Source organism: Curtobacterium sp. NPDC098951 (genome assembly GCF_044759965.1).
Classification (GTDB): Bacteria; Actinomycetota; Actinomycetes; order Actinomycetales; family Microbacteriaceae; genus Curtobacterium.
The window spans coordinates 681,266-738,766 of record NZ_JBIWAG010000002.1 but is presented as its reverse complement, the minus strand read 5'-3'; the positions used below and the strand labels follow the sequence as shown (position 1 = coordinate 738,766).

At 71.7% G+C, this 57,501-nt stretch carries 49 protein-coding genes (2 of these 49 only partly in view); 29 read left to right on the top strand and 20 right to left on the bottom strand.

The window, feature by feature from the left end; all coding sequences use genetic code 11:
- Positions 1-188 carry the end of a lipopolysaccharide biosynthesis protein gene (locus ACIQUC_RS08110; RefSeq protein WP_402265323.1) on the top strand. Its footprint begins 1,204 nt before the window's first position, so only the last 188 of its 1,392 coding nucleotides appear in the window; its start codon lies beyond the left edge, outside the window; it ends in the stop codon at positions 186-188.
- Between the two features lie 37 nt (positions 189-225).
- A complete protein-coding gene (locus tag ACIQUC_RS08105) occupies positions 226-1,587 on the top strand; it encodes a right-handed parallel beta-helix repeat-containing protein (RefSeq protein ID WP_402265321.1) in 1,362 nt (453 codons plus the stop codon).
- Between the two features lie 354 nt (positions 1,588-1,941).
- Here ACIQUC_RS08105 and ACIQUC_RS08100 read toward each other — a convergent pair whose 3' ends face one another.
- The 7 genes from ACIQUC_RS08100 to ACIQUC_RS08070 form a co-directional block, all read right to left on the bottom strand.
- The gene (locus tag ACIQUC_RS08100; protein WP_402265318.1) at positions 1,942-3,561 is read right to left on the bottom strand and encodes an O-antigen polymerase; all 1,620 of its coding nucleotides are present in this window, start codon (positions 3,559-3,561) and stop codon (positions 1,942-1,944) included.
- 3 nt (positions 3,562-3,564) lie between these two features.
- Entirely contained in the window at positions 3,565-4,683 is a 1,119-nt protein-coding gene (locus tag ACIQUC_RS08095) for a glycosyltransferase (protein WP_402265316.1), read from the bottom strand.
- Between the two features lie 39 nt (positions 4,684-4,722).
- Positions 4,723-5,985 (bottom strand): glycosyltransferase family 4 protein, encoded by a 1,263-nt coding sequence (locus tag ACIQUC_RS08090; RefSeq protein WP_402265313.1) that lies wholly within the window; start codon positions 5,983-5,985, stop codon positions 4,723-4,725.
- Positions 5,982-6,623, bottom strand: coding sequence for a sugar transferase (locus ACIQUC_RS08085; RefSeq protein ID WP_402265310.1), 642 nt, complete (start codon positions 6,621-6,623; stop codon positions 5,982-5,984). The genes ACIQUC_RS08090 and ACIQUC_RS08085 overlap by 4 nt, the downstream gene beginning before the upstream one ends.
- A gap of 42 nt (positions 6,624-6,665) precedes the next feature.
- Positions 6,666-8,033, bottom strand: coding sequence for a polysaccharide biosynthesis tyrosine autokinase (locus ACIQUC_RS08080; RefSeq protein ID WP_402265308.1), 1,368 nt, complete (start codon positions 8,031-8,033; stop codon positions 6,666-6,668).
- Between the two features lie 109 nt (positions 8,034-8,142).
- On the bottom strand, positions 8,143-8,577 hold the full coding sequence (locus tag ACIQUC_RS08075; RefSeq protein WP_402265306.1) for a DUF3060 domain-containing protein: 435 nt from the start codon (positions 8,575-8,577) through the stop codon (positions 8,143-8,145).
- 88 nt (positions 8,578-8,665) lie between these two features.
- On the bottom strand, positions 8,666-11,398 hold the full coding sequence (locus ACIQUC_RS08070; RefSeq protein ID WP_402265303.1) for an Ig-like domain-containing protein: 2,733 nt from the start codon (positions 11,396-11,398) through the stop codon (positions 8,666-8,668).
- Positions 11,399-11,682: 284 nt separating this feature from the next.
- On the opposite strand from ACIQUC_RS08070, the gene dnaK reads away from it, so the two are divergent.
- From dnaK to ACIQUC_RS08050, 4 genes are all read left to right on the top strand, one after another.
- Entirely contained in the window at positions 11,683-13,548 is a 1,866-nt protein-coding gene (gene dnaK / locus ACIQUC_RS08065; protein ID WP_022906161.1) for a molecular chaperone DnaK, read from the top strand.
- The gene (locus tag ACIQUC_RS08060; RefSeq protein WP_022906160.1) at positions 13,549-14,208 is read left to right on the top strand and encodes a nucleotide exchange factor GrpE; all 660 of its coding nucleotides are present in this window, start codon (positions 13,549-13,551) and stop codon (positions 14,206-14,208) included. It begins immediately after the preceding gene.
- 23 nt (positions 14,209-14,231) lie between these two features.
- Positions 14,232-15,242 carry a DnaJ C-terminal domain-containing protein gene (locus ACIQUC_RS08055; RefSeq protein ID WP_402265298.1) on the top strand — a complete coding sequence of 337 codons (1,011 nt, stop codon included), beginning with the start codon at positions 14,232-14,234 and terminating at the stop codon, positions 15,240-15,242.
- A 126-nt stretch (positions 15,243-15,368) separates the two neighbouring features.
- A complete protein-coding gene (locus ACIQUC_RS08050) occupies positions 15,369-15,779 on the top strand; it encodes a heat shock protein transcriptional repressor HspR (RefSeq protein ID WP_031261684.1) in 411 nt (136 codons plus the stop codon).
- Positions 15,780-15,848: 69 nt separating this feature from the next.
- Here the strand turns inward: ACIQUC_RS08050 and ACIQUC_RS08045 are convergent, their stop codons facing one another.
- Complete coding sequence (locus ACIQUC_RS08045) at positions 15,849-17,765, bottom strand: hypothetical protein (protein WP_402265294.1); 1,917 nt, start codon at positions 17,763-17,765, stop codon at positions 15,849-15,851.
- Positions 17,766-17,872: 107 nt separating this feature from the next.
- Between ACIQUC_RS08045 and ACIQUC_RS08040 the strand changes: the two genes are divergently transcribed.
- Complete coding sequence (locus ACIQUC_RS08040) at positions 17,873-19,015, top strand: class I SAM-dependent methyltransferase (RefSeq protein WP_402265291.1); 1,143 nt, start codon at positions 17,873-17,875, stop codon at positions 19,013-19,015.
- Between the two features lie 144 nt (positions 19,016-19,159).
- On the opposite strand, the gene ACIQUC_RS08035 is transcribed toward ACIQUC_RS08040, so the two are convergent.
- Both ACIQUC_RS08035 and ACIQUC_RS08030 read right to left on the bottom strand, forming a co-directional pair.
- Positions 19,160-19,990, bottom strand: coding sequence for an aldo/keto reductase (locus ACIQUC_RS08035; protein WP_402265288.1), 831 nt, complete (start codon positions 19,988-19,990; stop codon positions 19,160-19,162).
- Between the two features lie 83 nt (positions 19,991-20,073).
- Positions 20,074-20,472, bottom strand: a complete 399-nt coding sequence (locus tag ACIQUC_RS08030) for a hypothetical protein (RefSeq protein ID WP_022906154.1) — start codon at positions 20,470-20,472, stop codon at positions 20,074-20,076.
- Between the two features lie 217 nt (positions 20,473-20,689).
- Here ACIQUC_RS08030 and ACIQUC_RS08025 point away from each other — a divergent pair, with 217 nt between their 5' ends.
- The 11 genes from ACIQUC_RS08025 (at position 20,690) to ACIQUC_RS07975 (ending at position 36,512) form a co-directional block, all read left to right on the top strand.
- Positions 20,690-23,437, top strand: a complete 2,748-nt coding sequence (locus tag ACIQUC_RS08025) for a glycoside hydrolase family 2 protein (protein ID WP_402265285.1) — start codon at positions 20,690-20,692, stop codon at positions 23,435-23,437.
- A gap of 204 nt (positions 23,438-23,641) precedes the next feature.
- The gene (tatA, locus tag ACIQUC_RS08020) at positions 23,642-23,917 is read left to right on the top strand and encodes a twin-arginine translocase TatA/TatE family subunit (protein WP_022906152.1); all 276 of its coding nucleotides are present in this window, start codon (positions 23,642-23,644) and stop codon (positions 23,915-23,917) included.
- A 134-nt stretch (positions 23,918-24,051) separates the two neighbouring features.
- Positions 24,052-25,470 (top strand): MFS transporter, encoded by a 1,419-nt coding sequence (locus ACIQUC_RS08015; protein WP_402265281.1) that lies wholly within the window; start codon positions 24,052-24,054, stop codon positions 25,468-25,470.
- Positions 25,471-25,518: 48 nt separating this feature from the next.
- The gene (locus ACIQUC_RS08010) at positions 25,519-27,687 is read left to right on the top strand and encodes an ATP-dependent Clp protease ATP-binding subunit (protein WP_402265278.1); all 2,169 of its coding nucleotides are present in this window, start codon (positions 25,519-25,521) and stop codon (positions 27,685-27,687) included.
- 180 nt (positions 27,688-27,867) lie between these two features.
- Complete coding sequence (locus ACIQUC_RS08005; RefSeq protein ID WP_402265276.1) at positions 27,868-28,422, top strand: DUF2231 domain-containing protein; 555 nt, start codon at positions 27,868-27,870, stop codon at positions 28,420-28,422.
- 199 nt (positions 28,423-28,621) lie between these two features.
- Positions 28,622-29,947, top strand: coding sequence for a sugar ABC transporter substrate-binding protein (locus tag ACIQUC_RS08000; protein ID WP_402265274.1), 1,326 nt, complete (start codon positions 28,622-28,624; stop codon positions 29,945-29,947).
- Positions 29,948-29,950: 3 nt separating this feature from the next.
- The gene (locus ACIQUC_RS07995) at positions 29,951-30,997 is read left to right on the top strand and encodes a carbohydrate ABC transporter permease (protein ID WP_402265271.1); all 1,047 of its coding nucleotides are present in this window, start codon (positions 29,951-29,953) and stop codon (positions 30,995-30,997) included.
- Complete coding sequence (locus tag ACIQUC_RS07990; protein ID WP_402265268.1) at positions 30,994-31,935, top strand: carbohydrate ABC transporter permease; 942 nt, start codon at positions 30,994-30,996, stop codon at positions 31,933-31,935. The genes ACIQUC_RS07995 and ACIQUC_RS07990 overlap by 4 nt, the downstream gene beginning before the upstream one ends.
- Positions 31,936-32,446: 511 nt before the next feature.
- Complete coding sequence (locus tag ACIQUC_RS07985; protein WP_022906144.1) at positions 32,447-33,235, top strand: DeoR/GlpR family DNA-binding transcription regulator; 789 nt, start codon at positions 32,447-32,449, stop codon at positions 33,233-33,235.
- 68 nt (positions 33,236-33,303) lie between these two features.
- On the top strand, positions 33,304-34,293 hold the full coding sequence (locus ACIQUC_RS07980) for a 1-phosphofructokinase family hexose kinase (RefSeq protein WP_402265711.1): 990 nt from the start codon (positions 33,304-33,306) through the stop codon (positions 34,291-34,293).
- Positions 34,294-34,385: 92 nt separating this feature from the next.
- The gene (locus ACIQUC_RS07975) at positions 34,386-36,512 is read left to right on the top strand and encodes a fructose-specific PTS transporter subunit EIIC (protein ID WP_402265265.1); all 2,127 of its coding nucleotides are present in this window, start codon (positions 34,386-34,388) and stop codon (positions 36,510-36,512) included.
- Positions 36,513-36,577: 65 nt separating this feature from the next.
- On the opposite strand, the gene ACIQUC_RS07970 is transcribed toward ACIQUC_RS07975, so the two are convergent.
- On the bottom strand, positions 36,578-37,615 hold the full coding sequence (locus ACIQUC_RS07970) for a UDP-N-acetylglucosamine 4,6-dehydratase family protein (protein ID WP_402265262.1): 1,038 nt from the start codon (positions 37,613-37,615) through the stop codon (positions 36,578-36,580).
- Positions 37,616-37,788: 173 nt separating this feature from the next.
- Between ACIQUC_RS07970 and ACIQUC_RS07965 the strand changes: the two genes are divergently transcribed.
- Positions 37,789-39,342, top strand: a complete 1,554-nt coding sequence (locus ACIQUC_RS07965) for a hypothetical protein (RefSeq protein ID WP_402265259.1) — start codon at positions 37,789-37,791, stop codon at positions 39,340-39,342.
- A gap of 59 nt (positions 39,343-39,401) precedes the next feature.
- On the opposite strand, the gene ACIQUC_RS07960 is transcribed toward ACIQUC_RS07965, so the two are convergent.
- Positions 39,402-41,105: a beta-N-acetylhexosaminidase gene (locus tag ACIQUC_RS07960; protein WP_402265256.1), complete on the bottom strand. Its 1,704-nt coding sequence runs from the start codon at positions 41,103-41,105 to the stop codon at positions 39,402-39,404.
- A 36-nt stretch (positions 41,106-41,141) separates the two neighbouring features.
- Here ACIQUC_RS07960 and ACIQUC_RS07955 point away from each other — a divergent pair, with 36 nt between their 5' ends.
- Positions 41,142-42,284: an ROK family protein gene (locus tag ACIQUC_RS07955; protein ID WP_402265253.1), complete on the top strand. Its 1,143-nt coding sequence runs from the start codon at positions 41,142-41,144 to the stop codon at positions 42,282-42,284.
- A 51-nt stretch (positions 42,285-42,335) separates the two neighbouring features.
- On the top strand, positions 42,336-43,091 hold the full coding sequence (locus ACIQUC_RS07950) for a DedA family protein (RefSeq protein ID WP_402265251.1): 756 nt from the start codon (positions 42,336-42,338) through the stop codon (positions 43,089-43,091).
- A gap of 4 nt (positions 43,092-43,095) precedes the next feature.
- Here the strand turns inward: ACIQUC_RS07950 and ACIQUC_RS07945 are convergent, their stop codons facing one another.
- The gene (locus ACIQUC_RS07945; RefSeq protein ID WP_022906330.1) at positions 43,096-43,299 is read right to left on the bottom strand and encodes a DUF2945 domain-containing protein; all 204 of its coding nucleotides are present in this window, start codon (positions 43,297-43,299) and stop codon (positions 43,096-43,098) included.
- A 223-nt stretch (positions 43,300-43,522) separates the two neighbouring features.
- Here ACIQUC_RS07945 and ACIQUC_RS07940 point away from each other — a divergent pair, with 223 nt between their 5' ends.
- Together ACIQUC_RS07940 and ACIQUC_RS07935 are read left to right on the top strand one after the other, a co-directional pair.
- Positions 43,523-44,575, top strand: coding sequence for a serine/threonine-protein kinase (locus ACIQUC_RS07940; RefSeq protein WP_402265248.1), 1,053 nt, complete (start codon positions 43,523-43,525; stop codon positions 44,573-44,575).
- Positions 44,576-44,650: 75 nt separating this feature from the next.
- Positions 44,651-45,274, top strand: a complete 624-nt coding sequence (locus tag ACIQUC_RS07935; RefSeq protein ID WP_402265245.1) for a phosphoribosylanthranilate isomerase — start codon at positions 44,651-44,653, stop codon at positions 45,272-45,274.
- A gap of 39 nt (positions 45,275-45,313) precedes the next feature.
- Here the strand turns inward: ACIQUC_RS07935 and ACIQUC_RS07930 are convergent, their stop codons facing one another.
- Together ACIQUC_RS07930 and ACIQUC_RS07925 are read right to left on the bottom strand one after the other, a co-directional pair.
- On the bottom strand, positions 45,314-46,072 hold the full coding sequence (locus ACIQUC_RS07930) for an HAD-IIB family hydrolase (RefSeq protein WP_402265243.1): 759 nt from the start codon (positions 46,070-46,072) through the stop codon (positions 45,314-45,316).
- Between the two features lie 160 nt (positions 46,073-46,232).
- Positions 46,233-46,829, bottom strand: a complete 597-nt coding sequence (locus ACIQUC_RS07925; protein ID WP_022906327.1) for a nitroreductase family protein — start codon at positions 46,827-46,829, stop codon at positions 46,233-46,235.
- A 73-nt stretch (positions 46,830-46,902) separates the two neighbouring features.
- Here ACIQUC_RS07925 and ACIQUC_RS07920 point away from each other — a divergent pair, with 73 nt between their 5' ends.
- Positions 46,903-47,826: an AEC family transporter gene (locus ACIQUC_RS07920; RefSeq protein ID WP_402265240.1), complete on the top strand. Its 924-nt coding sequence runs from the start codon at positions 46,903-46,905 to the stop codon at positions 47,824-47,826.
- Between the two features lie 337 nt (positions 47,827-48,163).
- Positions 48,164-48,571: a hypothetical protein gene (locus tag ACIQUC_RS07915; protein WP_022905660.1), complete on the top strand. Its 408-nt coding sequence runs from the start codon at positions 48,164-48,166 to the stop codon at positions 48,569-48,571.
- Between the two features lie 4 nt (positions 48,572-48,575).
- On the opposite strand, the gene ACIQUC_RS07910 is transcribed toward ACIQUC_RS07915, so the two are convergent.
- Complete coding sequence (locus ACIQUC_RS07910; protein WP_402265237.1) at positions 48,576-48,833, bottom strand: nuclease; 258 nt, start codon at positions 48,831-48,833, stop codon at positions 48,576-48,578.
- Between the two features lie 96 nt (positions 48,834-48,929).
- Positions 48,930-49,766 carry an exodeoxyribonuclease III gene (locus tag ACIQUC_RS07905; protein ID WP_402265234.1) on the bottom strand — a complete coding sequence of 279 codons (837 nt, stop codon included), beginning with the start codon at positions 49,764-49,766 and terminating at the stop codon, positions 48,930-48,932.
- A gap of 129 nt (positions 49,767-49,895) precedes the next feature.
- Between ACIQUC_RS07905 and ACIQUC_RS07900 the strand changes: the two genes are divergently transcribed.
- Positions 49,896-50,516 carry an Asp23/Gls24 family envelope stress response protein gene (locus ACIQUC_RS07900; RefSeq protein ID WP_402265232.1) on the top strand — a complete coding sequence of 207 codons (621 nt, stop codon included), beginning with the start codon at positions 49,896-49,898 and terminating at the stop codon, positions 50,514-50,516.
- Positions 50,513-51,394 (top strand): phosphotransferase, encoded by an 882-nt coding sequence (locus tag ACIQUC_RS07895; RefSeq protein ID WP_402265229.1) that lies wholly within the window; start codon positions 50,513-50,515, stop codon positions 51,392-51,394. The genes ACIQUC_RS07900 and ACIQUC_RS07895 overlap by 4 nt, the downstream gene beginning before the upstream one ends.
- Here ACIQUC_RS07895 and ACIQUC_RS07890 read toward each other — a convergent pair.
- Both ACIQUC_RS07890 and ACIQUC_RS07885 read right to left on the bottom strand, forming a co-directional pair.
- Entirely contained in the window at positions 51,391-52,725 is a 1,335-nt protein-coding gene (locus ACIQUC_RS07890) for a peptidoglycan DD-metalloendopeptidase family protein (RefSeq protein ID WP_402265227.1), read from the bottom strand. The two genes, ACIQUC_RS07895 and ACIQUC_RS07890, sit on opposite strands and share 4 nt — an antisense overlap.
- Before the next feature lie 77 nt (positions 52,726-52,802).
- A complete protein-coding gene (locus tag ACIQUC_RS07885) occupies positions 52,803-54,470 on the bottom strand; it encodes a hypothetical protein (protein WP_402265224.1) in 1,668 nt (555 codons plus the stop codon).
- Between the two features lie 85 nt (positions 54,471-54,555).
- Between ACIQUC_RS07885 and pyrE the strand changes: the two genes are divergently transcribed.
- Together pyrE and ACIQUC_RS07875 are read left to right on the top strand one after the other, a co-directional pair.
- Positions 54,556-55,107: an orotate phosphoribosyltransferase gene (gene pyrE, locus ACIQUC_RS07880; protein ID WP_402265221.1), complete on the top strand. Its 552-nt coding sequence runs from the start codon at positions 54,556-54,558 to the stop codon at positions 55,105-55,107.
- Positions 55,104-57,338, top strand: coding sequence for a septum formation family protein (locus tag ACIQUC_RS07875; protein ID WP_402265218.1), 2,235 nt, complete (start codon positions 55,104-55,106; stop codon positions 57,336-57,338). The genes pyrE and ACIQUC_RS07875 overlap by 4 nt, the downstream gene beginning before the upstream one ends.
- Positions 57,339-57,435: 97 nt before the next feature.
- Here ACIQUC_RS07875 and ACIQUC_RS07870 read toward each other — a convergent pair whose 3' ends face one another.
- Positions 57,436-57,501: the 3' portion of an aldo/keto reductase gene (locus tag ACIQUC_RS07870; RefSeq protein ID WP_402265215.1), read on the bottom strand. The gene runs 888 nt beyond the window's last position; the window shows 66 of its 954 coding nt (coding positions 889-954); the start codon falls outside the window, past its right edge — the gene reads right to left on this strand; its stop codon occupies positions 57,436-57,438.

Here is a 57,501-nt window from a genome sequence, read left to right as displayed (position 1 = left end):
CCGGCTCGGTCCTCGTGACGACCGCCGCAGGCGCGAGCCCCGGGGTGACGGTCGCCGCGCTGTCGGCTTCGATGGTCGTCGCCTACGTCCTCGTCCTCGTCCTGGTGCGGCGCGCCGTCCGGGCGCATCGGATCGTCGCGACTTCGACCGTCCTGACTCCTCCGGAGCCCGCACTCCCCGTTCACTGACCCGGGTCGGCCGGACGCACCACGGGAGCCTCCCGTGGTGACGCGGCGGCAGACCCTGCGAGCGATCGCGGTCAGCGCGACGGCGTCGGCGCTCGGCGCGGCTCCGACGCTCGCGCGGGTGGCGACGACTCCTGCGCCCGCTCCGGCGGCAGCGGTCCCCGTGGACGACGTCGACGCGGCGTCGCTGCACGAACTCGTCGAAGCGGCGGCCCCGTGGTCCACGGTCACCATCACCCGGGACTGGGTCGTCACCGAGTCGCTGGTCCTCACGTCGCCGATCACCCTGCGGTTCGCGGGCGGGTCGATCTCGACCGACGCGCACATCGCGGTCATCACGGTGCGCTCCTCCGACGTGCGTATCGACGAGCCCGTCCTCCGCGGTCGCGACGGGACGGTCTCCGGGCTCGGTCGCGGTGTGCACGCAGCCGGCACACCGGACGCTCCGCTGCGGAACATCGAGATCCGCGGCGGCTCGATCAGCGGCCAGTCGCACGACGGCGTGCTGCTCGAGCACGTCGGATGGTTCGCCGTGAGCGGCGTCACGATCAGCGGCGTCGGATACGCGGGGATCCTCATGTTCTCGTGCACGGACGGCGCCGTCAGCGGCAACCGGATCGACGAGGTGCACCAGCCGAGCCCGTACGTGAACTCGTACGGCATCGAGGCGGTCCGCGCGACGACCGCGGGGACCGATCGGTTTCCCCGCAGCGCGCGCATCACCATCAGCGACAACCTGGTGCGGGGCGTGCGGTCCTGGGAAGGGATCGACACGCACGGCGGTGAGGAGATCGTCATCCTCCGCAACCGGGTCGAGGACTGCCGTGTCGGCATCGCCCTCGTCCCGTCGAAGGACGAAGCGGATGCGTCGAAGACCAAGTACGCGCCGCTCGCGTGCGCGGTCATCGGCAACAGCGTCACCCGGTCCACGCGGGGAGCGGGGTCCGGGATCGTGGTGCGTGGAGCGGGGGAGACCGTCGACTCGCCGGCCGAGCGTGCCACCGGCGTCCTGCTGCGGAACGCGGTGTCCGGGTACGGCGACGCCGATCGGGACGCGCCGATCCTCGTGTACCTGACGAGGGACCTCATCGTGGCCGACAACGAGCTGCAGGGGTTCGGTCGGGCCATCTCGCTCTACCACTCCAACGCGGACGTGGCGATCCAACGCAACTCCGTGCTCGGGCTGGAACGGCTCGGGGCGGCGCGGAGCGTCGGGATCGCGGTCGTCGCCACCGCCAACTCCGGGATCGTGGCGGCCAACCAGGTGTCGGTGGGTGACGTGGGGCTGCAGTGCCGACTGGCGCCGAACGCGCTCCTCAGCGTCGCCAACACCTGGGGCGGAGCGGGCATGGATCCCGTGGTGGCCGCCGGCGACTCGGTGTTGCGGTTCCTCGACGGGTGATGCGGTGTTCTGCCGACGGAGCTGACGGGCCGACGGGCCGAGCCCCAACCAGGCCCAGCCCGGTTCATCGGGCCGAACCGCGACCAGGCCCGACCCGGCCGACCGGGCCGAACCCGACCAGCCCCGACCAGCCCCGACCACGCCGACCGGGCCGACCGGGCCGACCGGGCCGACCAGGCCGACCAGGCCGACCCGGCCTGGTCGGCTGGGTCCGGGCTCGGCCGGTTCGCGTCCATCGTTCTCTCGGCCCTCTGGCCGACCAGGGATGCGACACCCGACGGAAGGCCCGGAGCGCGCGACGGGTGGCCGGGCAGAGCGCGCGGCGAGTTCGTGATCGACCCTGACCCGGCCGACCTACCTGGCGACGCGGAGGCCGCTGCCGACCGGATGCGCACTGTGGCGACCAGTGGACCGTGCGCGGGAGTGTCGCGCGGTCCGCCCCGCGAGACGGTACGCCGCTCCAACCGAGCCGGCACCAGCCCGGGCGGCGTCGAACCGGTGGGCGGCGCGCAGGACCCGGTCCGCCCCGACGGCGACACGTCGCGCCCGCGAGGCCGCGGAGACCGGCGCTCCGGACCGCTCCGTTCGCGTCGTGCTCCCCGGGGCTTCGGGCTCCCATCCCGTCCGCGGGCAGATCGCGAGGATGATCGTGCCGAACAGCAACCCGTGCGACAACATCGCGGTGAAGACGGACGTGTTGGAGAGCATGATGCTCGGCATCACGAGCGCCATGGCAGCCACGCGCATCGGAAGTCCGTGAGCTGCCCGGTCGACGACGCGCAGCCACACCCAGAGGGCGAACGCCGCGATCCCGATGCCGAGCCAGCCGAAGTTCGCGAAGCCGTCGGCGAAGAGGTTCGCGTTCGCGTACCCGGTCGATCCGGGGACGAGGTAGTCGGCGATGCGCTTCGGCGGCGCGAGGTCGTACGGGTAGTCGAACCAGGTGTCGAGGAACGAGTAGGCGTACATCGCCACCGGGTTCTGACTGAAGTAGTCGACGTACACCGACGAGAGCAGTCCCGGGGCGAGCATGAACCGCCGGGTGAAAACCGACGTCCAGGTGATGCCACCCTGTGCCTCGTCGGCCAGGGCCGAGACGACCATGATCGCGAGCGGGGCGACGAGGAACGGTGCGGACCCCTTGGTCGACCGTCCGCGGAACAGCAGGGCCATGCCGAGCACCGCGACGAAGGAGAACAGCACGGCCTTGAAGCCCGTGCTCGAGTACAGCAGGAACTGTCCGACCAGCGCCAGGACGATCAGGGACGGACGTCGACGGAAGATGCCACGGGCGAGCAGCAGCGGGTTCACCACGTAGGCCTGACCGGTCAGCAGGTACCCGAGCGTGCCGCCGGAGCCGACGTCGGCCGTGTAGTCGGCGCGGACGTCGTAGATGTCGTCGAGGGCGAGGAACCGGACGTGGATCCCGACGGTCGCCGCCATGATCCCGTAGGTCAACAGCGAGTAGACGGCGCACACCGTCCACGTCAGCGTGCTGCGCCGGATCGAGAGCGAACCGAGCCGGAGGACGTCCGACGGTGTCGACTGCCCGACGGTGGCGGAGCGCGGGATGCCCGCCGCGACGAGGATGAACGCGGTGCCCACGGCGGCTGAGAGCAGCAGTGCCGTCCCTGCGGAGAGGTAGCCGGCGGAGACGCCCATGAGCATCGTCGGGGCGACGCACACGACGAAGAGGGCCCACAGCACGACGTGCGAGGGACGGGTGATCCGCACCGGCAGCGCCAGCGCGACCGCGCTCGTCAGCAGGACCGCCGCCAGCATGACCATCGGCGACGCCCCGACGTAGGTGTAGCCGAGGTAGCTGAACAACGGCGCCACCAGGACCGCGGAGATCCAGTTCATGGTCGCTGCGAGCGCGGCGACCGCACCCACGACGAAGACCACGCGTCGGAGCACCACGATCGTCCCGGGGGCGGTGCGACGGGACCGCTTCGATGCCTGCACGGGGTCCACGGGTCAGGCCTTGCCGGTCGTCGCGAGCAGCTCGTCGTACACCGCGGTCAGCCGGTCGGCCTCCCGTGCCCACGAGAACCGCGCCGCCGCGGCCTTGGCCTCGGCGCCGTGCGCGGCGAGGAGCTCCGGGTCCTCGGCGTACCGACGGACGGCGGCGGCGATCGCGCCGGGGTCGTCGGCCGGCACGAACGTCACGCACCCGACGCCGTCGAGCAGCCGGCGCCAGAGCGGCACGTCGGTGGCGATCACGGCGAGGCCGGCGGCGAGGTACTCGAAGAGCTTGGTGGGGAAGATCTGGTCGGTCACGGGGGTCCGTCGGAACGGCACGACCCCGATCCGCGCGTCGAGGAGCAGGTCCCGCGCCTCCATCGGTCCGACCACGCCGCGGTGTCGCACGCGCCCGGTCGCCTCGGCGCCGCGGAGCACGGAGGTGTCGGTCGCGGCGTCGATCGAACCGACCATCTCGACGCGCCAGTCCGCGGGGAACGCATCGAGCACCGCAGCCGCGCTGATCACGTCGATGCCCCGGTCACGGCTCAGCACGCCGACGTGCGCCACGATCGGTGCGCGGTCGGCGAGGGGGCGCTGCGCCGAGTCCTCGGCGCGCTCGAGCGGGAAGTTGTGGATCGCGACGGTGCGGTCCGCCGGGAACCGACGTCCGGTCCACTCGGTCGCGGCGACGACGCGGTTCGCGGTCCCGGCGACCCGGAGGAGCACGTGTGAGAGCGCCGCGAACACGGCACGCTGTCGGTGCGACAGGTAGTCCTTGCCCCAGACCTGGTCGGGGAGGTCCTCGTGCGCGTCGTAGACGACGGTACGACCGGCGAGGCGGAGCACCGGGATCGTCCAGATGAGCTCGGGGTCGTGCAGGTGCACCACTCGCGCTCCGGAGCGCAGCGCGAGTCGCAGCGCCTGCACGGTCGACAGGACCATGCGTCGGACCCGACGTCGGCGGGGGATGCACACGACGTCGACCCCGGTCCGCGGCGCACGCAGGTCGCTCTCGACGGCGATCAGTTGCACGCGTCGTCCGGCGGCGACACCCGCAGCGGCCTCGCGCAGGTGGACGCGGTTGTCGACCCACGGGTGGGCGGAGGAGACGTGGACGATGTCGTAGCGCATGGGCGGATCCGTTCGGGTCTGCGGCGAGGAGCTGCTGGGTCAGGGGCGGTCGGTGACGGAGTCGAGTGCTCCGGCGTACGTGCGGGCGAGGCGTGCGTAGTCGTGCTCGCGGAGCACGTGGTCGCGGCCCCGAGCGCCCATCGCGTCACGTTCCGCGGCGGGCATGGCGGCGAGCGCGAGCATGCCGTCGGCCATCGCGTCGACGTCGTCGGCGGCGACGTGCACGCCGCACCCGGACGCCTCGACCGACTCGAGCGGGACCGGGGCACCGACCAGCAGCGGCCGGCCGAGCAGCATGTACTCGTACTGCTTGTTCATCGAGACGCCGTGGCGGTAGAGCGGCAGGTCGTGCATGTTGACGACGAGGCAGTCGGCCTGCCGGCCGATCCGGCGGGCGTCGCCCTGGGAGACGCGGCCGTCCCACGAGATCGAGGCGGCGGACGGGAGGCGCGACGCGCGTTCCCGGAGCGCCGTCACGTCGGCGCCGTCTCCGACCAGGCGGAGGGCGAGCGGCCCGGTCCCGCGTGCCGCGGCGGTCGTCGCGGCACGGTCGAACGCGTCGATGACGGTCTCGAGCGCGTTCGCCGGACCCATCGAGCCGATGTACGTGACCGTGAACGGGCCGTCGGTGCCGCGCGGTGCCACCGCATCGGACTGCTCGCCCGGGAGCTCCTCGACCGCGACGCCGTTCGGCACCCAGGTGAAGTCACCGGTGTACCCGCGGTCGGCGTAGTAGCGCCCGACCCCGCCGAGCGGCGAGACGATGTGGTCGCTCCGTCGGACGATGCTCCGCTCGAGCAGGCGGAGCGCACGGATCACCGGGTGCCGCTCGGTCATGCCGGCGAGGCCCAGCGCGGACTCGGGCCACAGGTCGCGGGGTTCGAAGACGAACGGCACCCCGTGCCGCTTCGCCAGGCGGGCGGCCGCCCAGGCGGCGAGCGGGTGGAACGACCCGCCGACGATCACGTCCGGCCGGGGGAGTCCGGCGAGCGTCCCGGGGGCGAGCAGCAGGAGCGTGAACAGGAGGATGTCCGCGGCGCGACGGATCGTCCGCCGGATGCCCGCGCCGCGGTAGTCGATGCCGCGGAGCCAGAGGAACTCGTGCCCGGCGCCGGACCAGCGCTGCCGGAGACGGGAGCCGCGGAGGTGCGAGCGGCCGGTGGGGTGGTCGGTCCCGGCGGCGATGACGACGCTGTGCCAGCCCAGCCCGGCGAGGTGCTCGGCGAGGGACTGGTGGCGGGTCGCACGGCCGTCCCGCAGGTGGTGGTGGGCGTAGTGGTTGACGATCCAGACCGTCCTCATGCCGTCGACCCCGTCATCCGGTCCGTGCCGGTGAAGACGTCGGAGCTGGCGTGGCCGGGGGCGGTGATGCCCTCGCGGCGCAGGACGACGACCACGGTGCGCAGGAGGATCCGGAGGTCCAGGCCGAGGCTGATCGAGTCGACGTACTCGACGTCCGACCGGAGCCGCTCGGGCCACGGCAGCTCGTTCCGTCCGCGGACCTGTGCCAGCCCGGTGAGGCCGGGGAGGACGTCGTGCCGACGCGCCTCCTCGTCGGTGTAGAGGTCGAGGTAGCGGCAGAGGCTCGGCCGGGGGCCGACGAACGACATGTCGCCGCGCAGGATGTTCCAGAGGCTCGGCAGCTCGTCGAGGCTCGTCGAACGGAGGAGCCGGCCGAACCGGGTGAGCCGCTGGTCGTCGGTCGTGATGCCCTTGGCCTCGTCGACCTCGAGCATGCTCCGGAACTTCAGGATCGTGAAGGTGTAGCCGTGCAGGCCCGGTCGCTCCTGCCGGAAGATCACGGGTCGGCCGAGCCGGATCGCGACGAGTGCCGCGACGACCAGCATGACCGGTCCGGCGATGACGAGTCCGAGGACGGCGCCGCAGACATCGAGGATCCGCTTCGTGCGCATCACGCGCGTACGACGGTCGTGGTTCATGGTCGTGGCTCCTGTCGGGTTGTCGGGTTGTCGGGTGGCGTGTCAGGCGGACGGGGTGGTGACGGTTGCGTACTCCGAGCGGTAGTAGCCGCCCTGACGTCGCGCGTGCTTGGTCTTGGTGAGGACGACGCCGCTGGCCTGTCGTCCGACTCGTTCGAGCGCCTCGGTCGCGAGTCGCACCTCGGTGCGCTTCGTCTGACCGGCTGCGCTGACGAGGAGGGTCGTCGACACGAGCGCGCTGAGGATCGAGGCGTCCGTGACGGCGAGGACCGGCGGGGTGTCCAGGAGAACCACGTCGAACCGGTCGGTGAGGACGTCGAGGACGCGTTCCATCGCCTCGGACCCGAGGAGCTCGCTGGGGTTCGGCGGGATGGTGCCGGCCGGCAGCACGTGCAGTCCGTCCTCGCCCCACTCCTGCAGGACGTCCTCGAGCTCGGCGCGACCGACGAGCAGGTCGGAGAGGCCGGCAGCACCCTCGACGCCCATGACGTTGGCGAGGTTCGGACGTCGCAGGTCCGCGTCGACGACGGCCACGCGGAGGCCGCCCTGGCTCATCGCGACCGCGAGGTTCGCCGTGGTCGTGGTCTTGCCCTCGGAGGGGCGGGCGCTCGTGACGACGAGCGTCCGAGGTCCGTCGGACCGCAGGAACTGGACGTTCGTGCGGAGTGCCCGGAAGGCCTCGCTGCGAGCGCTCCCGGCGTTGTCGCGGACGATGAGCGGATGCGCGGCGGCGTCGCTGTCGAAGGCGATGTCTCCGAGGAGCGGCAGGCCGACCTCCTCGAGGTCGTCGGCGGTCCGGACCCGGGTGTCGAGCCCGCTCCGCAGGAGGGCGAGCGCTGCACCGACGGCGAGACCGGCTGCGAAGCCGAGCACGATGTTCGCCGCGGTCTTCGGCCCCACCGGGGAGCTCGGCGTGGTCGCCGGGGTGATCTCCTCGAGTCGCACCGACGGGGTCTTCGCGGAGATCTCGGGTTCGATCTGGCTGACGACCGACGCAAGGGTCGAGCCGATCGCCTCGGTGGTGCGGGCGGCGTCTTCGGCGTCCGTGTCCGTGACGGCGATCGAGATGATCACCGTGCCGGTCCCGACGCTCGCCGTGACCCGCTGCCCGAGTTCGGCAGGGGTGGTCTTCAGGTGGAGCTCGTCGATGACCTGCGTGAGCACCCGAGGGGACGAGGCGAGCTGCACGTAGGACTTGATCTTCTGCTGGGCCGCCGTCGAACCCTGTGCGATCTCGCCGGCGGTCGACGCGTCCTGGCCGGCGACCGACACGTAGTACGAGGTCGACGCGCGGTAGGTCGGAGTCGTGGTGGCGCTGCTCAGGGCCGCGACTGCGACGCCGAGGACGGCGCACGTGGCGAGGATCCACCAGCTGCGGAGCAGGGCTCGGGCGATCATCAAGGCGTTCATGGCGGTCCTTCGTTCGGGCTGACGTACTCAGTGTAATACATCACATGAGCAATGACAATGACGAAGGGCCCCGCACGTGCGAGGCCCTTCGATGCCGGTGATCGGTGGATCAGCCGGCCGGCTTGATGGCGTTCCCCTTGCCCTGGTCGTCGACCTTCGGCGCGGTGCCGTGGTACGTGATGGTGTTCTCGTTGCCGAGGACGGTCAGGGACTTGACGCCGGTCACGTCGACCGTGTTCTTCTGCCCCTCGACGGTCAGGGTCGGCACCGTCCCGAGCGTGATGGTGCGCCCCGACGAGATGATGCTGGCGCCGGCGCAGTCGCCGAACGTGGCGGGCTTGGCGTCCTTGCTGTCGTCGAAGATCTGCAGGGATCCGTCGATGCAGTCGTTGTACTGCGTCTCGGCGACCTTCGTGGATGCCGAGGCGGTAGCGGTGGGCTTCTGGTCCCCGCCGGACGAGTTCGCGGTGCAGGCGCTGAGGCCGACGGCGGCGACGAGCGCGAGGGAGGTGGCGGCGAGCGTGCGGATTGCGGTCGAGTTCATGATCTGGTCCTTCGGGTGGTGCTGCGGGCGTGCGCGACGGCGCCGCGGGACGGGGGTCCCGCGGCGCCGTCGCCGTGGTGGGGTTCGGTCAGCGGGTGCTGGCCGTGATGGTGAACGGAGCCGAGACGCTCTGCTTGCCGTCCTTGGTGAGGACGATCTTGAAGGCGTACGAGGTGGCGCCGGCGCCGACCGTGCGGTCGAAGGCGAAGCGACCCTGCGCCGACACGGTGCCGCTCGCGAGCGGGGCGTCGCCGACGTTGCCCACGGTGAAGACCTGGAAGGTCGCGTCCGGGGTCGCAGTGCCGGTGAAGGTGTTCACGCGACCCGGGGTCACCGTCGTGTTGTCGATGGTGACGTCCGCGGTGCGGGCCTGCAGGGTCACGGTGTCGCCGATCATCGTCTTGCCCAGGTGCGTCTGCTCGATGCGGAAGTCGAGCTTGGTGCTCGTCGCACCGACGATCCGCTTGAACGAGTACTTGCCGTCCGCGCCGACCACGAGGTCGGTGACGCCCGAGAGCTCGTTGTTCGAGGTGTTCAGGACGCGGATCGTCGCGCCGGGGGTGACGGTTCCGGTGAACGTGTTCCAGATGCCGGCGTTCACGTACTCGTTGTCGACGGTCGGGGCCTGGAAGGTGGCGGCGTCGATCGTGAACAGGTCACTCGTCGTGGTCTGGCCGTTGAGGGTCTGACGGATCTTGAACTTGAAGTTCGCAGCCCCCATCGAGACGACGCGCTTGAACTCCCACTTGCCGTCCTGGCCGACGCGGAACGTGCTCTCGATGCTCGGGTCGAGCACCGTGTCGGACATGTTCAGCACCGTGTAGCTCGCGCCGGGCTCACCGGTGCCCTCGAAGGTGTTCTGGCGACCGGGGAAGACCTCGGTCGTGTCGACCGTCACCGGGGTGAGCGAGGCGGCGTTCACGGTGTAGAGCGGCGAGGTGAACGTCGCCCCGTCCGCCGTCGTGACCTCGAGCTTGAACTTGAAGTTCGGAGCGCCCAGCGACACCACTCGATCGAAGGTCCAGTTGCCCTGACCGTCGATGTCGAAGGTGCCCGGGACGATCTGGGTGCCCGACATGTTCAGGACGCGGTAGGACGCACCGGCGGGACCGGTACCGGTGAACGTGTTGTTCACGCCCGGACGCACCGAGCGGGTCGTGTTCGTGACCGTGTACCCGGCGTTCGCGCGGATGCTGAACAGCTGCGACGTACGGGTCTCACCGTTCAGCGTCTGCTCGAGCTTGAAGTCGAACTTGGACGCGCCGGTCGAGACCGCACGACGGAACGTCCAGTTGCCGTCCGCGTCGATGGTGAAGGTGCCCGGGACGATCTGGCTGCCCGAGGCGTTCAGCACCCGGTAGGTCGCGTTCGGCGTCGCGGTGCCGGAGAACACGTTCTCGACACCCGGGGTCACGGTCGCCGGACGGCTGACGGTGACGGGAGCGAACGCGTCGACCGTGGCGTCGATCGTGAACGGACCGTCGGTGCGCGTGGCGTCACCGAGCGTCTGGCGGACGCGGAAGGAGAACTCGGTGCTGTTCGCGGCCGGGGTGTGCTGGAACGAGAACGAGCCGTTCTCGGCCACGCGCACGCCGCCGACGATGACGGACCCGTTGCCGTCGAGGATGTCGACGGTCGCGCCGGCGGTCGCCGTACCGGCGAACGTGGTGCGCTGACCCGGCGTGTACTCGTCGGTGGTGATCTCCGCCGCGGTGAGCGCGGACTGACCCGGGTTCACGGTCACGGTCGCCGTCGTGGTGTTGGCGCCCTTCGACATCTGCTTCGCCTCGAGCGTGTGTTCACCGGCGGTCAGCGTCGCGGTACCCGACCACGTGCCGTTGCTGCGGACCTTGGCCGAGATGACCGGGTTGCGGCCGGAGTTGTCGAAGACCTGCACGTCGGAGCCGGCCTCACCGGAACCGGTGATCGCGGTGGACCCGGCGGCGACCTCCTCCTGGTCCTCGGGGCCGGTGATCGCCACAGCCTTGCCGTAGTCGAGCTCGACGTCCTTCGAGCCGCCGTCCTTGCCGTCGATCGTCTGCGTGACGGTGAGGGCGAGGGCGCCGCCCTTGTTCGGGGCATCCACGTCGAACGAGTAGGTGCCGTCCTCGGCCGCGGTCGTCGTGCCGAGCGTCGTCGCGCCCTTCTTCAGGGTGACCGTCGCTGCCGGCTCGGCGGTGCCCGACACGGTCGCCTTCTTCGCGATGTCCGCGTCGAACGACCCGTTCGCCGTGATGCCCGCGTAGTCGGAACCGAGGTTCGATGGAATACCGATCCAGCGGCTGTCAGGTTCACCCGTCGATGTCAAGGTGTAAACACCACCCCCACCCTCCCAAGGTGCCAGCTGGGTCGACGTATAGATCCTGTGCCCGGCGAGCGTGCGGTAGATCGCTCCAGTTGCGTCCTGCCGAAGGAACGTTTCGGGATCGTCGCAGTCCCACACGACATACTGTGCGCCCGGCGCATCGCGAAGACATTCGCCGTCGGACATCTTCAGCTGAAACGCGCCGTCGCCCAAAGGATGAACGGCGTAGCTCGGAGCCGCGGCCTTTGCCGCAGCGAGAGTCCGGAATTGTGCGGACTCGGTCATGTAGTTGACATTGCTGCCTGGGCTGTCCTGTACGTCCTGGACGACGTACTTGGCGAACCGGTAGTCGTTCGCCGCTTTCTGCCAGACGAACTGCACGGTCTTCGCGGCGTCGACGGACACCGGCGCGGCGGACGCGGAAGCCGCACCGAACGACAGACCGGAGACGATCGTCGCGACGGCGAGCGCACCGGCGCCCAGGCCCTTCGCGAGACGCTTCTTCTTGGATGACATGGTTGGTGATCCCTTTCGAGGGGGTCGGGCCGCGTGCTCTCGCTCGGACGATCGGGCCGTCGGCGGCTCGCGGTGGATGTTCGCGGGAGACCCCGCTGCCGTACCAGAATATCAAACCGAACGCTGAAATACAACATCCGCGATCGCCAGCGACTTGAGCCGACTCATGGCAAGTTCCGGGGCTGTCGTCTTGACGTCCAGGTGCACCGGAGTAAGGTTGAGTCCATCGGACGCAAGTCCAACGACTTCAGCATCACGAGTACCAACAGAAGGAGCACCCACACATGGGACGTGCAGTAGGCATCGACCTCGGAACCACCAACTCGGTCGTCAGCGTGCTCGAGGGCGGTGAGCCCACGGTCATCGCGAATGCCGAAGGCATGCGCACCACGCCGTCGATCGTCGCCTTCACCAAGGACGGCGAGGTGCTCGTCGGCGAGACCGCGAAGCGCCAGGCCGTCACGAACGTCGACCGCACCATCGCCAGCGTCAAGCGCCACATCGGCACCGACTGGACGACGGACATCGACGGCAAGAAGTACACGCCGCAGGAGATCTCGGCCCGCATCCTCGGCAAGCTCAAGCGCGACGCCGAGCAGTACCTCGGTGAGGACGTGACCGACGCGGTCATCACCGTGCCGGCGTACTTCAACGACGCCGAGCGCCAGGCCACCAAGGACGCCGGTGAGATCGCCGGCCTGAACGTCCTCCGCATCATCAACGAGCCGACCGCCGCCGCGCTGGCGTACGGCCTCGACAAGGGCAAGGAAGACGAGCTCATCCTGGTCTTCGACCTCGGTGGCGGCACGTTCGACGTCTCCCTGCTCGAGGTGGGCAAGGACGACGACTTCTCCACGATCCAGGTCCGCGCGACCTCGGGTGACAACCGCCTCGGTGGTGACGACTGGGACCAGCGCATCGTCGACTACCTCGTCAAGAAGTTCAAGGACGAGCACGGCGTCGACCTGTCGACCGACAAGATCGCCAAGCAGCGCCTCAAGGAAGCCGCCGAGCAGGCGAAGAAGGAGCTCTCGTCGCAGATGTCGGCGAGCATCCAGCTCCCGTACCTGACGCTGACGGCCGACGGTCCGCTCAACCTCGACGAGACCATCTCGCGCGCCCAGTTCGAGCAGATGACCTCCGACCTGCTCGACCGCACGAAGAAGCCGTTCAACGACGTCATCAAGGAAGCCGGTGTCTCGGTCAACGACATCGCGCACGTGGTGCTCGTTGGTGGCTCGACCCGCATGCCCGCCGTGGCCGAGGTCGTCAAGTCGCTGACCGGCGGCAAGTCCCCGAACCAGGGCGTCAACCCGGACGAGGTCGTGGCCGTCGGTGCCGCGCTGCAGGCCGGTGTCCTGAAGGGCGAGCGCAAGGACGTCCTCCTCATCGACGTCACGCCGCTGTCGCTCGGCATCGAGACCAAGGGCGGCCTGATGACGAAGCTCATCGACCGCAACACCGCGATCCCGACCAAGCGGAGCGAGACCTTCACGACCGCGGACGACAACCAGCCGTCCGTCGCGATCCAGGTCTTCCAGGGCGAGCGCGAGTTCACCCGTGACAACAAGCCGCTCGGCACCTTCGAGCTGACCGGCATCGCCCCGGCCCCCCGCGGCGTCCCGCAGGTCGAGGTCACCTTCGACATCGACGCCAACGGCATCGTGCACGTGTCCGCGAAGGACAAGGGCACCGGCAAGGAGCAGTCGATGGTCATCTCCGGCGGCTCGTCGCTGCCGAAGGAGGACATCGAGCGCATGGTCCGCGAAGCCGAGGAGCACGCGGCCGAGGACAAGGCCCGCCGCGAGGCCAACGAGCGTCGCAACCAGGCCGAGCAGCTCGTCTACTCGATCGAGAAGCTCATCAAGGAGAACGACGAGAAGCTCCCCGCGGACGTGAAGTCCGAGGTCCAGGCCGACGTCGACGCCCTGAAGTCGGCACTCGCCGGCGAGGACGACGAGGCCGTCAAGACCGCCTTCGACAAGCTCAACGAGTCGCAGGGCAAGCTCGGCCAGGCGATCTACTCCCAGCAGGACGCAGCAGCCGGTGCCGCCGGTGGCGAGCAGCCCGCTGGCGAGCAGCCGGCCGACGACGAGGACATCGTCGACGCCGAGGTCGTGGACGACGAGGACGACAAGGACAAGAAGTAGATGACGGACCCCAAGGACAACGTGCCGAACGAGGACGAACCCCAGGTCGAGGGCGACGCCACCAACGCGGCCGAGCCCGAGGACCTCATCGAGGCGGAGGGGCCCGACGTCGAACTCCCGACGGACGGCCCCGCCGCCGGCGGCCCGGCCGCCGACGCCGAGAACGACCTCTCGCCGGAGGACGAAGCGCTCCTCGCCGACGCCGCGCGCGGCATCGCCGAGGACAAGCTCAGCCCCGAGGACCGCGACCTGGTGGCCGAGATGCGTGCGGACATGCTCCGTGCGCAGGCCGAGCTGGTGAACTTCCGGAAGCGCGTCGAGCGCGACCGCGAGGCCAACCGCGAGGTCGCCATCGCCGAGGTCGTCCGGGCACTGCTGCCGGCGCTCGACGACCTCACCCGCGCCGAGGCGCACGGTGACCTCGCCGAGGGCCCCATGCAGGTCATCGGACAGAAGATCCGCGGCGGCTTCGAGAAGTTCAAGCTCGTGCAGATCGGCGAGAAGGGCGAGTCCTTCGACCCGAACATCCACGAGGCGATCGTGCAGCTCCCGACACCCGGTGCCACCGGCCAGACCGTGGCGGACGTCGTCGAGCCGGGCTACAAGCTCGGCGAGCGGGTCCTCCGTGCGGCCAAGGTCGCGGTGGCGGTCCCGGCCTGAGCGCGGGGAGGAGGTAGGGATTCATGGCCAGTCAGGACTGGTTCGACAAGGACTTCTACAAGGTCCTCGGCGTCGACAAGACGGCGAGCGACGCTGAGCTGAAGAAGACCTACCGGAAGCTCGCGCGGCAGTACCACCCGGACTCCAACCCGGGCGACGCCGCCGCCGAGAACCGCTTCAAGGAGATCAGCGAGGCCTACTCGGTCCTCTCCGACAAGGAGCAGCGCCAGGAGTACGACCAGGTCCGCGCCATGGGTTCGGGTGCCCGCTTCACGGCGGGTGGCCCGGGCCAGGGCGGGGGCTTCGAGGACGTCTTCGGCGGCATGTTCGGTCAGGGCGGCGGCGGGCAACGCGTCCGCTTCGGTCAGGGCGGAGCCGGCGGCTTCGAAGACATCCTCGGCGGCATGTTTGGAGCAGGCACAGCCGGCGGTGGCGGTGGCTTCGGCCAGTCCAGCGGCGGCTACCGGGGCTTCGGTGGGCCGACGAAGGGTCGCGACGTCACGGCGACGACGACCCTCGACTTCACCACCGCGATCGCGGGCGACACCGTCAAGCTCTCGCAGGGCAACGGCCGTCCGGTGAACGTCCGCATCCCGGCGGGCGTCGCGGACGGGCAGAAGATCCGACTGCGCGGGCGCGGGGAACCGTCGCCCGACGGCGGCGAGGCGGGCGACCTGGTGGTCACCGTCACGGTCCGCAAGCACCCGGTCTTCGAGCGTGACGGGCAGCACCTCCGGCTGGACGTCCCCGTGACGTTCGTCGAGGCGGCCCTCGGCGCGACGATCGAGGTCCCGACGCTCGGCGGTTCCACCGTCAAGCTCCGGGTCGCACCGGGCACCCCGTCTGGTCGCGTCCTGCGCGTCAAGGGTCGCGGCGTCACGACCAAGAACGGCACGGGCGACCTGCTCGCGACGGTCCAGGTCGCGGTGCCGTCCCACCTGTCGGACAAGCAGCGCGAGGCCGTCGAGGCCCTCGCCGACGTCTTGCCCGACGAGAACCCGCGCGAGGACCTCCTCGCCAAGGCGCGCGACTAGCGTCACGCAACAACAGCGATGAACCCAGCCTGGAGGCTCGGCGCGGCTTCCTGACGGACGCTCGCAGAGCCTCCAGGCTGGTTTCCACCACCACGCGGAAGACGGAAGGAACACGCCATGACCGACATGGACGAGAACTCGCCCGTCTTCGCGATCGCGATGGCCGCCGAGCTCGCCGAGATGCACCCGCAGACGCTGCGGCAGTACGACCGGCTCGGTCTGGTCGTCCCCGGGCGGACCCGGGGCGGGTCCCGCAGGTACTCGATGCGGGACATCGCCCAGCTCCGCGAGATCGCACAGCTCGGGTCCGAGGGCGTCTCGCTCGAGGGCATCCGTCGAGTGCTCGAGCTCGAGAACGAGAACCGGGCGTTGCGATCACGGATCTCCGAGCTCGAGACGGCGCTCGCCGACCAGCTCATCAACCGGCCGGGTGCTCGCGTGTTCGCGGCCTCGGCCACCGGCGGAGCCGTGCCGCTCCGCGCCGGGGTGCGGCCGCAGCGGAATACGCAGATCGTGCTGTGGCGGCCGCCGCGCTGACGACCGAACGACAGCGGGCTCCGGGACATGATGTCCCGGAGCCCGCTGTCGTGTCAGGCCGTCAGCGGGTCACCGCGTCGCGGCGGGCAGGTCGTAGAGCCGCGTCGTGTAGGTCGAGCCGTCGACGGTCACCCGCAGCTTGAAGCCGAAGCGGAGCGACCCGGCGGACACCGTCCGGTCGAACGACCACGAGCCGTCGTCACCGATGGTGTGGCGACCGGGGACGATGACCGTGCCGGAGGCGTTGAGCACCTCGTAGGTCGCGCCGGCGGGGCCGGTGCCCTCGAACGTGTTCACGAAGCCGGGGAGGACCGCGTCCGTCGTCACGACGACCGGGGCGACCCCCTGGTTCGCGTCGATCGAGAACAGCTCCGAGGTCTCGGTCTGCCCGTCCTTCGTCTGCTCGACCGCGAACTGGAACGACGTGGCGCCGGTCGACACGACGCGTTCGAACTCCCACGTGCCGTCGTCGGCGACGGTCAGCGTGCCCGGGACGATCTGGGTGCCGGAGACGTTGAGCACCCGGTAGGTCGCACCCGGCTCGGCGGTGCCGCGGAACGTGTTCGAGAGTCCGGGGGTCACCGTTCGGGGCGACGTGAGCACGACCGGCGCGAGGCTGCCGTTCGAGCCGGGGTTGATCGTCACCTGGGCGGTGGTCGTGTTCGCGCCGCGCGAGGACTGCACGACGCGGAGCACGTGCTCGGCCCGGTCGAGGTCGTCGGTCGTGAGCGTCCAGCGACCGTCCGGCGCGACGACGTCGGTGCTGCGACCCACGATGCGGTCGGCGCCGCCGGTGACGTCGTGCACCTCGATCGTCGACCCGGGCTCGCCCGTGCCGGACATGTCGACCGGACCGCCCGTGTGCGCGGCACCGTCGGCGGGGGTCTCCACGGCGACGCCCGCGCCGTAGTCGACGTCGCGCGTCACCGCGTGCTCCGAGTCGACCAGGCCGGCGAGCGACTGGGTCGCCGTGACGGCGTACGTGCCGGCCGCGTTCGGTGCCGGGATGGTCGTCGACCAGCGTCCGGTGGTGGCGTTCGCCGTGACCGGGGCGCCGAGCGCGGTGCCGGCGGCGTCCCGCAGCTGGACGGTCGCGCCCGGGTGGGCGGTACCGGCGGCCTGGACGGGGGTGTCGCGGATCGGGGAGAACGTCGTCGTGAAGGTCAGTTCGTCGGCGGCCAGCACGGCGGTGAGGGTGGTCGACCCGGTGCGGTCGGGCCCGACGTACTGCTCGAGGCGGATCGTGTTCGTGCCGAACGCCAGGCCGGTGACGACCGCGGTCCACCGTCCGTCGGTGCCGATGGACACCGCGTTCGCGCCGTCGACGAGGACCTGCGCGTTCGGGGTGCCGCGGCCGCTGAGGAACGCGGTGCGGGCCAGGGTGTCGATGCGGTCGATCCGGGCGTCGAAGGCCGGCAGGAAGTCCGCCACGTTCGGCAGCCGGTCGGCGATCTCCTTGACCTGGAGTCGCATCACGGGGTCGTTGTTGTAGAGCCCGAGGAAGCCGCCGTTGCGCTCCGAACGGAGACCGGTGCCGATCGGGTTGTTCGACCCCTGGTTGCTCGCGAGCGAGAACCGCTGCTCGACGGCGCCGTCCACGCAGGACTCGAGCGTGACGCGGGAGTTGATGCCGGCCGTCGCGGTCGCGGCGCTGAGGCACAGGTCGGGCGCGGACACCGGGCGGACCGGGCCGACGGTGCCGGGCGCCGGCAGGTACCAGTCGACGGCGCGGTCGAGGGCGCCGGCGAGCGTCGCCGCACGGTTCGCGGCGATCTCCTGACCGGCGGCGCCCGGCAGCGGTGCGGCGAACGCCGGTGCGCCCTGGAAGGACGACGTCTCGGTGACGAGGGGGCCGACGACCTGGTCGCCGTCGGCCTGGGTCGTCGCGGCGGACGCCGAGGTCGCGCCGCCGGCGGCGATGGCCGCGGTGACGCAGACGCCGACCGCGATCCAGCGCGCGCGGGCGGTGGGGACAGTGAGTTGCATGAGGCTCCTTCGGAGTCGAACAGGACCTCAGCAACATATCGATGTGGAACACCGTATGTGAAAGTCTTGGCAACGCTTGGCAACAGCCGGACCGGTACGCTGGCGCCGTGCCACCCGACTTCGCCGACCTCTTCCGCCGCCGTCACGACGACGCGCCGGACCTCATCGCGATCGACGGCACCGACCGGTTCATCCTCGACGAGGCGCCGCACGTGCACGGCGACGCGCTCCGGCAGCCGGGCGAGGTCGCGGTGGTCGACGACCGGTACGGCGTGCTGACGCTCGGTGCGATCACCCTGCACGGCGCCTCGGACGTCCGGGTCGTGCAGGACTCCCTGGTCGGCGTGCGCGCGCTCGAGGCCAACGCCGGGACCTTCGGTCGGCGGGGCTTCCACCACCCGGGCACGCTCGAGCAGGCGTTCCGGGACGTGCGACTCGTCCTGCTCCGGCTGTCGAAGTCGAACGACCGGCTCGACGAACTCGCCCGTGCCGTCGCCCGGTTCGCCGCGCCCGACGTCGTGCTGCTGTGCGGCGGGGTGTCGAAGCACATGAACCTCTCGCAGAACGACGTCCTGCGCCGGTACTTCGGCGAGGTCACGGCGTCCCGGGGCCGGGGCAAGTCGCGGCTGCTCATCGCGCAGGACCCGCTCCGCGCACAGGCGACACGGGCGGACGCGACGAACCCCTGGCCGCGGTCCGTGCACGTCGACGACCTCGGCATGACCCTCGTCGCACACGGTGGCGTGTTCGCCGGGACCTCGCTCGACCAGGGCACGCGGGTGCTGCTCGACGCGATGGACGGCGCCGTGCCCACCGCCCGCACGGCGGTCGACCTCGGGTGCGGCAACGGCGTGATCGCCACCGCGCTCGCCCGGCGTCGTCCGGGCATCCGGGTGGTCGCCACGGACGTCTCGAAGATCGCGGTGGCGTCGACGATCGCCACGGCCAGGGCCAACGGCGTGACGGACCGGGTCGAGGTGGTCCGGTCGGACGCCGGCGACGAACTCGCCGAGGGGTCCTCGCAGCTCGTCCTCTGCAACCCGCCCTTCCACGAGGACACCACCGTGTCCACCGACGCGGCCGAGGCGATGTTCCGGAACGCGGCCACGATCCTCCAGTCCGGCGGTGAACTGTGGTGCGTCTGGAACTCGCACCTGCGCTACCGGCCGGTCCTGGAGCGGCTCGTCGGGACGACCAGGCAGGTCGTCCGCACGCCGAAGTTCACGGTCACCGCGTCCCGTCGCGTCTGACGCGTCTGACGCGTCGCGCCTGACGCGTTACGCCTCGCGCCGGACGCATCGCGCGGGACGCGGACACCGGACGCGGACACCGGACACCGGACACGAGAGCGGGGACGGTCGCTCGCGCGACCGCCCCCGCTCTCGTTGCCCCGCCTACGCCGGGATGTAGTCGAACGTGTCCGGGTCCGGACCCGTGCGGTGGTCCTTGTCGAGCGACGAGATCGCGGTCATGTCGTCGTCCGAGAGCTCGAAGTCGAAGATCGCGAAGTTCTCCTCGACCCGGGCGCGCGTGACCGACTTCGGGAAGACGATGTCGCCGCGCTGGATGTGCCAGCGCAGGACGACCTGCGCCGGGGTCTTCTCGATGTTGCCCGCGATGCGCGTGATGGTCTCGTCGTCGAGGACGAGTCCCTGCGCGATCGGCGACCAGGCCTCGGTCGCGATGCCGTGCTCGCGGTCGTAGGCGCGGAGCTCGTCCTGCGTGAGGTACGGGTGCACCTCGATCTGGTTCACGGCCGGGGTGATCGTGGTCTCGGCCGCGAGGCGGTTGAGGTGGTGGGCCTGGAAGTTGCTCACGCCGATCGAGCGGGCGGTGCCGCCGCGGTAGAGCTCCTCCATCGCCTTCCACGTCGGCACGAAGTCCGACTTGGTGGGCAGCGGCCAGTGGATGAGGAAGAGGTCGGTGTAGCCGCCGAGCAGCTCGGCCGACTTCTTCCCGTTCTCCAGCGCCGCCTCGGGGTCGTGGAAGCCGTTGTTGAGCTTCGACGTGACGAAGATCTCCTCACGGGGGATGCCGGACGCCTCGATGGCCTCGCCGACCTCCTTCTCGTTGCCGTACATCTCGGCGGTGTCGATGTGGCGGTAGCCGACCTCGAGCGCTGCGAGCGTGGCGTCCTTCGTCTCCGACGGGTCGATCTGGAAGACCCCGAAGCCGAGCTGCGGGATGGTCTTGCCGTCGTTCAGGGTGATGTTCGGAACGGTCATGGTCCGAGTCAACCAAAGCGCGCCCAGCCCGCATTCCGGGAACGTTCAGGCCGGGCGGGCCGCCGCCCGTCCGACGTACCCCGCTAGGCCAGTGCGGCCGTGATGTACGCCTGCAGCGCGAGCCCGTAGGCCTCGGCGGCGTCGTCCGAGGTGAACGAACGATCAGCACCGTCGATCGTCGCGACCACCGTGAAGCCGGCCGACAGCGACACGAACGCCGGCCCGAGCAGCTCGCGCAGCTGGTCCTCGCGCGGGAGCCAGAGCGACTCGGCGGCGTCCACCGAGTCGAGTGCCCACTCGGTCGTGCCGTTGAACCCGAGCACCGTGCCGGACGGGTAGTCGTGCCGCTCCACGGTCATCTCGGACACCGTGTAGACGTCGTCGTCCACGCCCGGCTTGTCGATCACGAACCGGTCGCCCGTCGTCGGGTGCCACCGGAGTCCGGCGTCACGCAGGGCGGTGGCGAGTGCAACACTGATCACGCTCCCCAGCCTGCCACTCGCGGTCCTGCAAGGTCGCCGTACTAGCATCGCCGGGCACCCCCACGCGCGATCGCACCAGCGTCCGCGCGCGCGACGCGACGACGCCCGGCCGACCGGTGCAGCGCCTCCAGGCCGAGACCCCGGCCCCGGGGCGGGCCGCCGGCCGGCGCCCCGACCGTGGCGGACACCGACCCCTCCGCCGAAGAGAAGGACCCGCATGACCCTCGAACGCGAGGAACTCCGCGACGACTGGACCGTCACCCTGGCCGAGGGCCCCGGTGCGCCGGACGGCGTCGCGGGCCGCGTCATCCCGGCGACCGTGCCGGGGCAGGTCCACACCGACCTCGAGCGCGCGGGCCTGCTGGCGGACCCGACGTTCGACCGCGACGAGGACGCGGGGAAGTGGGTGGGACGGGCGGACTGGTCGTACCAGCGCACCGTCGACGTCGACCCGCGCGGCTTCGAACGCGTCGATCTCGTGTGCGACGGACTCGACACCGTGGCCGAGCTGAGCCTCGACGGCGTCGTGGTCGGGACCACCCGGAACATGCACCGGCGGTACCGCTTCGACGCGCGCGACGCCACCGGCGGTGTCGGCCGCGGCAGCAAGACGCTCGAGATCCTGTTCGAGTCGCCCTACCGCGAGGCCGGACGCGTCGCCGCGAAGGCCGGCAGCATGCCCGGTCCGTACGACGAGCCGTTCCCGTACATCCGCAAGATGGCGTCGAACTTCGGCTGGGACTGGGGGCTGACGGCGGTGACGAGCGGTCCGTGGCGACCGGTCGCGATCGAGCGGTGGTCCACGGCGAGGCTCCGGGACGTCCGGCCGCTCGTCGACGTCGAGGCGGGGGAGGGCGTGCTCGACGCGCACATCACCGTCGAGCGCTCGGGACTCAACGACCTCGACCAGGACGGCGAGGACGACGACCTCGTGCTCGTCGTCACCGTGAGCGGGGGGACGGCCGACGGCGGGACCACGCGGCAGCGCTCCCGCGCCCAGCTGACGCCGAAGGACGACGAGACGGTCGTCACCGTGCGCGTGCCCGAGGTCCAGCGGTGGTGGCCGCGCGGCTACGGCGCACAGGAGCTCTACGACGTCGTGGTCGAGCTGCAGACGGTCGACGGCGAGGTCCTCGACCGCTCGACCTTCCGCACCGGCTTCCGCTCGACGCGCATCGACACGACGTCGGACCGCGTCGGGAAGCCGTTCAACGTGCACGTCAACGGCACCCTCGTCGACGTCCGGGGCGTGAACTGGATCCCGGACGACGTGATCGTCTCGCGGGTCACCCGGGACCGCGTCGAGGGGCGGTTGCGCGCCGCCGCCGACCTCAACGTCAACCTCGTGCGCGTCTGGGGTGGCGGCGTCTACGAGTCGCGCGACTTCTACGAGGTCTGCGACGAGCTCGGACTGCTCGTCTGGCAGGACTTCCCGTTCGCGTGCTCGGCCTACCCCGAGGGCGAGCCGATCCGCAGCGAGGTCATCGCCGAGGCCCGGGACAACGTCGCCCGGCTCTCGCGGCACCCGTCCCTCGTGCTCTGGAACGGGAACAACGAGAACATCTGGCTGCACGAGGTCGACGGCTGGGCCGCCGAGCTCGGGGACCGCGGCTGGGGCCTGGACTACTACCTCGACCTGCTGCCGACCATCGTCGACGCGGTCGACCCGTCCCGCTTCTACACGGTCGCCTCGCCGTGGTCGGGCTCCGAGTCGCTCTTCGCGAACGACGTCGACCACGAGACGCACCACTCGTGGGAGGTCTGGAACCGCCTGCCGGACACCGCCTACCGCGAGTCGGTGCCGCGCTTCGTGTCCGAGTTCGGCTGGCAGGCACCGCCCGCCTGGCGGACGCTCCGCGACGCCGTTCGGGACGCGCCGCTCGCCGTCGACTCGCCCGGCGTCGTCCACCACCAGAAGGCGGCGGACGGCATGGGCAAGCTCGAGCGGGGACTCGCACCCCGGTTCGGTTCCGTCGCCCCGGCCGAGTTCGACCGGTGGCACTACCTGACGCAGCTCCAGCAGGCACGCGCGATCGCGACGGGCGTGGAGCACTGGCGGACGCACTGGCCCCGGAACACGGGTGTCGTCGTGTGGCAGCTGAACGACCTGTGGCCGGTCTCGTCGTGGTCGGCGATCGACTCGGCCGGGCGGCTGAAGCCGCTCGCGCACGAGCTACGGCGGCTCTACGACGACGTGCTGCTCACGATCCGTCCGGTCTCGTCGGTCGCGGCTGCGGTCGGTGACGGCGTCGGGTCCGGGGGCGGCTCCGGTGTCGGCTCCGGTGTCGGCTCCGGCCAGGCGGGTGGGTCCGGTCCGGTGGACGGGTCGGAGCAGCCGGGAGGCGCGGATCGCGGCGCCTCGTCGGCCGCCGTCGGGGAGACGGCTGATCTGGGCGACCTGGCGGACACGCTCTCCCTCGGGGTGTCGCCAGGGGCGTTCGGCAGTTCGCCGATCGAGATCGCGGTCCGTTCGACCCGGTCCGGTCACGACAGCGTCGTCCGGGTCCGGCGCGTCACCCTGGCGGGCACCGTCCTCGCCGAGGTCTCGCTGCCCGTCCACCTGTCCGCCGCCGGGGTCGCCGTCGTGGCGCTGCCGGAGTCGGTCGGAGTCGTGGACGACCCGACGAACGAACTCGTCGTCGCCGACATGGACTGGCGACGTGCGGTCTGGACGCCGGCACCCGACAAGGAGATGCGCTGGGAGCCCGCCCGCTACCGCACGGCGTTCACCCCCGCGGCGGACGGCGACGGGCTCGACCTCGTCGTCGAGGCGGAGGGGCTCGTCCGCGACCTGCTCTTCCAGCCGGACCGGGTCGCTGCCGGCGGCACCGTCGACCGTGGCTTCATGACGCTGTTGCCCGGGGAGTGCGTCGCGTACCGCCTGCGGGGCGTGACCGAGGCGGACGTCCCGGCGCTCTCGGCAGCGCCGGTGGCCTGGACCCTCGACGCGGTGCTCGCACGCTGACGGACTGACCGCGTCCCTGCCTGCCGTCTGTCTGTCCGCCGGTACGCCTGGCTTCCTTCCTGCCTGCCTGTGCGAACGGTGTTCGTTCCGGGGCCCGCCTGGGCTTCCTGACCGGTGCGAGTTACGATGGGTGCACGACGGACTTCCGCCGCACGCGTCGACGGTGACTCGGAGACGGCGACCAGATCCAGATACCAAGGAGTCATGATGCTCGGAAACCTCGGTGGCGTACACCTGCTGATCATCCTCGGGATCATCATCCTGCTGTTCGGCGCGACCAAGCTCCCGGCGCTCGCCAAGGGCCTCGGGCAGTCGATCAACATCTTCAAGAAGGAGATGGGTGACGACGACAAGAAGGCCAAGGGCACCGACGCCGGAGCGCAGAACACCACGGTGACGAACACCGCGGCCGAGCCCGCCCCGCAGCCGGTGGTCAACCCCGGCCCGTCGGTCCAGCCGAACTCGGACTCCAGGAACTAGGACCCCAGCCCCGTCCTGTCGGCAGCCCCCGCGACCCCGTCGGTCGCGGGGGCTTCGTCGTGCACGTCGGACGAGTCGTCCACAGGTCGTCCCCAGGGCAGGCGGGACCGCGCCGGGTGGCGGAGGATGAGCACATGACGACCCCTGCCCCTGCGGCCACCGCTCCGCTCCGCGACGACCGCCGTGTCGTGCTGGTCGTGGCAATCCTGTCGTCCTTCGTGGTCGGGCTCGACTCGAGCGTCGTGAACGTGGCGCTCCCGGCGATCCGCGACGAACTCGGCGGGGGACTCGTCGTCCAGCAGTGGACGGTGGACGCCTACCTCGTCACGCTCGGGTCGCTCATCCTCGTCGCCGGCAGCCTGTCCGACCTGTTCGGCCGTGTCCGGATCATCACGTGGGGGCTGGTGGTGTTCGGGATCGCCTCGGTCGTGTGTGCCGTCGCGCCCACGGGCGAGGTGCTCATCGTCGCCCGGGCGCTTCAGGGCGTCGGCGGGGCGCTCGTCACGCCGAGTGCGCTCGCGCTCATCGTTGCGGCGTTCCGTGGTGCGGCGCAGGCCAAGGCGATCGGGACGTGGACGGCGTGGTCGAGTGCGGCGACGATCCTCGGGCCGGTCGTTGGCGGGCTCGTCGTGGACGGCATCGGTTGGCGGTGGATCTTCGTGCTGACCGCCGTGCCCATCGCCGTGACCATCCCGCTCGTGTCGCGGATCTCGGCGGACGTCCGGGTCGGTCCGCGGGCCCACGTGGACGTGGTGGGCGCGGTGCTGGCCGTCGTGGGGGTCGGCGGTGTCGTGCTCGGGCTCATCGAGCAGGAGCGCCTCGGGTGGGGCGCGCCGGTCGTCCTCACGGCACTGGTGCTCGGCGGGGCGGCGCTCGTGGCCTTCGTGCCGTGGGAGCTCCGCGTCACCCGTCGGCACGGTGCGCCGCTCGTCCCGCTCGAGCTCTTCCGGGCGCGGAACTTCACGGTGGGCAACCTCGCGACGCTCTCCATCTACGGCGCCCTCGGGATGGTGTTCTTCGTGGTGACGCTCTTCCTGCAGGAGGTCTGGCGCTTCCCGGCCTGGCTCGCCGGTCTCGCGACGCTGCCCCCGACCGTGATGCTCCTCGTCCTCTCGACCACGGTCGGTGCGCTCGCCGGCCGCTGGGGGCCGCGGTGGTTCATGGCCGCGGGCCCCGCCATCGCCGCCTGCGGGGCGCTCCTGATGCTCGCCGCCGGTGACGATCCACGGGGCTACTGGTGGTCGGTCCTGCCCGGGCTGGTGCTGATCGGTGCTGGGATCGCCCTGATGGTCACCCCCTTGACGAGCGCGGTCCTCGGGTCCGTCCCGCAGTCCGAGGCCGGAGCGGGATCGGCCGTGAACAACGCCGTCGCGCGGATCGCCGGGCTCGTCATGGTCGCGCTCGCGGGGATCGTGCTCGGCGGTGCGGTGAGCGTCGGGGGACTGCACCGCGCGATGGTGGTGATGGCGTTCCTGCTCCTCGCCGGTGCCCTCGTGAGTGCCGTCGGTATCCGGAACCCGCGGCGGGAATCTGCCGCCGCGGACGCAAGTTGAGTGGAGTAGACTCAACCTCAGGACCACCGCAACGAAAGGACGGAACGCATGGCGAACCTCCAGGGCGCTCCTGACTCGCAAGAACGACAGAAGACCGCCCTCGAGCAGTACGGCGTCGACCTCACGGCGATCGCTCGCAACGGCAAGCTCGACCCCGTGATCGGCCGCGACGCCGAGATCCGGCGCGTCTCCCAGGTGCTGACGCGCCGCACCAAGAACAACCCCGTGCTCATCGGGGAACCCGGCGTCGGCAAGACCGCCGTCGTGGAAGGACTCGCCCAGCGCATCGTCGCGGGCGACGTCGCCGACTCGCTCAAGGACAAGCGCCTCGTCTCGCTCGACATGTCCGCCCTCATCGCCGGCGCCAAGTACCGCGGCGAATTCGAGGAGCGGCTGAAGGCCGTGCTCAAGGAGATCAACGACTCCGACGGGCAGGTCATCACCTTCATCGACGAGCTGCACACGCTGATGGGCGCCGGCGGGGGCGAGGGCTCCGTGGCCGCCTCGAACATGCTCAAGCCGATGCTCGCGCGCGGCGAACTCCGACTCATCGGGGCGACGACGCTCGACGAGTACCGCGAGTACATCGAGAAGGACGCCGCGCTCGAACGCCGCTTCCAGCAGGTCTTCGTGGGGGAGCCGAGCGTCGAGGACACCGTCGCGATCCTGCGCGGGCTCAAGGAGCGGTACGAGGCCCACCACAAGGTCACCATCAACGACTCCGCGCTCGTCGCCGCGTCGAGCCTGTCGAACCGGTACATCTCCGGGCGGCAGCTGCCGGACAAGGCGATCGACCTCATCGACGAGGCGGCCTCGCGGCTCCGGATGGAGATCGACTCCAGCCCCGTCGAGATCGACGAGCTCAAGCGCACCGTCGACCGGCTGCGCGTCGAGGAGTTCGCGCTGAAGCAGGAGAAGGACGACGCGTCGAAGGCGCGCCTCGAGACCCTGCGTGCCGAGTTGGCGAGCCGCGAGGGGCTGCTCGCCGAGCTCGAAGCGCGGTGGCAGGCCGAGCGGGCCTCGCTCAACCGGATCGGTGAGCTCAAGCAGCAGCTCGACGACCTCAACGTGCGGTCGCAGCGGGCGCAGCGCGAAGCCGACTACGAGACCGTGAGTCGGCTCGAGTACGGGGAGAAGCCGCGCATCGAAGCGGAACTCGCCGCGGCCGAGCAGGCCGAGTCCGCCGACCGCATGGTGAACGACAGCGTCACCGACGAGGACATCGCCGCCGTGATCGCCCAGTGGACCGGCATCCCCCTCGGGCGCCTGCTGCAGGGCGAGACCGAGAAGCTCCTGCACCTCGAGAACGAGCTCGGTCGGCGAATCATCGGGCAGCGCACCGCCGTCTCGACGGTGTCCGAAGCCGTCCGCCGCACCCGCGCCGGCATCTCTGACCCGGACCGACCGACGGGCTCGTTCCTGTTCCTCGGCCCCACCGGCGTCGGCAAGACCGAGCTGGCCAAGGCGCTCGCCGAGTTCCTCTTCGACGACGAGAAGGCCCTCGTCCGGATCGACATGAGCGAGTACGGCGAGAAGCACTCGGTGGCGCGGCTCATCGGCGCCCCGCCCGGGTACATCGGGTACGAGGCCGGCGGGCAGCTCACAGAGACCGTCCGGCGTCGCCCGTACTCCGTGGTGCTGCTCGACGAGATCGAGAAGGCCCACCCCGAGGTCTTCGACGTGCTCCTGCAGGTCCTCGACGACGGCCGGCTGACCGACGGGCAGGGCCGGACGGTCGACTTCCGGAACACCATCCTCATCCTGACGTCGAACCTCGGGTCGCAGTTCATGACCGACCAGTCGATCACCGATGTCCAGCGCGAGGAAGCCGTCCGTGAGCTCGTCCAGCAGGCCTTCCGGCCCGAGTTCATCAACCGGCTCGACGACATCGTCGTGTTCCAGGCGCTGACGGAGGAGGACCTCGGGCAGATCGTGTCGCTCTACGTGGACCGGCTCGCCCGCCGACTCACCGATCGTCGCCTCGAACTGGCCGTGACCCCGGACGCCCGCACCTGGCTCGCCGAGCGGGGCTACGACCCGGTGTACGGCGCGCGTCCGCTCCGTCGGCTCATGCAGCGCCAGATCGACGACCGGCTCGCGCGGGCGATCCTCGCCGGTGACGTGCGCGACGGGGACACGGTCCGCGTCGACGTCGCCCCGGGCGGCAACGAGCTGACGGTGGAGCCGTTCGAGCTCGCGGAGATCGTCGAGGAGTAGACGCGGACGGGCCGGACCCCTGGACAGGAGGCGCGGTGTCGGCTCCTGGGGCGGCGCCTCGTTCGCGGGTCCGCCGGTTCGCCGGTTCGTGGGTTCGCGGGTTCGCTCGGCGAGACCGGAGTGTTCAGAGCGTCGGCGCGCTGTGAACGCTCCGGCCTCGCCCGGCCTACGGTCCAGGGCATGCCTGAGATCCGAGCGTTCCGTCGCCTCACCGACGCCGTCGAGCACGCCAGCGTGCTCGACAAGGCGGTCGACATCGATCGTTCCGTGGTGAAGGCCTTCGCGAAGCCGAAGGCACTGCGCCAGCTGCTGCACGGCGTGCCGTTCGGGCACCCGCTGCACCCGCTCCTGGTGCAGGTGCCGCTGGGGGCGTGGACCTCGGCGGCGGTGCTGGACCTGATCGGCGGCAAGGGGAACGCGCGCGCGGCGAAGACCCTCGTCGGCGTGGGGCTCGTGTCGTCCGGCAGCGCATCGGTGGCCGGCTACGTCGACTGGTCCGAGCTCGACGGTGCGCAACTCCGGACGGGCTGGGTGCACCAGGCGGTCAACTGGGTGGGCATCTCGTTGTACGGGCTGTCGTGGATGCAGCGGAAGCGCGGGAACCACGGTGCGGGCAAGCTCCTCGGTTTCGCGGGTCTCGCGGTGGTCGGCGTCGGCGGGTACCTCGGCGGACACCTCGCGTACCGGCAGCGGGCCGGTGTGAGCCGGCACGGAGAGGTGCCCTTCGACGCCTGAGTGCGGGTGCTGATCATGCCTGGTCATGACCAGTTCGTCAAGCGTCGTCGATCATCCGTTCCACATCCGTGATCCCCCGGAAACATGCGGATCGCGATTGTCCACAGCCTTCGGTTCCGTGGTTGACATCCCTGCGTGATGGGTCTTTACTCACCATTACGCAACGTCCTTTCATAAAGGTCGGACCAAGGGAGTCAACGTGACACGCACGCGTTTCGCCGCACTCGGTGCGCTCGCCCTCGCAGGCGCGCTCGCCCTCACCGGGTGCTCCGCCGGAAGCAACGGAGCTTCCGACAGCGGCACGAAGTCCATCGGCACACCCGATGGCAAGGGCAAGACCATCACCGTCTGGATCATGAACGGCGACCTCAGCCCGAAGATCCTCGACGTCGCCGAGCAGCAGTTCACGAAGGCCACCGGCGCCAAGGTGAAGCTGCAGCTCCAGCAGTGGGACGGCATCACGACCAAGCTCACGACGGCGCTCGCCCAGAAGGACGCCCCGGACGTGGTGGACCTCGGCAACACGCAGGTGCCGGTGTACGCGGCGACCGGGGGCCTCATGGACCTCTCGCCCTACAAGTCGGAGCTGCAGGACGGGCAGACCTGGCTCTCCGGGCTCGAGGGCCCGGCGACGGTGGACGGCAAGCTGTACGGAGCCCCGCTCTTCGCCGGCAACCGCGCGGTGATCTACAACAAGAAGATGTGGGCCGACGCCGGGGTGACCGACGTCCCGAAGTCCTACGACGAGCTCACCGCCGACCTCGACAAGGTCAAGGCGAAGAACCCGCAGGCGGACTTCTCGGCGTTCTACATGCCGGGGCAGTACTGGTACGGCGGGCTGCAGTGGGTGTGGGACGCCGGTGGGCAGATCGCGACCGAGAAGAACGGCAAGTGGAAGGGCGCGATCGACTCGGACGATGCCGTCAAGGGCCTCACCGCGTGGAAGGACTTCCAGAACGCGTACTCGGCGAAGTCCACCCAGGACATCAACACCGACAAGCCGGCAGAGTCCGACGTCTTCGCGCAGGGGAACACGTCGGCGATCCTCGGCTCCGCGTGGGAGATCGGATCGATCACCACGGCGAAGCCCGAGCTCAAGGACCAGATCGGCACGTTCGCGATGCCGTCGAGCACCGCGGGCAAGACGCAGCCGGTGTTCCTGGGCGGTTCCGACCTCGGCATCCCGTCCAAGTCCGCCAACCAGGACCTCGCGCTGTACTACATGAAGATCCTCACCTCGAAGAAGTTCCAGCAGGACCAGGTCTTCGGGGTCGACGGATGGGAGCCGAACTCGACCGAGCTCCTCGACTCGGTCGCCGGTGACGTGGACGAGCTCCACAAGCCGTACTTCGAGGCTGCGTCGACCAGCCGTCCGACGCCCGCGACCCCGGGCTGGGCGACGATCGAGGGCGACTCGACCTTCCAGACGATGTTCGCCGACATCGCCACCGGTCGGAAGTCGCCGCAGCAGGCAGCCGAGGGCTTCTCGGAGCACCTCACGACCGCGCTCAACGCGCAGCAGTAGTCGATGACCTCCACGACGGAGCGGGTCCCCGGTTCGGCTCAGGCCGAGCCGGGGACCCGGCGTGGGGCCCTCGGACGGCGTCGGACCACCGGGTCGGGCACGGCATCGGGTCCCGGGGGCGGGAAGGGTCCCGGGCCGGCGGCGCGACGTCGGTCCGTCACGTCCTCGCGTGCGCCGCTGGTCCTGCTCGCCCCCGCCGCACTCTTGCTCCTGGCGCTGGTCGTCTACCCGCTCGTCCGCCTGGTGGTCATCTCCTTCCAGGACTACGGGCTGCGGGCGATCTTCACCGGACAGGCGGGGTTCGCCGGCCTCACGAACTACACGAACGTCCTCACCGACGCCAGCTTCTGGCCGGTCATCCTCCGCACGGTGCTCGTCACCGGTGCCATGGTGATCGGGACCATCGGCATCGGCATGGCGGTGTCCCAGCTCCTCACCCGGCTCGGCGTGGTCATGCGCACCGTCGTGAGCGTCGTGCTCGTGCTGGCGTGGGCGATGCCGAACGTCGCCTCGAGCCTGGTGTGGCAGTGGCTCTTCCAGCCCTTCTACGGCGTGCTGAACTGGCTCATCACCCAGCTCGGCGTGTTCGGTGACCACACGCAGGACAACTGGGCGTCGAGCCCCGGCCAGGCCCTGACCATCGTGCTCTCGCTCGTCATCTGGCAGGCCGTGCCGTTCGTCGCCCTGACGCTCTACGCCGCACAGTCCCAGATCGCGCCCGAGTACTACGAGGCCGGCGCGCTCGACGGGGCGTCCGCGTGGGCGATGTACCGCGCGATCACGCTGCCGGCGCTCGTGCCGACGCTGCTGCTCGTGACGATCCTCTCGGTGATCTGGGACTTCAACGTCTTCAACCAGATCTGGCTGCTCACCAAGGGCGGCCCCGAGGACACCACGCTCACGCTCGGCATCTGGACGTTCGTGAAGTCCTTCGTGTCGAACGCGTACGGGCAGGGAGCGGCGATCGCCGTCATCTCGACGCTGATCCTGGGGGCGCTCACCAGCTACTACATCCGCCGGCTCGTCCGGAGCGGGGAGGAAGACCTGTGACGACCACCACCACCCCCGGGGTGACCGGGGTGACCGCCTCCGAAGCGCAGCCCGACGTGACCGGAGCGGGGCGTGCCTCCGGGCCCACCGCGCCGGTCGCGCCGGTCCGTGCCCGGCGACGCAAGCCGCGCGTGGTGGCGAACACCATCGCGGTGGTGTTCTGCCTGGTCTGGGTGTTCCCGATCTACTGGATGGTGAACACCGCCTTCAAGCCCGCCGACGAGGTCACGACCCTCACGCCGATCTGGTTGCCGCTGCGACCGACGCTCGAGAACTTCACGCGGGCGCTGACGCAGGACGGCTTCCTCGTGTACCTGCGGAACTCCGCGATCGTCGTCGTGGCCGCCGTGCTGCTGTCGATCGTCGTCGGCTTCCTGGCGTCGGCGGCCCTGTCGCGCTTCCGGTTCCGCGGGCGGCGGGCGATCCTCGTGGCGATCCTGTTCGTGCAGATGATCCCGTCGGGTGCGCTGCTGATCCCGCTGTTCCTGTCGTTCCAGTCGCTCGGACTGCTGAACAGCTACATCGGGCTGATCCTGGCCTACGTCGCGAGCGTGCTGCCGTTCTCGATCTGGGTGATGCGCGGGTTCTTCGTCGCCGTCCCGGTCGAGATCGAGGAAGCCGCGAAGGTCGACGGCGCCGGGACCTTCCGGATCCTTTGGAGCGTGCTGTTCCCGTTGGTGATGCCGGGGGTGATCGCCACGAGCGTCTTCGCGTTCATCGCAGCGTGGAACGACTACCTGACCGCCTACGTCATGCTCAAGGACCAGGGGATGTACACGTTGCCGGTCTGGCTGGCGGGGTTCTCGACGGACAAGGGCACCGACTTCGGCGGGCTCATGGCGGCGAGCGTGTTGTTCTCCATCCCCGTCGTGGTGTTCTTCCTCATCGTGCAGCGGCGGCTCGTGAGCGGCATGACCGCGGGGGCCGTCAAGGGCTGACGCTCCCCGGCGCTCCGGACGACGACGCCCCGACCTGCTCCGGCGGTCGGGGCGTCGTCGTTCCCGGGCTCGGCGTCGCTTTCGTGCCGCCTGGTTGCACGACATACCGCGTGCGTGGCGGGCTGGTCGCGCAACATGCCGGCCGGGCTGGGGCGGCGACACTTCGTGCGACCAGCGTCCGGGCGGAGCGCCACGCGACAGTTCGTGCGACCACAGGCGGGGACGGGGCGATCACGGGCTGGTGCGGGGCGACCCCGGGCGGGCGCGGGGTGGGCGCCGAAGGGGGCCCGGCGCCGAGAGGGCGGAACACGCCGCTCGCGTTCGTCGAGCGGGCGGAAGGTGCTGCGTGGGGCGGGCGAACGGGACGGAAAAGGCCCGCTCGGCGAGCGCTCGGCGAGCCGCAGACGCGCCGCCGACCTGCGAACGTGTTGGTTCCGCGCTGAAACGGTTGCGTTTCTGTGGCATCCGGACGTACTCTTCTCGAAACCCACGGGAACGAAGGAGTTCGGGCATGTACGCAACCGAGCGGCACGACGCCATCGCCGCCGCGCTGCAGTCGGCAGGACGGGTCTCCGTCGCCGACCTCGCCGAGCACTTCGACGTCACGACCGAGACCGTCCGCCGTGACCTCGACGCCCTCGAGTCCGCCGGCCGACTGCGCCGCGTGCACGGGGGAGCGGTCCCCGTCGGCCGGTCGAGCGTCGTCGAGCTCACCGTCGCCGAGCGCGAGGTCCAGCACAACTCCGCGAAGTCCGCCATCGCCCGAGCAGCGATGCGCCTGGTCCCGCCGACCTTCACCGGCTCCATCGCCCTCGACGCCGGCACCACCTGCGCCGCCGTCGCCGCCGAGCTCGTCCGCTGGGAGCCCGCCACGGCCGGCGCGACCCTGACCGTCATCACGAACTCCGTCCCGATCGCCGCGACCCTGCAGCACAGCGAGCACGTCGAGCTCCACCTGCTCGGCGGACGCGTCCGCGGGATCACGAGCGCCGCGGTCGGCACCGCCACGGTCGAGCAGATCGGCGCGCTGCGTCCGGACATCGCCTTCGTCGGGACGAACGGGCTGTCGGCGGGCTTCGGCCTGAGCACGCCGGACGAGTACGAGGCTGGGGTGAAGGGCGCGTACGTCCTCGCGGCCCGTCGGAGCGTGGTGCTGGCCGACGCCGCCAAGCACGGTGTCGAAGCGCTCATGCGGTTCGCCCGGCTCGACGAGATCGACACCGTCGTCACCGACCAGACGCCGCCCGCCGACCTCGCGGGAGCCCTCGCCGAGGCCGACGTCGAGGTGGTCGTCGCATGACCCCGAACAGCAGCGTGACCTCGAACAGTCGTAGGGTCCCGAACACCAGCGCCGAGCCGGGCTCCATCGTGAGCACCCGCATCGTCACCGTCACCCCGAACCCGAGCCTCGACCGCACGATCGAGCTCGCCGGCGAGCTGCAGCGCGGCGCCGTCCAGCGCGCCACCCGTTCGACGGCGGAGCCCGGCGGCAAGGGCGTCAACGTCTCCCGGGTCGTCGTCGCGAGCGGGGGCGACACCATCGCCGTGCTCCCGGGCGACGAGCTCGACCCGGTGCTGCTCGGTCTCGCGACGCGGGGGATCCCGACCGCCGCCCTGCCGATCGGTGCCCCGCTGCGCTCGAACGTCACCGTGACCGAGCCGACCGGGACGACCACGAAGCTCAACGAGCCCGGGCCGTCGCTCGCCGGCCGCCTCGACGACCTCGCGGCCCTCGTCGCGGACGCCGCCGGCGCCACCGCGACCGGACCGGCTGCCCGCTGGGTCGTCCTCGCCGGCTCCCTGCCCCCGGGGCTGCCCGACGACGCCCTCGCGGTCCTCGTCCGCGCCGTCCGGCAGCGCCACGGCGACGACGTCCGGATCGCGGTCGACTCGTCGGGCGTGCCGTTCACCGCCCTGCTGCAGTCGGGCGAGCGGATCGACCTCGTGAAGCCGAACGCCGAGGAGCTCGCCGAGGTCGTCGGCGGCGACCCGGACGAGTTCGAGCGGGACGTGGACGCCGCGGCGCTCGCCGCGCAACGGCTCCGTGACAAGAACGTCGGCACCGTGCTCCTCACCCTCGGCAGCGCCGGGGCCGTCCTCGTCACCGAGGACGGGAGCTACGCCGCCGCCGCACCCAGGATCGTGGCGCGCTCGACCGTCGGCGCGGGGGACTCCTCCCTCGCCGGGTACCTGCTCGCCGAGGTCGCCGGGCACCCGCCCGAGCAGCGCCTCGCCCAGGCCGTCGCCACCGGAGCCGCAGCCGCTGCACTCCCCGGCAGCGACGTCCCCGCCCTCGACCACACCGACCCGTCGGGCATCGAGGTCCGAGCGCTCGAGCGAGCGCCCGAACCCGCCTGACTCCGAACGACGGCACACGCCGCCCGCCCCGCCCACCGAACCCGCACACACGCAGCACCCGCGCCCCCCGCGCCATTGCAAAGGAGCAACCCATGTCCGTCAACACGAGTCCACGCCTCATCAGCGTCCAGCTCGTCGGCCTCGACGAGGACCTCGGCGCCACGTCGAGCGACGTCATCCGCGTCCTCGCCGACCGCGTGGCCGCGACCGGCCGCGCGGCGGACGGGGCGTCCCTCGCCGCCGACGCGATCAAGCGCGAGGCGAGCGTCGGTACCGGCGTCCCCGGCGGCATCGCGATCCCGCACGCCCGGTCGGCATCGGTCTCCGAGCCGACCCTGGCGATGAGCCGCCTCGCACGGACGGTGTCGTTCGGCGCCCCGGACGGCGACGCCGACATCGTCTTCATGATCGCCGTGCCCGAGGGGGCCGACAAGGACCACCTCACGGTCCTCTCGACCCTCGCCCGTGCGCTCATCCGCGAGGACTTCACCGCCGCGCTCCGCGCCGCCACCACCCCGCAGGAGATCGTCGACCTCGTCGACCGCGAGGTGAGCGGCGAGGTCGCGCAGGCCGGCGTCGGCACCGCGAGCAGCGCCTCCAGTGCGACCGCGACCAGCCAGGAGGCGCGACTCGCCGCCGCCACGAACGCTGCGGACGGGGGCGCGGCCGGGTCCGCGACCGGCGCCCGCAAGGTGCTCGTCGGCGTGACGGCCTGCCCGACCGGCATCGCGCACACCTACATGGCCGCCGACGCCCTCGTCGCCGCCGCGCAGCGCGCGGGTGCCGAGATGCACATCGAGACGCAGGGGTCCTCGCAGGTCGAGCCCCTCGACCCGGCGCTCATCGCCCGCGCCGACGCCGTCGTCTTCGCCGTCGACGTGGACGTCCGCGACCGCGGTCGCTTCGCCGGCAAGCCGCTCGTGGCCGGACCGGTCAAGCGCGGTGTCGACGAACCGGACAAGATGATCGCCGAGGCGCTCCGCGCCGCCGACGACCCCAACGCCGCACGCGTGCACGGCTCCGCTGCCGAGGCCGGTTCCAGCACCGCGAAGGACGAGCACTTCGGGCAGGCGCTCAAGCGCTGGCTGCTCACCGGTGTCAGCTACATGATCCCGTTCGTCGCGGGCGGCGGGCTCCTCATCGCGCTCGGCTTCCTGCTCGCCGGGTACGGCATCGCGCTGACCCACGGTGACTCCGGGCAGAACAACGCGGTCTACACGCTCACGAACTACACGCTGCTGAACCTGCCGCCGGAGGGCCTGGCCTACTACCTCGGGGCCGCCGCGTTCCAGATCGGTGGCGTGTCCCTCGGGTTCCTCGTGGCAGCGCTCGCCGGGTACATCGCGTACGCCATCGCCGACCGTCCGGGCATCGCACCGGGCTTCGTCGCCGGGTCGATCGCCGTGTTCATGAACGCCGGCTTCCTCGGTGGTCTCGTCGGTGGTCTCATCGCCGGTGGTGCCGCCTACTGGATCGGCCGCATCCCGACCTGGCGTTGGCTGCGTGGCCTCATGCCGGTCGTGATCATCCCGCTGTTCGCGTCGATCATCGCCTCGGGCCTGATGCTCCTGGTGCTCGGCGGCCCGATCGCCTGGGTCATGACGCAGCTCACCGCGTGGCTCAACTCGCTGTCCGGTGCCTCGGCGATCCTGCTCGGCATCATCCTCGGCCTGATGATGGCGTTCGACCTCGGTGGCCCGGTGAACAAGGTGGCGTACGCGTTCGCGGTCGCCGGTCTCGGTGCCGGCTCCGCCACGAACGTCGTCCCGTTCGAGATCATGGCCGCTGTGATGGCCGCGGGCATGGTCCCGCCGCTGGCCCTGGCGCTCGCCTCGACCGTGCTCTACCGCAAGGGCTTCACGAAGCCGGAGCGCGAGAACGGCAAGGCCGCGTGGCTGCTCGGTGCGTCGTTCATCTCGGAGGGTGCGATCCCGTTCGCGGCCGCCGACCCGCTGCGGGTCATCCCGGCGTCGATGATCGGTGCCGCGGTCACGGGTGCGATCTCGATGGCCGCCGGTGTGACCTCCCGGGCGCCGCACGGTGGGATCTTCGTCTTCTTCGCGATCGGGGACGTGGCGATGTTCATCGTGGCGATCCTGGCGGGCACCGTGGTGTCGGCGCTGGTCCTCGTCGGGCTGAAGAAGTGGGTCCGACGGGCCCCGGCCGCGTCGGAGGACGCCGTGGTCACGGCCGACGAGCGGGTCGCGGTGGCGGTCTAGTCGCCACCTGCTGACGGGAGGCGCGGTGTCGGCTGGCACCGCGCCTCCTGTTCGTGTCCGGGGTGTCAGGCCGCCACGGCGAGCTCGATCGGCGCCGTCCGCGGATCGGTGGTGGCGTCGAGCTCGCTCGGCGCGAGGGGCGGCACCGACGCGTGCGAGATCTTCGGGTGCACGGGGCGGCGCTCGACCTCGCCGGCGCCGATGAGTTCCTCGTGCAGCTTCTCGCCGGCGCGGAGTCCGGTGAACACGATGTCGGACGTGCCACCGAGGACGTCGATCATCCGCGTCGCGACGTCGAGGATCCGGACGGGCTGGCCCATGTCGAGCACGAGGACCTCGCCCGGTTCGGCGATCGCCGCGGCCTGGATCACGAGGTGACAGGCCTCGGGGATGGTCATGAAGTACCGGGTGGCGTCGGGGTGGGTGACGGTCACGGGGCGTCCGGCGCGGATGAGGTCGGCGAAGAGCGGGATCATCGACCCACGGCTGCCGAGGACGTTGCCGAACCGGACCGACACGTAGCGTCGACCGGTCTCGGCTGCGGTCCACGCCGTCAGCCGCTCGGCGATCCGCTTCGTGTACCCGAGCACGCTCGTGGGGTTCGCGGCCTTGTCGGTGGAGATGTTGACGAGCGTCGGGACGTCGGCGGCGACCGCGGCCGCGAGGACGTTCCGGGTGCCGAGCACGTTCGACTTCCAGGCCTCGTCCGGGTACTGCTCGAGCATCGGGAGGTGCTTCAGGGCCGCGGCGTGGAACACGACGTCCGGGCGGCGGGTCCGCATGACCTGGTCGATCGCCTCGGCGTCGCGGATGTCGGCGAGCACGACGTCACGGGTGTCGAGCAGGCCGTGCCCGGCGACCGAGACCTGCACCTGCTGCAGGGCGGTCTCGTCGCGGTCGAGCATGATGACCTCGCGAGGGGCCAGCGCGACGAGCTGCCGGCACAGTTCGCTGCCGATCGACCCACCCGCGCCGGTCACGAGGACGCGGCGCCCGCGGACGAGGTCCGCCATGCCGTCGAGGTCGGTCGGGGTCGGAGTGGTGCCGACGAGGTCGTGCAGGTCCAGACCGTGGAGGTCGGGCTGGGACAGGGGATCGGACATGGCGCTCCTCGGGACGGTTTCGATCGACCATCCCACGGTAACACCTCGTATGTGAAATGACAACGTTCGTCGTGACGGCGTACTGCACTGCACGCCGCGCAGCCGCGGGCGCTCTGCCCGGCGTCCTCCACCGCCCAGTACGCTGGTCGCCGACCGAGAGACGAACGGATCCGATGCGACCAGCACCCGCCCCCGATGCGCCGATCCGCGACGACGGGTCCCGCGTCGGCCGCTGGGAGCGGGCCGGTGCCGCCGGGGTCTTCGTCCTCGCGGTCGTCCTCGCCTGGTCGCGCATGCCCGCGGCGGTGCGGGACGTGCTCTGGGCGGAGGACGGCCGGACGTTCCTCGGCGAAGGCGTGCAGTACGGCACGCTCGGGACGCTCACCCGCAGCTACGCGGGGTACCTGCACCAGTACCCGCGGCTCGTGGCGGGGGTCGTGCAGCACGTGCTGCCGGTCGAGGGGTGGGCGACCGGCACCGCGTTCGGAGCCGTCGTCGGGACCGGCCTCGTCGCGGCGGTGGTCTTCGTGTGCACGCGGGACGCCACCGCGCGACTGACGCCGAGCGCCGCGCTCGCCGCTCGGGCGGGGATCGCCCTCGCGGTGGTGCTCGTCCCGATCGCGACGAACGAGGTCCTCGGCAACCTCGCGAACGTGCACGCGTACTTCCTGTGGATGATGCCGTTCGTGCTCCTGCACCGGCCACGCAGCTGGGCGTCGAGCGTCGGGCTGGCCGTCGTGACCCTGCTCGGCACCCTGACCGAGACGCAGGCGATCGTGTTCGCGCCGCTGCTCGTCCTCGGGATCAGGGCTCGTCGGACCTGGCCCGTCAGGGCCGCCTTCCTCGCCGGTGCCGGTCTGCAGCTCGCCGTGTGGCTCGGTTCGGACCGGCATCGCGGACAGGTCGGGCGCGCGACCATCGACCTCGCGTCGCTCGCGGACGGGTTCGGACTGAACGCCGGGATGACGACCTTCCTCTCGCGGGCCGCGTCCGGCGATGTCCTCGCGGCCGTCGGCCCCTGGGCGGGGCTGCTCTTCCTGGTGCCCTTCGTCGTCGCCTTCGTCTGGGTGCTCGTCCGCGGCGACCGGACGCAACGGACCCTCGCGGTCGTCCTCGCGCTGTACGCCGTCGTGCTCTGGTGCGCGGCGGTGGTGCTCAACCCGAAGCCCGCCTACGCCTACGCCGGCATGTCGCCGGAGTTCCTCCGGTACGCGTGGGTGAGCCGGTACGGGGTGTTCCCCGCCACCGCCGGGCTCGTGCTCGTCCTGCTCGCGCTCGTGACGCCCCGACGCTGGAGTCGCACCCGGAGCGCCGTCGGGGTGGCGGCGCCCGCGTCCGCCGATCCGTCGCGACGATCGCTGCGGCCCCGGCGCGTTCCCCGCCGTCCCGCCCTCGGCACGGCGGTGCGGTCGACCGTCGCCGTGGTCCTGCTCGTCCTCGTGGTCGTGCAGTTCCGGCCGCTGGGGCCGGTCCTGCGCACGGACGGTCCGCGGTACACGGCTGCGGTGGCCGCCGCCCGCGAAGCCTGCCGCACGCTCCCGGCCGACCGGGCGATCCGGATCCGCAGTGCGCCGCAGACGCAGCAGGACACCCCGGGTCCGCCGACGCGGCAGGAGCCCACCTCGTTCTGGAGCCTGTCGATGAGCTGCGCGGTCGTCACCGGGGCGAGGACCTCGGACGTCGGGCACGAGGTCGAGCAGGTCCGGCCGGTGCCCACCTTCGGCTGAGCGACCATGCGCCGCCCGTTCTCGGTGCCGACGGTGGCCCCGGCGTCCCGCTCGGCTCGTCAGTCGGCGATGTTCGCCGTGACCGCGTCGATGTACGCGGCGCGTTCCTCGCGCGAGTGCGGACGGCCGGGCACGCCCGGACGCTGCTCCCACGGGAAGGGCCCGGCGTCGTGTCGGTACTCGATGCCCATCGCCTCGAGCCGGGCCGTGTGCTCGGCGAGGCGCCCCCGGAACTCTGCGACGTCCCGCGGTCCGGTGACGTCGGCCGACCAGAGGGCCTCGGCCAGTGCCGCGACGCGGGGGAACAGCTGGTAGTCGAGCTTGCGGGCGGTGTCCACGTGCTCGGTCCACATGTTGCCCTGGCCGCCGATGACGTGCGCGCGTTCGGCGTCCGTGAGGTCCGCCGGCACCGGGTCGAACGCGAACACGTCGTCGACGGTGAGGACGATCGACACCGGGATCGGCTCGGTCGCGAGGTCGCTCTGCCGGTAGTCGAGGTACACCTGGTCGTCCGGCGCGGAGATCACGTCGTGCCCCCGCTTCGCCGCGGTCCGGGCGCCGGTCAGGCCGCGCCAGGACAGCACGGTCGCCGACTTCGAGAGCGTGCCGCCCTCGAGGATCTCGTCCCAGCCGAAGGCCCGCCGCCCGTGCGACTCGACGTGCGCGGCGAGCCGGCCGATGATCCACGCCTGCAGCTGTTCCTCGTCGGCGAGGCCGAGCTCGCGGATGCGCTCCTGCGTGCGGGGGTCGTCCTGCCACTGCACCTTGGGGCACTCGTCCCCGCCGACGCCGATGTACTCGGACGGGAACAGGGCGACGACCTCGTCGAGGACGTCCTGGAAGAAGGCGATCGTGGACTCCTCGGCGTTGAGGACGTCCTCGGCGATGCCCCACTCGGTCCACACGTCGACGGGGTCGCCCGAGACGCCGAGCGACGGGTAGGCCGCGAGGGCGGCGCGGACGTGCCCGGGGGTCTCGATCTCCGGGACGACCGTGACGAACCGGTCGCTCGCGTAGGCGACGATCTCGCGGATGTCGTCCTGCGTGTAGTAGCCGCCGTGCGGGCGACCGTCGAACGACGCCGGGCGGAGGACGCCGTCGGCGTCGGCGACGTGCGCTCCGACCTGGGACTCCTTCCGCCACGAGCCGACCTCGGTCAGGCGCGGGTACTTCCGGATCTCGATGCGCCACCCCTGGTCCTCGGTGAGGTGGAAGTGCAGGCGGTTCAGGCGGTGGGCCGCGAGCTGGTCGACCACCCGCATGACCTCGTGCTTCGTCCGGAAGTGCCGCGCGACGTCGAGCATGACGCCACGCCAGGCGAAGGCCGGAGCGTCCTCGACCGTGACCGCCGGGACCGTCCACGGGCCGTCGCCGACCCGGCCCCTGCGGTACACGTCGGCCGGCAGGGACTGCAGGAGTGCCTGGACGCCGTAGAACACGCCGGCGGCGCCGCCGCCCGTGACCTCGACGCCGTCGGGGGCGACCACGAGTCGGAAGGACTCGGAGCGGTCACCGCCCGGGCCCGTGGGGAGCGAGTCGTCCTCGGCCACACGGAGCGCGATCACGTCCGCCGACGCCCCCGGGTCGTCCGCGGCGTCGCGCACCGGCAGTCCCGTCGAACCCCGCAGCGTCTGCTGCAGGTACAGTCGGACCGACTCGCTCGCGGCGTCTGCGGCGATGCGGGTCGACGAGGTGATCGCGAAGGCGCCGACACCCGGTTCGGTGCGGCGCGGCCGTGGGATGAGCATGTCGGAGTCCACCATTCCTCAATGATCTTTCGTAATATGGAGGCTATGGCCGTGGACGAGACCGTGTCAACGCTTCCGAACGGTGTCGTCGGCAGCGCCCCGGGGATGCTCCGACTCATCAACTCGCGCGCGATCCTCGCCGAGCTCTTCCGCGACGACGGCTCGCACACCGTGACCGAGCTCGGTCGGACCGTCGGACTGTCCCGCCCCACCGTCGAGGCCGCCCTGGCCGACCTGGTCGACGAGGGGTGGGTCACCGAAGCCGAGGCCATCGCGACGCCGAACAAGGCCGGGCGCCGGGCGAAGCGGTTCCGTGCGGACGCCGCGGCCGGGTCCGTGCTCGGCGTCGACCTCGGGCTGCACGGCATCGTGGGACTCCGCTCGGACCTGCGCGGCCGCCAGCTCGCCCGGGTGGAGGAGGTCTACACCGACCTCGCCTCCGCCGAGCAGGCGTGGGCGAGCGTGCAGGACGTCGTCCGGCGGCTCGTCGAGGGCACCGACCCGTCGCGGCTCCTCGCCGCGACCTTCGGCGTCCCCGCCGTCGTCGACCGCTCCGGCGAGATCGACTACACCGTCGCGGTCCCGCAGTGGGTGGAGCGACGCGTCCCCGGCCGGATCGGCGACCTCTTCCCCACGTCGACCACGTTCTTCGACAACGACGCGAAGCTCGCCGCCACGGCCGAGGCGATGTGGGGACGCTTCCGCGGGGTGCAGGACGGCCTCTACCTCGTGATGGGTCGCCAGATCGGTGCGGCCTACCTCGTCGACGGCTCGCTCGCACGCGGTGCGCGCGGAGCCGCCGGCGAGATGGGCGGCCTGGCATCGACGGGATGGCCCGACGCACCCGCCCGACTGGAGGCGCGGATCGCCCCCGGCACCGATGTCGAGTCCGTCATGGCGTCGGCCGGGCAGGGGGACCCGGCGGCGGCCGCGGCGGTCCGTGCGCTCGCCGAGGACGTCGCCCCCGGGGTCGTCCAGCTCATCGCGACCATCGACCCCGAGGTCGTGGTCGTCGGCGGCGAGGTCCTGCCGGCGGCCGAGGTGTTCTGCGAGGCGCTGACCGGTTTCGTCACGCCCGAGCTCCGGCACCCCGTCGAGATCGTCCCGTCGACGGTCGGCCGCGACGCCGTCGCCCGCGGTGCCCTGGCGCGTTCGCTCACCCACGTCCGGACGTCGCACATGGGACTCGGCTGACGTCCAGGTCGCGTGCCGGGTCCTGACAGGGCGTTCAGGCACGATCGGTGGATGACGACTGCCGTGGCTGCGCCTGCCCACACCATGACCGTCGCCGCCGGCGACTCCGCCAGCGACCAGGAGATGGGCGGACTGTCCGGCCTGGTGCTGCAGCTCATCGACGCCCTGGGCGAGTGGGGCGTCGCCCTGATGCTCTTCGTCGAGACGGTCTTCCCACCGATCCCGTCCGAGGTGATCCTGCCGCTCGCCGGGTTCCTGGCCGGAGCCGGTCGGATGAACCTCGTGCTCGTCCTGCTGCTCGCGACGTTCGGCTCCTACCTCGGCGCACTGGTGCTGTACTGGCTCGGCGCCGTCATCGGCTTCGAGCGGACGACGCGTTGGCTCGGCAAGCTGCCCCTCGTCGACGAGGACGACTTCCGCAAGGCGGCGGACTGGTTCCACCGGCACGGCCGGAGCGCGGTCTTCTTCGGCCGGTTCGTGCCGATCGTCCGCAGCCTCATCTCGCTGCCGGCCGGAGCGGACCGGATGCACCTCGGGACGTTCTCGGTGTTCACGATCATCGCGAGCGGGATCTGGAACAGCGCCCTGGTGCTCCTCGGCGCGGCGTTCGGGACCCAGTACGACAAGGTCGAGCAGTACACCGAGTGGATCGACCGCGTCCTCTACGTGGCGATCGCCGCGGTCGTGGTGACCTTCGTGGTCCGCCGGGTGCGCCGCATCCGTGCCGACCGCGCGGGACGCACCGGCACCGGACGGGCCGACGGCACCGCCCGCGGCCGACGTCGTGCCGAGGCCGCGGGCGACTGAGCCGTCAGGCCTTCGTCAGTGCGGACTCCTTGTGGGCGGCCTGCTTGCCCGTCTTCTCCGACTCGACGATCCAGTACGGGTCGTCGTCCGTCGGCTTGAAGGACTGCCCGTCGAACTGGAAGTCCTTCGTCTTCTTCTCGACCAGTTTCCCGGTCGTGGTGCCCTGCGAGGTCTTCCAGTGGACCTTCTCGCCCTTCGACAGTGCCATGGCGTCCTCCTGACGTCGACGTCGAGTGATCGCTCACCCGTGGAAGGGCCGAACGTACCCCGATGCATCCGCATGATCTCGGGGAAGTCACGGCAGAAATGTCCCCCATCACGATGTCATAACACGTACCCGAAAGGCCGGTGGGACGCGTACCGTACTGGATGAGCCACCGCGGAGGCAACTGCCCCGGATCACCCGGCTCTCGGACGGAACGACATCAACCATGACCCTGCTGAACGTCACTCGGGCGGAGACGGTCCTCGCGGGCCGCTACCGCCTCGTGAAGCTCATCGGCACGGGTGGCATGGGGTCGGTCTACGAAGCACGTGACGAGCACACCTACCGCGCCGTCGCGGTGAAGCTCTTCGCGACGCCCGAGTCGATGACCACGGCCGACCGGGTCCGCCAGGAACGCGAGATCCGGCTGCTGAGCATGTTGTCGCACCCGGGGCTCATCCCGCTGTACGACGCCGGCACCCACGACTTCGAGGACGGCCCGCACCGCTTCATCGTGATGGAGCTCATCGCCGACACGACGCTCCTGCGCCGACTCGCGGGCGGCGCCCTGCACAACTACGAGGTGGCCGACCTCGGCGCCCAGCTCGCCGACGCCCTGGCGTACGTGCACTCGCGCGGCATCGTCCACCGCGACGTCAAGCCGGCGAACATCCTGATCAGCGACGAGGGCTCGTCGGGGTTCGCCCGCACCGTGAAGCTGACGGACTTCGGCGTCGCGCACTTCGTCGACGGTTCCCGCCTGACCAACGACGGCACGATCATCGGGACGGCCGCCTACCTCAGCCCCGAGCAGGTCGCCGGCGAGCCGATCGGCTTCGCCACCGACGTCTACTCGCTCGGCCTCGTGCTGCTCGAGGCCCTGACCGGCAAGCAGGAGTACTCCGGCACCCTGATCGAGGCGGCTCTCGCACGCCTGCGGCACGACCCGGAGATCCCCGACGACATCGCGCCGGAGTGGCGGGACCTCCTCGCGAAGATGACCGCGCGGAACCCCGACCGACGCCCGACCGCGGTGGCGATCGCGAACGCCCTGCGCGGCGGCTCGACGCAGATCACCGGTCCGGTGCCGCTCGGACCGCAGCGCGTCAAGCACAAGCGCGACCACCGACTGCACCGCGCCGCACACCGGCACGCCAAGCGCGGCACGTTCGTGACCGTGCGTCGGTGGCGTCGCCGGAACGTCCTCGTCGGGTCGTTCGCGGCCTTCGGCGTCCTCGTCGCCTGCGCCGCGTCCTACGTCGCCGGCGCGCTGCACTAGCGTCCGGCGCGCGGCCCCGAGCCGTGCGCACCGCCGGCCGCCCGCGCGTCCGGGGTCCCTGGCAGGATGGACCGCATGACCGACCAGCGCTGGATCAAGATCTGCGGCCTGTCGACGCCCGACACCGTGGACGCCGCCATCGACGCGGGCGCCGACGCGGTCGGGTTCGTCTTCGCCGCCGGCAGCCCCCGGACCGTGACGGCGGACCTCGCGAAGGAGCTCGTCGAACGTGTGCCGGACGGCATCGACGCCGTCGGGGTCTTCCGCGACCAGGAGATCGACGAGGTGGTGGGCATCGCCTCCGCGGTGGGCCTCACGACCCTGCAGCTGCACGGCGGCGAATCGGCGACCGACTTCGCCCGGGCCCGCGACGCCGGCTTCTTCACGATCCGTGCGGTCGCGGCCGAGGACTACCTGCGCGAGACGCCCGAGCAGCGCGCGTCGTACGACCACGACCTGCTCCTGCTCGACGCGGCGGTCCCGGGCAGCGGTCGGCTCATCGACCCCGGTGCGGTGACCGGCAAGGTCGACGAGGCGTGGATCCTCGCCGGCGGACTGACCCCGGCCAACGTGGTGGCGGCGATCGAGTCGCTCGACCCGGACGGGGTGGACGTGTCGAGCGGGGTCGAGTCCGAGCGCGGCGTCAAGGACGCCGCGAAGATCCGGGCGTTCGTCGAGGCGGTCCGCAGCATCCCCTGACGGCGCACGCCGCGCCTCCTGGCCGACCGCGGTCGCGCGTCAGCGCAGGGTCGGGATCAGCTCCGTGAGGAACGCGTCGGTGTCCTCCCAGCCCTCGACCGCGTGGCACGGAACGCCCAGGGCCTTCACCGGGTAGTCGTTGCCCTCGGGGTCGAGCCGGTCGCCCACGAAGAGCATCGCGTCGAGCGGCACCCCCGTGATCTCGGCGAGCCGCTGCATGCCGTAGGCCTTGTCGATGCCCTTCCGGGTGATGTCGACGCTGGTCGAGCCACCGGAGCGCACCTCGAGGTCGGGGAGCTCGGCCTGCACCAGGCGGCGGAGCTCGTCCTTCTTGGCGCCCGTCGGGTCCCACTGCTTCTTGACGTCGACCGGAGCCGACTGGCCGAGCGCGGAGAACGTGATCTGGGACCCGCGGTCCTCGAGGATGGGCCCCCAGGTCTCGGACTCCCAGAACCCGGCGGCCTTCGCCACGGCCTCGACCGCAGCGAGGGCACGGGTCTTCTGGTCGTCGGTGAGGTCCTCGGCGTACTGCAGCGCCCAGTCGTCACCGGCCCACCGGTAGTAGGCGGTGCCGCAGGTCGGCAGCAGGTGCAGGTCGTCGAGCACGAGCCCGTCCCGGCGGCGCAGGGGTGCGACGAGCTGCTGCTCGAACTGCTGGAAGTTGCCCCCGGAGATCACCGCGACCGGCACGACCTCGAGCAGGGACGCGAAGGTCTCGAGCATCCGGGGGTCGAGCGCGGACTTCGAGGGGGCGAGGGTGTCGTCCAGGTCGAAGGCGACGAGGCGGGGCGTGGTCATGCCCCGATCCTGCCAGAGCCGACGGTCCGGACGCCGCACGACCGGGCTCGTCGTGCCGCGGTGCGCGATGTGTGCGGTGTCGCGCGCGGGGCACGACGGGGCCCGGAGACGACAGCGGCCGCACCCCGGCGGGGATGCGGCCGCGTGTGGTGGGGAAGGGCTACTCCTTGACGAGCACGACCTCGTCGAGCGGGAGGCGGGTGCGCGGGGCGACCTCGCGCTCGGCGGCCTTGTCGTCGAGCTGCGACGGGTCCGCCACGGTGCCGATCGCGGTGACCGTGTACGGCAGGAAACGCTCGGGCAGGTCGAACGCGGCGCGGAGGCCCTCGGCGTCGATACCGGCCATCTGGTGCACGTGCAGGCCCTCGGCGTGCGCCTGGACCGTCAGGGCGGCGAGGGACTGGCCGAGGTCGTACTGCGCGAACGGACGCTCGTCGCCGTCCTCGGTCACCGTCTCGAGCACGCCGACCACGAGCGCGCTGGCACGGAACGCCCACGCGGCGTTGAAGCCGAGCAGGTTCTCGTTGATCTTCCGGAAGGTCTCGGTGCCCCGACGACCGGCGATGAAGCGGCGCGGCTGGAAGTTCATGGCCGACGCGGCCCAGCGTGCGGCCTCGAGGACGGCGTCGAACTGCTCGTCCGAGATCGTCGCGGTCTCGTCGTAGGAACGGGGGCTCCACCGCTCTTCGAGCAGCGGGACGAGGGGCTGGCTGGAGTCGGTCGAACGCGTCAGCGTGGTGGAGTTCGTCGAGGTCATGGTGGCGTCAACGGTATTCGATGCGTCCGCATTTCCGGCCTGAGCAACGTCACATGGTGCAAGGATGGGGGCGATGGGTGGCGTGTTGACCGGGTTCGCGATCATCGGCGCGATCATCGCCGCCGGGTACGTCGTCGGACGCACCGGACTGCTCGGCCAGCACGCCCAGTTCGTGATGAGCCGGCTCGCGTTCTTCGTGCTGATGCCGTGCCTGCTCTTCCACACGATCGCCACGGCGGACATCCACGTGCTGCTGTCGCCGATGCTCGCGGTGTCGCTCCTCAGCGCGGTCGTCGTGGCCCTCGGCGCCGGTGTCGTGTTCCGGCTGGTGCTCCGTCGGCCCCTCGCGACGACGACGGTCGGGGCCCTCGCCGCGAGCTACGTCAACGCGAACAACATCGGGCTGCCGGTCGCCGTGTACGTCCTCGGGCAGGCCACCGCGGTCGTGCCGGTCATCCTGCTCCAGCTCATCGTGCTCGCGCCGATCGCGCTCACGATCCTGGACACCGCGACCTCGGCTGGTGGCAGCTGGGCGCGTCGTGTCTCGGGGCCGTTCCGGAACCCGATCATCATCGCCTCGCTCGTCGGCCTGGTATTCTCGGCGACGGGCACCGCCCTGCCGACGCCGGTGCTCGAGCCGTTCTCGTTGGTCGGCGCGGCCGCGGTGCCCGTCGTCCTGCTGTCGTTCGGGATGAGCCTGCACGGTGCGACCCCGCTGCGTGATCCCGCGATCCGGACGGACGTGATCGTGGCCTCGGCGATCAAGCTCGTCGTGATGCCGGCCGTGGCGTTCGTGCTCGCCCGGTACGCGTTCGGTCTGGGGGACCAGGACGTCTTCGTGCTCACGACGCTCGGGGCGCTGCCCGCGGCGCAGAACGTGTTCAACTACGCGCAGCGGTACGGGGCGGCGGTGCCGATCGCGCGCGACGTGGTGCTCGTCTCGACGATCGGCTCGGTGCCCGTGCTGGTCGCGGTGGCCGCCCTGCTCCACCCGTAGCCGCGCGCTGGGACCCGGGCTCCGATGACGCGCGAGCGGGCAGAGAACGTCCCGATCGCCGCCGGGTAGCGGCGCTTTCCGCCCGGTCGCGGAGCGACGCGCGGCGTGTCCTGCCCGGTCGCGGGGCGGTGCGCGGTGTGTCCTCCCCGGGCGCGGGGCGGTGCGCGGCGTGTCCGGCCCGCTCGGGGCCCGTGTCGGGACCCGACGACGGACGGGAGGCATGGGGCGGGCCGGATCCGCGCCTCCCGTCCGTCCCGTGGGGCCTGTGGAACGGGCGGTGTGTCCTGGCAGGTCGGCGCGTACCGTGGGCGCCACCGAACGGAAGAGGAGGTCCCCGATGGACACGATGGCGATGATGAAGACCATGTCGATGACGGACGTGCCCGTCCAGATGGACGCCGAGGCGATGCAGGACACGATGATGGCGATGAACGCCGCGTCGATGGCCGCGACGATGTGCTCCGCGAGCGACATGCGTGCGGGCGGCGAGATGGCCACCTGCGCCGCGATGTGCTCGAACACGGCGATGATGGCCGACACCGGCATGCGGATGATGATGCGTCCGGCTGGCATGGACGCGCAGTCGATGCGGGCGATGCTCACGACGGTCACGGCGATGGGCACGATGTGCGCTGCCGAGTGCCGGAAGCACGCCGACATGGACGAGACGTGCCGCTACTGCGCGATGGCGTGCGACGAGATGGTCGCGAAGTGCGAGGCGATGCTGGCCTCGATGACCGCCTGACGCGTCACGCGACGCGCGCGGTGGTCTTCCGACCGCCCGCGCTGAGGATCTCCGCGGCGGGGTGGTGGGCGACCGGTGCGCCCACCGACACGAGCGTGTCGGCGTCCGCCACCCGCAGCTGCGTCACGTCGCCGTCGAGGAACGCGACCACCAGGTCGGCCGGACGGGTCTCGAGGACGATGCCGTCACGCCAGGCACGAGGCGTGGCGTCGGCCATGACGCGCTGGATCGGAAGGATCGTCGACGGGGTCGTGCGGGACATGGCTTCACCTGCTCTCGAAGGGGTTCGGTGCAGGAACGCTACGTCGGCCGGTCCGCCGGGCTCAACGCCGACGGACGCGGGGAGTAACAGACGGCGTCAGAAGATCATCGGCCGGTCGTCGTCGAGTGAGGTCTCGAGGTCCAGGTCGACCGTGACGGGGACGTGGTCGCTCGGCGCGTCGCCCTTCCGCTCGTCGCGGTGGATGGTCGCGTCGGTGACGACGTCCGAGAACGCCTCGGAACCCATGATGAAGTCGATGCGCATGCCCTCGTCGCGCGGGAAGCGCAGCGACTTGTAGTCCCAGTACGTGTAGCCGTCGGGCACGATCGGGCGGACGACGTCCTGCAGCCCACGCTCCTCGAACGCCCGGAACGCGGCACGTTCCGGCTCGCTGACGTGCGTGTGGCCCTCGAACACGGCGACGTCCCACACGTCGGAGTCGAGCGGCGCCACGTTCCAGTCGCCCATGAGCGCCAGCGGTGTGTCCGGCTCGGCACGGAGCCACTCGGACGTGCGGTCGGCGAGCTGTCCGAGCCAGTCGAGCTTGTACGTGTAGTGCGGGTCGCCCAGCTCGCGGCCGTTCGGCACGTAGAGGCTCCACAGCCGGACGCCGTCGACCGTGACGCCCATGGCACGGGCCTCCACCGGCAGGTCGGGTCCCTCGTGCCCCTTGAGGAAGCCGGGCTGGCCGGGGAAGTCGCGGGTGACGTCCTCGAGCGGGAGCCGGCTGGCGAAGGCGACGCCGTTCCACTGGTTCAGGCCGTGCGCCTCGACCTGGTAGCCGGCAGCCTCGAACGCCTCGAACGGGAACTGCTCGGGCTTGCACTTGATCTCCTGCATGCCGAGGACGTCGACGTCCTCGCGCACCAGCCAGTCGATGATCCGACCCACTCGGGTGCGGACGGAGTTCACGTTCCAGGTCGCCACGCGCATGGGTCCGAACCTACCGTGGGCCAGCCGGGCGCCGTCCGCGTGCCGGGGCCACGGGGCGGGCGGGGCACGGCACGATGGGGTTCGGTGGACGGACACGACGAGCACGACGAGACCCCTCCGGAGGGACGCATGGCATCGACGACGACCGGCGTGGCGGGGACTGCGGCCACGACGCGGACCGGCGTGGCGGGGACCGCGGCCACGACGCGGGCCGGCGTGGCGGGGACCGCGGCCACGACGACGACCGGCGTGGCGGGGTCCGCGACGGCCACGACGACGCGGGCGGCCACCGAGGGACGGACCATCATCGACGACAGCGTCGTCGCGAAGGTCGCCGGCATCGCGGCCGCCGCCGTCCCCGGGGTCCACGCACTCGGCGGCGCCGCGACCCGGGCGTTCGGTGCGGTCCGGGACGCGATCGCATCGAGCGCACTCGGCCGTGGTGGGTCCGGGTCGAGCGCGCTCGGACAGGGTGTCCGCGTCGAGGTCGGCGACGAGCGCGCCGCGATCGAGCTCACGATCGTCGTGGACCACCCGAGGCCGATCCCGGCCGTCGCCGAGGCGGTGCGGACGGCCGTCGCCACCGCCGTCACTGAGTTCGTCGGCCTCGAGGTCGTGTCGGTCGACGTCGTGGTCACCGACGTCTGGGTCCCGGCGCTCGACGGGGACGTCGACGGCGCGGACGTGGGAGTCCCGGTCCTCGACCGGAACGTCGGCGGCACGGACGCCACCCGCGGTCGCGCCCGGTGACCACCGTCGGCGGTGCCGCACGACGAGGCAGCGGCGGCCCCCGGGCGATCGACGGGCTGACCCGTGCACGGGGTGACGTCGTGGTGCCGTCGGTCGTCCGCTCCGCGGCGCGAGGGCGACCGGTGCGGGCCGTGTGGGTCAACGAGATCGGCGGCCGGACCTTCCGCATCGGCGAGGACGGGCGTGCCGAGGAGTACGTCAAGGTCCTGCCGCACGCCTACGCGTCGTGGATCGTCGGCGAGGCCGCCCGGCTGACGTGGGCGTCCCGGTACGCGACGGTGCCGGAGCTCCTCGACCACGGCGTCGACGACGAGGGGGTCTGGCTGCGCACGCGGGCACTCCCCGGGTGGAGCGCGGTCGATCCGCGGTGGCACGACGAGCCCCGGACGGCCGTCATCGCGGCCGGCGAGGGCCTCCGGGCACTGCACGACACGCTGCCCGTGCTGGACTGCCCGTTCGAGTGGTCCTCCGTGCAGCGGGCCGGACGCGCCCGCGCCGCCGGGGCCGATCCGGACGCGCTCGGCCCCGAGCCGGCCGTGGACCGCGTCGTGGTGTGCCACGGCGACCCCTGCACGCCGAACACCCTGATCGGTGCCGACGGACGGTTCGCCGGGCACGTGGACCTCGACGCCCTGGGGATCGCCGACCGGTGGGCGGACCTCGGCGTGGCGACGATGGCGCTCGGCTGGAACTACGGCCCCGGGTGGGAGGGGCTCTTCCACGAGGCGTACGGAGTCCCGCTCGACGAGGAGCGGACCGCCTGGTACCGGGCGCTGTGGAACCTGGACGACGACGGCGTCGAGACGTCAGCGGACGGCGGCGACGGGGTCGAGGCGGTCAGCGACGGCGTCGACACGGCCGCCGGGCGGGACGACTAGAAGGCCACGCCCCGCGCCTGCATGAACGGCACCGGGTCGACGGTGGCGCCGTTCACGTGCACCTCGAAGTGCGTGTGGCAACCCGTCGAGTTGCCGGTGGAGCCGACGAGTGCGATCAGCTGCCCGGCCGAGACCCGCTGCCCGGGGCTGACGCGGAACCCGCCGTTCACGATGTGCCCGTACGCGGTCTGCACGCCACCGCCGTGGCTGATCCGGACGTAGTTGCCGTACCCGCCGTACCAGCCGGCGTAGTCGACGGTGCCCGCGGCCGCCGCGACGATGGGCGTCGAGCAGCCGCTCGCCAGGTCCGCACCGTCGTGCTTGATGACGGAGCCGTAGATCGGGTGCACGCGGTACCCGTAGGGGCTGATGACGTAGCCACTCGCCGGCCGGACCCACCCGGTGCCCGAACCGGAGCCGGGTGATCCGCTGGCGCCGGAGCCGCTGCTGCCCGTGCTGCCACCGCCGCCGCCACCGCTGTTCGCCGCGGCGGCCGCGCGCTGAGCGGCGAGCGCGCGCAGGTACGCCTCGCGCGCAGCCTTCTCCTCTGCCGCCTTGCGCACGGCCTCGCCCTTGGCGAACTCGGCCTCGGTCCGGACGCGGCCGGAGGTCAGCGTCGCGAGCTGGGCGTCGAGGCGGGCCTTGTTCGACTGCTGCTCGTCGTAGGCGGCCTGCACCTTGTCGGCCGCGGCCTGGGACGCCTGCATGCGGCGCTCGGCCTCGGCAGCGAGGCCGGCGAGCGCCTCGGACGCACGGTCGGCCTGGTCGGTGAGGGAGCGGGCGACGGCGGCGTCGGCCGTGGCTGCCGCCTCGACGCGTTCGGCCTGCTCCGAGAGCTTGCTCAGCGCACCGAGGTTGTAGAGGAGGTCACTGGCGTCCTGGCCGCCGGAGATGACCGACGCCGTGACGTCGGATCCGCCGGACCGGGCCATCTGCGCCGCGAACTGTCCCGCCTGCGCGGCGCTCTGCTCGGCGGTCTCGGTGTGCTCGTCGGCGTCGGCGCGGAGTCGCTGCTCCTTCTCGGCGGCGTCCTGCGCCTTGCCCTGCGCCTCGAAGAACTCGGTGCCGAGGCGCTGGGCCTCGGCCTCGGCCGCCTTCACCTTGCTGGAGAGCCCGGAGATGATTCCCCGGATCTCGGTGATCTGGTCCTGCTTGGCGGACTCCTGCCCGCGCGCGGCCATCACCTCGTCCCACGAGGGGTAGGTCGCCGCGCTCGCCACCGGGGCGTCGAGCACCACCGTGCCGACCAGGCCCGCGAGCGCGAGGGCGGTGGCGGCGAGACGGAGGCGGACGGCGGCACGGCGACGCGGGTGGCTTGGGGGACGAGTCACGCACCCGAGCCTATACATCCGTTCAGGCACGACGGGTCGTCGCCGCGCGGCTGTGGAGAACTTCGCAGGGCGGGCGTTCAGAACCCGCGTTCCCGCCGGATGGCGTCGGCGCTGTCGACGACGTCCCGCTGCAGCACGGCGGCCCCGGCGGTCCCGGCGTAGTCGTAGACGTCGAACCCGGCGCAGTGCGTGATCGTCGCGGGCGGCCCGAGGGAGTCCTCGACGGCGGTCGTCCAGACGTCGCCGGACCCGATCACGACGAAGGTCGGTGCGGCGTCGCGGTACGCGCCGAGGTCGACGAGCCACGGGTAGGTCTGGAACGTGTCCCGCACCTGCAGCAGCTGCACGTTCGTGGACGCGTAGGTCGCGAGGGGGCGGACGGTCCAGAACTGCCCGACGCCCACGACGTCCCGTCCCCCGGCCCAGCGGTCCAGGCAGGCGGCCGGGTCCGAGCGCGCGTCGACGACCGCGCGGAGGGTGCTCGGCGCGGTGGCGACCCCGGTGAGCAGGACCCCGGCGGCGGCGAGGGCGAGCACGGCCCGGATGCCGCGCCGCGGCCGGTGCACCTGGGTGCGGCGGACGGCGGTGCGGGCGAGCTCGGCGACCGCGACCAGGGCGAGGAGCGGCGCCGTCACGATCGGCTCGAGGTACCGCGGGGTCTCCGAACCGGCGACGACCACCCCGACCGACACGGCCACGACGGTGACGAGGGGGAGCGCGGCGGCGACGAGGACCGTCCGTGACGTCCGGACCCGCCACGCCCACACGGTCCCGCCGACCGACAGCAGGACGCCCACGAGCAGCAGGAGCAGACCCGCGTCCCCCGCGGCCGACCCCGCGCGGTCGTCCGTGAGCGCGGCGAAGAACCCGAGGGTCTCGCCGGCACGCGACGGCTGGACGTAGGTCGACGGGTCGAGGGAGACGAACGGCCGGAGCGGGATCCGCAGCAGGTACCCGACGACCGAGCCCACCGTCACCGTGCCCGCGAGCACCGCGACCAGGCGCCAGGGCAGTCGGCGTGCGAGCGCGAGGAGCACCAGCGTCACCACGACCGGCGCCGCCGACCACGGCACGTACAGCGGGTTCGACGCGGTCGTGCACGCGGCGACGAGGCCCAGCACGACGAGGACCGGCACGGACGCCCGCCCGGTCCGCACCGCGCGGAGCACCAGGACCGCGGTGCCGAGCATCGCCAGGACCGCCCCGTAGTAGTACGTCGTCGTGAGGAGCAGGGACGCGAGCTCCAGCGAGGTCGCCGTCGCCGAGGACTCGGTGAGGACCAGGAGCGTCACGAACCCGAGCGCCACGGCGGACACCGCGATCCGTGCCGAGCGCCGGGCGGCCGGCATGAGCTCGTTCGCGGCCGCGCGCACGAGGGCGTAGACGGCCAGCAGCACGAGGACGCCGTTCAGCGCGAGGGCCTGCTGCGGCGTCGCGGTCACGAGGGAACACAGCAGGTAGACCGGCAGCTCGGGGAAGAAGAACAGCGCCGGGGACATCGCCCACTCGAACGGCTGCCCGAGCTCCATCGAGCGGCGGACGAGCGGCAGCAGCACCGAGTCGCCGTCGTACCAGAGCAGGGTGACCCTCGGGGTCGCGACGACGTGACGCAGGGCGATGACGGACAGGGCCAGCGCGACCAGCGCACCGAGCGCCTCCTGGCCGACCGCACGCCCCCGAGCGGGCCGCCCGGCGCCGTCGGTCCCGCGCGTCACCTCGGTGACGGGGCGCGCGTCGGAGGGCATGACCGGAGCGTACCGACCGAGGCTCGGAGCGCCCCACCCACGCGGGGCAGCGCGCTCCGGGGACGACCGGCTACCCTTGTGGGCTGTGACCGACGCGCGCGACCAGCTCATCCAGTTCATCACGGACGAAGCGGTGTTCCACGGAGACTTCACCCTCACCAGCGGGAAGAAGGCGACGTACTACATCGACCTCCGCAAGGTGAGCCTGGACCACCGTGTCGCCCCGCTCATCGGCCAGGTCATGACCGACCTCATCGGCCAGGTCCCGGACGTCGCCGCGGTCGGCGGGCTCACCATGGGCGCCGACCCCATCGCCAGCGCCGTGCTCCACCAGGCCGCCGCCCGCGGGCTCGCGTACGACGCCTTCGTCGTGCGCAAGGAGCCGAAGGACCACGGCCGCGGCAAGCAGGTCGAGGGTCCTGAACTCGCGGGCAAGCGCGTGATCGTGCTCGAGGACACCTCGACGACCGGCGGTTCGCCGCTCAAGGCCGCCGAGGCACTGGAGCGCGAGGGCGCGATCATCGCCGCCGTGGCCGTCGTGGTCGACCGCGACACCGGCGCCAAGGAGAAGATCGAGGCCGCCGGGTACCCCTACTTCGCCGCGATCGGACTGGCCGACCTGGGGCTGTCCGCATGACCGAGGAGCGTCCGGACGACGCGCACGAGCCCGACCAGACCGCCGGACCCGCAGACGGGGACGACGGACTGGAGGCGCGGCGCGGTTCCGCCCCGGACGCTCCGTTCCACGGTCTCCGCAGCGCCGCCGACATCTTCGGTGCCCCGCGCGGTGCCGACGACTGGCCGTCGCGTCGCGAGCGCCGCGAGGCCGAGAAGTCCGCGCGCGAGACCGGCGCGCCCCTGCCGGAGCCCTTCGAGCCGGTGACCGCCGAGGAGCCCGAGGTCGGCGCGACGCCGTCGTCCGCCGACGAGGACGACGCCACCCAGGCGATCTCGATGCCCGAACAGCTCGAGGCGCCGTCCGAGAACCCCCAGGCCGAGGCCGAGCACGAACGGGCGACGCTCTCCGACCGCATCCCCGCCGCAGCACCGGTCCCGCCGCCCTCCACCGCGCCGCACCCCTCGTCGATCAGCCTGCCGACGGCCCGGTCGCACCGCGACGAGCGCGCCGCCGAGAACCGCGCGATCGACGAGGAACGGCGCCGCACCGACCCGTTCGGCGCCGGGCGCGAGGACGTCGACTGGCTCGGGCGGGCCACCGGTCCGCGCACGGCCGTTCCCGCCGAGCCGACCGCCGCGCCGGCCGTCCCGGCAGCCCCGGTCGTACCCCGACCGCTCGGCGTCGAGAACGTCCTGCCGCCCACCGACGAGCCCCCGAGCTTCACCGAGCTGCTCCGGACCGCCGGCGGCGACGTCGAGGGCACGGCCGGCGACGAACGACCGTTCGACTGGGCCATCCGCGACGACGAGCCCGGCGAGGTCCCGGCGACGCTGACGACGAACGCGTTCGACACCACGGCGCTCGCCGGTGGTCGCTGGAGCCTGGCGGACGAGGCGGACGAGTCGGACGACGACGTCGTCGCCGGTGAGCTGCCGACCCCGGTCGACGGGACGCCCATCGTCGGCGCGGCGGCTGCCGCACCGACCGTCGCGCCCGTTCCCGCACCCGCACCGCCGCACGCCCTCGGGCCGTCCGCCCCCGTGGTGCCGGGCCACCTCGACGACCGGACGGACGGGTCGGAGGACGACCCGCGCCTCCCGTCCGACGCGCCGACCACCGCACTGCCCGTCGCCGGGACGCCGTGGTGGGCCGAGCCCGACGGCACCGTCCCGCCGACGGCGGCCCCGCCGCTCGTCGAACCGGCTACCTCGGAACCGGAGCCCGCCGCCTACCCGGCGCACCTGCCACCGGCGGTCGGGCAGGACCTCGACGCCGTGATGGGGATCCGTGGCCACGAGCCGACGGCGCACGCGGACGACGCGGCACCGCTCCCGGCGGCCGCGCCGGACGACCTCGACCAGTCCGAGTGGGACGGCCGCGAGACGAGCGACACGAGCGCCATCAAGGACCTCTTCGGGACCGAGGCGGTCGGGCAGCTCGGCGGGACCGGCTACGACCCGCACGACACCGGCACGCGCATGATGCCGGCCGTCGGGGCCACGCCCGCGCACGCACCCGGTCCAGGCCGCACGCCGGTTGCACCCGCAGCGGCAGCCGCAGCGTCCGCCGGTGGTGGCGACGGCGGTGGCGACCGCGACAACTTCATCAACGAGGGCTTCGCGAAGCTCCGGAACGAGGGCCGACGCGGGAAGCTGCTGCTCGTCTGGGGGTCGATCGCGCTCATCGTCGTGCTGCTCGTCGCCGTGTTCGCCCTGACGAAGTGGATCCTCGGCAACTCGATCGAGGAGCGCACCCCGGCACCGACGTCGACCTCGGCCGCGTCGGCGTCGTCGTCCCCGAAGGCGGCCTCGTCGTCGCCGGCGTCCGCGGCACCGTCGTCGAACACCCTGCAGACCCTGCAGTTCGCCACGACCCCGGCGGGTCCGGGGGAGCACGCCTGGACCGACCTCGCGGGCGGCGAGTGCCTGTCACCGTTCACCAACGCGTGGGCGCAGACCTACACCGTCGTGGACTGCCAGAGCCCGCACCTCGCCCAGCTCACCGCACGCCTGCAGGTGTCGGCGAACCAGTGGCCGGGGCCGGACGACCTCGCGTCCCAGGCGGCCGAGCGGTGCCAGACGTCCGAGGCGCTCGACACGGCTGCCGCGGCGGCCTACGGCGACGTGCAGGTGCAGGGGTCGTACGCGCCGGACCAGGCGACGTGGGACCAGGGCGACACGTTCATCTCGTGCTTCGTGACCCGGTCGTCGGGCGGCACCATGACGGGCTCGGTCGCGCCGAACGCCTAGGGGCTGCGGGTCCCGGCGGGCTGGCCGACCCGGAACGACACCACCGACGTCGTACGACGTCGACGATGTCGTTCCGGCGCGGCCAGCGGCCAGCGGCTCACGCGCGGGCGGAGACCTTCGACGACACCTCGTCGAGCGTCCGGAGCTCGTCTGCGCTGAGCTC

Bases quoted from the DNA above. Each gene is read 5' to 3' on its own strand.
- ACIQUC_RS08085 (WP_402265310.1), bottom strand. From the start codon at position 6,623: ATGAACCACGACCGTCGTACGCGCGTGATGCGCACGAAGCGGATCCTC.
- ACIQUC_RS07985 (WP_022906144.1), top strand. From the start codon at position 32,447: ATGTACGCAACCGAGCGGCACGACGCCATCGCCGCCGCGCTGCAGTCG.
- ACIQUC_RS08080 (WP_402265308.1), bottom strand. From the start codon at position 8,033: ATGAACGCCTTGATGATCGCCCGAGCCCTGCTCCGCAGCTGGTGGATC.
- ACIQUC_RS08050 (WP_031261684.1), top strand. From the start codon at position 15,369: ATGGACGAGAACTCGCCCGTCTTCGCGATCGCGATGGCCGCCGAGCTC.
- tatA (WP_022906152.1), top strand. From the start codon at position 23,642: ATGATGCTCGGAAACCTCGGTGGCGTACACCTGCTGATCATCCTCGGG.
- ACIQUC_RS07920 (WP_402265240.1), top strand. From the start codon at position 46,903: ATGGGTGGCGTGTTGACCGGGTTCGCGATCATCGGCGCGATCATCGCC.
- ACIQUC_RS07970 (WP_402265262.1), bottom strand. From the start codon at position 37,615: ATGTCCGATCCCCTGTCCCAGCCCGACCTCCACGGTCTGGACCTGCAC.
- ACIQUC_RS07885 (WP_402265224.1), bottom strand. From the start codon at position 54,470: ATGCCCTCCGACGCGCGCCCCGTCACCGAGGTGACGCGCGGGACCGAC.
- ACIQUC_RS07915 (WP_022905660.1), top strand. From the start codon at position 48,164: ATGGACACGATGGCGATGATGAAGACCATGTCGATGACGGACGTGCCC.
- ACIQUC_RS08010 (WP_402265278.1), top strand. From the start codon at position 25,519: ATGGCGAACCTCCAGGGCGCTCCTGACTCGCAAGAACGACAGAAGACC.
- ACIQUC_RS07935 (WP_402265245.1), top strand. From the start codon at position 44,651: ATGACCGACCAGCGCTGGATCAAGATCTGCGGCCTGTCGACGCCCGAC.
- ACIQUC_RS07960 (WP_402265256.1), bottom strand. From the start codon at position 41,105: ATGGTGGACTCCGACATGCTCATCCCACGGCCGCGCCGCACCGAACCG.
- ACIQUC_RS07950 (WP_402265251.1), top strand. From the start codon at position 42,336: ATGACGACTGCCGTGGCTGCGCCTGCCCACACCATGACCGTCGCCGCC.
- ACIQUC_RS08090 (WP_402265313.1), bottom strand. From the start codon at position 5,985: ATGAGGACGGTCTGGATCGTCAACCACTACGCCCACCACCACCTGCGG.
- ACIQUC_RS08075 (WP_402265306.1), bottom strand. From the start codon at position 8,577: ATGAACTCGACCGCAATCCGCACGCTCGCCGCCACCTCCCTCGCGCTC.
- ACIQUC_RS08005 (WP_402265276.1), top strand. From the start codon at position 27,868: ATGCCTGAGATCCGAGCGTTCCGTCGCCTCACCGACGCCGTCGAGCAC.
- ACIQUC_RS07925 (WP_022906327.1), bottom strand. From the start codon at position 46,829: ATGACCTCGACGAACTCCACCACGCTGACGCGTTCGACCGACTCCAGC.
- ACIQUC_RS08035 (WP_402265288.1), bottom strand. From the start codon at position 19,990: ATGACCGTTCCGAACATCACCCTGAACGACGGCAAGACCATCCCGCAG.
- dnaK (WP_022906161.1), top strand. From the start codon at position 11,683: ATGGGACGTGCAGTAGGCATCGACCTCGGAACCACCAACTCGGTCGTC.
- ACIQUC_RS08070 (WP_402265303.1), bottom strand. From the start codon at position 11,398: ATGTCATCCAAGAAGAAGCGTCTCGCGAAGGGCCTGGGCGCCGGTGCG.
- ACIQUC_RS07900 (WP_402265232.1), top strand. From the start codon at position 49,896: ATGGCATCGACGACGACCGGCGTGGCGGGGACTGCGGCCACGACGCGG.
- ACIQUC_RS07945 (WP_022906330.1), bottom strand. From the start codon at position 43,299: ATGGCACTGTCGAAGGGCGAGAAGGTCCACTGGAAGACCTCGCAGGGC.
- ACIQUC_RS07875 (WP_402265218.1), top strand. From the start codon at position 55,104: ATGACCGAGGAGCGTCCGGACGACGCGCACGAGCCCGACCAGACCGCC.
- ACIQUC_RS08045 (WP_402265294.1), bottom strand. From the start codon at position 17,765: ATGCAACTCACTGTCCCCACCGCCCGCGCGCGCTGGATCGCGGTCGGC.
- ACIQUC_RS08015 (WP_402265281.1), top strand. From the start codon at position 24,052: ATGACGACCCCTGCCCCTGCGGCCACCGCTCCGCTCCGCGACGACCGC.
- ACIQUC_RS07930 (WP_402265243.1), bottom strand. From the start codon at position 46,072: ATGACCACGCCCCGCCTCGTCGCCTTCGACCTGGACGACACCCTCGCC.
- ACIQUC_RS07905 (WP_402265234.1), bottom strand. From the start codon at position 49,766: ATGCGCGTGGCGACCTGGAACGTGAACTCCGTCCGCACCCGAGTGGGT.
- ACIQUC_RS08060 (WP_022906160.1), top strand. From the start codon at position 13,549: ATGACGGACCCCAAGGACAACGTGCCGAACGAGGACGAACCCCAGGTC.
- ACIQUC_RS07975 (WP_402265265.1), top strand. From the start codon at position 34,386: ATGTCCGTCAACACGAGTCCACGCCTCATCAGCGTCCAGCTCGTCGGC.
- ACIQUC_RS07995 (WP_402265271.1), top strand. From the start codon at position 29,951: ATGACCTCCACGACGGAGCGGGTCCCCGGTTCGGCTCAGGCCGAGCCG.
- ACIQUC_RS08055 (WP_402265298.1), top strand. From the start codon at position 14,232: ATGGCCAGTCAGGACTGGTTCGACAAGGACTTCTACAAGGTCCTCGGC.
- ACIQUC_RS07965 (WP_402265259.1), top strand. From the start codon at position 37,789: ATGCGACCAGCACCCGCCCCCGATGCGCCGATCCGCGACGACGGGTCC.
- ACIQUC_RS07940 (WP_402265248.1), top strand. From the start codon at position 43,523: ATGACCCTGCTGAACGTCACTCGGGCGGAGACGGTCCTCGCGGGCCGC.
- ACIQUC_RS08095 (WP_402265316.1), bottom strand. From the start codon at position 4,683: ATGCGCTACGACATCGTCCACGTCTCCTCCGCCCACCCGTGGGTCGAC.
- ACIQUC_RS07910 (WP_402265237.1), bottom strand. From the start codon at position 48,833: ATGTCCCGCACGACCCCGTCGACGATCCTTCCGATCCAGCGCGTCATG.
- ACIQUC_RS08025 (WP_402265285.1), top strand. From the start codon at position 20,690: ATGACCCTCGAACGCGAGGAACTCCGCGACGACTGGACCGTCACCCTG.